We start from the raw sequence: 57671 nt of genomic DNA, 5'->3' as shown, positions 1-57671 counted from the left end.
GCCGTCGTGGGTTTGATAACCCGTGTAGGCTTGCGCACTGTTGATGCTTCCGCTTTTCATGTGAATGTTATTATACACTGGCAGGCTGTCATAAAAATCCTTGAACCAGGTCTCGCCTGCGGCAGATTGTAATATGCGCGACATGGTCAACGTAGTAACCCTATTACCCGGGGCAAGGCCGCTGCCATCAAACACGTTTAGGGTATGCTTATCTATCCCTGCTTTTTTGGCCCAGAAGTTTTGCAGCGCGGTTACTCCGTTATTCGTTGTAACTTGCATAGTGCTTGGCGACGGGATCACCGCCAGCAACAGTTGCTCGGCATATAAATTAATGCTGATGTGGTTTTGCCAATATAATATCTCGGTCAGTAAAGGCGAATTTATGGTAAGCAATTGTGCGGTTGATTGCGGGATTGGCTGGTTCTTGTTTTTTAACGTGGTTGCCGACTCCGGCGTGCTGCTCACCGTGATGCCTAAACGTTGCAAGGTATCTGTCAACCTATAGGCAATATCAAAGGCAGGATCGGGGATGGCGGCGTCTATCTTCTTTTTGGTTTGATCAACCGCATATGTACCCCGCAGGTACATAATATTACTGTTGATGGTGGGCAAATAAGGGTAAGCCTGGTCGCCGGTGTGGGCTTCGCCATTTACCAGTTCGCTTTTAAAGGCCAGGTAGGGCATCTCGGGAGATGTGCCTGTAACACCTATCGGCGTATTTGCCTCACCGGTGCGCAGCCTGATGCTGAACTGGTTTTCGTGCCAGCAAAGGGGGGTAGTACCCGCGCCGTAATAAGTACCCAGGTCCTGGTAGATCCATCCATCTGGAATGGATTGTGTACCGAAGAACGAATCGTCGCCTATTACACGGCCATTTATTTTTTTGATGCCCGCCTTGCGGATGGCTGCCACAAACTGGTTTCGTATGTAGGCCTCTTTGGTTGTTTCCCAGCGCCAGCTACCCAGGGTAGGGTCGCCATAACCGCGGATGATGACATCACCGTTAAGCGTACCATCGGCAGTAATCGTTCCGCGGTAGCTAAAGGCCGTTTTAAAGCGATAGTCCTTCCCCAATACATTCAGGGCGGTGATGCTGGTGATGGCCTTCATGGTCGATCCCGGCGCCAAGCCCATGTTTGGGTTGGCGGTAAAAACCTGCTCGCCTGTTTTGGCATCCAGCACCGTTAACGATACCGATGCATACCGGCATTGCGTATCCTGCTGCAGCCTGTTAAATGCTGTTTGAATTTGTTGCTGTAGGGTTTGCGCATGGGCAAAACCCGGTATCAATAATAAACTAACTAACCAAGCCCGTTTCATCCTCATGCTTAACATTCCGTTGCGATATATAATAAATTGGGATGCCTGTAAGCACGATGCCCAGGCCAATTAAACTATAATCACGTTTATAAATAAGTAATAGTATACAAAACGCCACGCCCATTAAAATATAAATGGCCGGCAATACCGGGTAGCCTATCGCTTTGTAAGGCCTGTCTGCATTGGGGCGTTGGGCCCTTAAAATAAAGATGCCCACAATGGTAAGCACGTAAAAAACAACCACCACAAAAGAGATCATATCCAGCAGATCGCCGTAGCGGCCGCTTAAACAAAGCAAACAAGCTACCAGTGCCTGGATCCATAACCCGAATTGAGGCACCCCAAATTTGTTGAGCGTACCCGTGCGTTTAAAAAACACACCGTCTTTAGCCATAGTATAATAAACCCTTGCACCCGAAAGGATCAAGCCATTGTTACAGCCAAAGGTAGAGATCATGATCATTACAGCGATGATGTAGGTGCCTATGTTGCCGAAGATTACATGCGATGCAGCCACCGCTACCCGGTCTTTCTCGGCGTTGGCAATATCGTTTAAAGAGAGTACACCAGTATACACCACATTGGCCAGTACATATATTATAGTTACGATGATCGTTCCAAGCATCATACTCAATGCTACATCCCGTTTAGGGTTCTTCATTTCGCCGGCTACAAAGGTTACGCTGTTCCAGGCATCACTGCTAAAAATAGAACCCACCATTGCCGCAGCTATGGCCCCTAAAGCCGTACCCATAGTTAAGGTGGTTATCGATCCATCTTTGTTTAGGTTATGCAGGTCCCAGGCGTTTGTCCAGTTGGCAGTCCAGATATCACCTTTAAAGGCTAAAAAGCCAAAGGCGATCAACCCGAAAAGGCTGATAAGCTTGGTTAGGGTAAAGGTGGTTTGGATCAGCTTACCCCCTTTAACCCCACGCGTGTTCACGAAGGTTAGGATGATGATCAATACGATCGATACCAACTGTGCCGCACTGATCTTTAAAAACCCCGAATGAATAAGAACATTATCCTCGCTAACCGCCGGGATGAGATACGCAGCAAATTTAGAGAAGGCCACGCCTACGGCGGCGATAGTACCGGTTTGGATCACGGCAAAAAAGCTCCATCCGTATAAAAAGGCCGTAAGCTTGTTGTAAGACTCTTTAAGGTAAACGTACTGGCCTCCTGCCTTGGGGAACATGGCACTCAACTCGCCATAACTTAATGCTGCTGTTAATGTCATTACCCCGGTTAAAACCCATACGGCAATGAGCCAGCCGGCCGACCCCACATAACGGATAATATCCGCACTCACTATAAAGATCCCCGAGCCTATCATGGAGCCTGCCACCAGCATGGTGCCATCAAGCAAGCTCAGTTCATGTTTCATTTTTGTTTGCTGCGTATCGTTTGCCATCGACTATTAATAGTTTAAGTCCTTAAACTTATCAAAAACTTTATAATTGACATGGTATTGTAAATAAATTAATTACTATTTTGCGGAAACCAATTATGAAGCGCGCCCTGTGCCGCTCAAAACCAACAAATTATAAACTAACTAATTACTATGGATCTTTTGAACAATTACCTGATTTACCTCATCCCGGTATTTGGTCTTGTGGGTATCCTTGTCATGGCTGTAAAGTCGGCATGGGTTACCAAACAACCAACCGGAGATGAATCTATGAACCAGCTTGCGGGCTACATTGCAGATGGGGCAATGGCCTTTTTACGCGCCGAGTGGAAAATTCTGAGCTACTTTGTAGTGGTTGCCGGCTTATTACTGGCTTATTCGGGCACAACGGTGGCTACCTCCAGCCCGGTTATTGCCATATCGTTTCTGATAGGGGCATTTTTATCGGCCTTTGCCGGTTATTTGGGTATGCGCATCGCCACAAAATCAAACGTACGTACCACGCAGGCTGCTAAAACCAGTCTGGCGCAGGCACTTAAAGTATCGTTCACGGGCGGTACCGTAATGGGTTTGGGTGTTGCGGGTTTAGCCATCATCGGTTTAGGCTCGTTATTCATCGTTTTTTATACCATGTATGTGAAAAATGTGGCGGGGGCTAATGTTAACGGCGAGGATATGGCCAAGGCACTTGATGTGCTGGCAGGTTTTTCATTGGGTGCCGAGTCGATCGCTTTGTTTGCACGTGTGGGTGGCGGTATTTATACCAAAGCTGCCGACGTAGGTGCAGATCTGGTAGGTAAGGTAGAGGCAGGCATCCCCGAGGATGACGTGCGCAACCCCGCAACTATTGCCGATAACGTAGGCGATAACGTGGGCGATGTAGCCGGTATGGGTGCCGATCTTTTCGGATCATACGTAGCTACTATGCTGGCCACGATGGTGTTGGGCCGCGAAATTGTATCACATGACAATTTTGGTGGCATAGCACCGGTTTTATTGCCCATGGTTATTGCAGGTTTGGGCCTGATCTTCTCGATAGTTGGCGCATCACTGGTGAAAATTAAAAACGAAACTGACAGCGTTCAAAATGCGCTGAATATAGGCAACTGGGCCTCGATTTTATTAACAGCAGTAGCTACTTATTTTTTAGTGCAGTGGATGCTGCCAAATGACAGTTTCCACATGGTACGTGATGAAGATGCCAACGGTGCTATAAAAGCTGGTTCATTAGTATTCACCAAAAACGGTGTATTCGGTTCTATCGTAGTAGGATTAGTTGTAGGTACGCTAATGTCTATCATCACCGAGTATTATACCGCTATGGGTAAACGCCCGGTAATGAGCATCATCAGGCAATCGGCAACAGGGCATGCTACCAATATAATCGGTGGTTTGGCAGTGGGTATGGAATCGACCGTGTTACCTATCCTGGTATTGGCCGCAGGGATCTATGGTTCTTACTTTTTTGCAGGCTTGTACGGTGTGGCCATTGCTGCCGCAGGTATGATGGCCACTACGGCTATGCAGTTAGCTATTGATGCCTTTGGCCCGATAGCCGATAATGCCGGTGGTATCGCCGAAATGAGCCGACTGCCCGAAGAGGTGCGTGGCCGTACAGATAATTTAGATGCCGTGGGTAATACTACCGCCGCAACCGGTAAGGGTTTTGCCATCGCGTCGGCAGCGTTAACCTCACTGGCCCTATTTGCCGCCTTTGTGGGTGTTGCGGGTATCGAGCATATCGATATTTACAAAGCCAATGTTTTGGCGGGGCTGTTTGTAGGCGGGATGATCCCGTTCATCTTCTCGGCATTATGTATTTCGGCAGTGGGCCGTGCTGCAATGGCGATGGTGGAGGAAGTGCGCCGCCAGTTCCGTGAGATTCCGGGTATCATGGAATACAAAGCCCGCCCCGAGTATGAAAAATGTGTAGAGATCTCGACAAAAGCATCTATCCGTGAAATGATCGCACCCGGACTGATCGCATTGTTAACGCCAATCATTATCGGTTTCGCCTTCGGCCCCGAAGTATTGGGTGGTTTGCTGGCCGGTGTTACCGTATCGGGTGTGCTGATGGGCATCTTCCAAAGTAATGCCGGTGGCGCATGGGACAACGCTAAAAAATCTTTCGAAAAAGGTGTCGAGATCAACGGCGAGATCTATTACAAAAAATCTGAACCACATAAGGCATCCGTAACAGGCGATACCGTGGGCGATCCGTTCAAGGATACCTCTGGCCCGTCGATGAATATTTTGATCAAACTGATGTCGATCGTTTCGTTGGTTATCGCCCCGCATTTGAATCACGCGGATAATTCCAGTAAATTTATCCAGAAACAGGAGAAGGTGCAATCGATGAATGTGCACAGTATCCAGGTAGAGAAGAAAGCATAGTCAAAAACTTCTATATTTAAAAGCCGCCCCAAAAGGGCGGCTTTTTCTCCATATCATGATGTCAATTTCCAGTCAAATATATTTTCTTAAAGCTAAAAAATATTATAGAATAGTGTTCGGGCTATTTGTATGGACAATTCTGTTCGCACAAATATTTAAAAGAGTTGATATAAATATAATAGTTCAATCAGTATTGATTGTGTTACCCGTTTTGGCTATTTATGTGTTAGTACCTACGGGGTTGATTAACCTAATAAAAAGCTATTCTAAAAAAGAGCCGTCAAATAAATATCGGGCTTTCTACTTAATCGGGTATATTGTATTTCTACTCATTATTCTGACATTGATTTTTTCAGTAATGTTGGACATTGATAAATTTATTAAATGATTAGAACGCGTACGATACAAGCTATTGTCTACACCCTCTGCTTGTATGATCTTTACCTCTACCTACCGGACCTGCTCGACCTGGTCGAAATTAACGTCGACCTGCCCACTTCAGATTATCTGCTCTACTTTGATGCCGCGATGCTGCTATTCGGAGGGGGCATAATCGGCACTGTGTTATTAAAAATTGGCAGTAAAAAATTGGGCTGGCTAATGATCGTGTTGAACGTTATCCTCACGCCCTTATTCATTTGGAAAGCGCTACCATAACCAAGCAAAAGATAAGAATTGGCAGCGATTTTTATGTAAACTCACTATTTTCATAAATATTTCATTGTCAATTATTTAAGTCGAATTCTAATGAAAATATGTAAACCTTTGTAAACCCAAATGATTAAATTGCTAATGACGTTTACGAATTGTAAATTTGTTAAACACTAATTCACCAAGATTATGCTTACACTGCATCCGCAATTTATTAAAGACGATGAGGGCAACAATTCATTAGTGGTTTTGCCTATTAGTGAGTTTGAATCCATAATGGAAGAGTTGGACGATCTGGAAGATGTGCGGCTTTATGATGAAGCTAAAAAAGAAGACGACGGCGAACGGATTTCCATGGAGGAATATTTGAATCTCAGGAAATCAAAGGATGCCTAAATATACTGCGATCTTGTCTAAAACTGCACGCAAGGAATTAGATAAACTTTCTGATCATATAGCGAATCCGATCATAGATGCCATTACTTATCTTGAAATTAACCCGAGGCCACTCGGGTATCGTAAACTCGTTGATCGCGAAGGTTACAGGATACGGGTAGGGAACTACAGAATCACATACGATATAATCGACGACCAACTGATCATCAACATTATTACTCTCGGCCACCGAAAATATATTTATAGATAAACTGGGCTTAAAATAAACTCGCCCCAATTACATTTTCAACAATTATAATTCTGTTTATTAACAACCTTAGTGTTGTTACATTCTGCGCTTTATCTTTTCAATAAATTTAAGTACGTTTGGCTACTTGATTTAACTATTACTGATCTTACTAAAAAACTAAAATGAAGTTATTTATCAAAAAACCGATAGCTCAACTGATGGCGGCATCGGCGGAGGGGGAGAAAACCTTAAAACGAACGTTAGGTGTCGGTTCGCTTATCGCGCTAGGTATCGGGGCTATTATTGGTGCAGGTATTTTTGTACGTACAGCTGCAGCAGCAGGCGAACATGCAGGCCCGGCCGTAACTATTTCCTTTTTGATCGCCGCAGCAGGTTGTGCGCTTGCAGGCTTATGCTATGCTGAATTTGCAAGTATGATCCCTATTGCGGGTTCGGCCTATACTTATTCTTATGCCACAATGGGCGAATTTATCGCCTGGATCATAGGTTGGGATTTGGTGTTGGAATATGCATTGGGTGCAGCAACTGTATCTATTGGCTGGTCGCAGTATTTTAATGAGTTTTTACATACTTTCTTTAACGTGCACGTGCCCTATATGTGGTCGCACTCGCCGTTAGAGATATCGAATACAGCAACAGGCATGTATGCTGCCGAGTTTGGCCAGCACGGGTTTGTTAACCTGCCGGCTATATTTATACTACTCATGCTGACACTATTACTGATCCGCGGTACTGCCGAGTCTGCAGTAGTTAACAATGTTATTGTGGTAATCAAAGTAGCTATCGTGTTGATGATTATTGGCTTTGGCTGGCACTTCATTAACCCGGCTTTACATACTCCTTACATGATCCCTGCCGATGCAGGTAAGATTAAAGTAAGTGCAGGTACGGTTGATTATGCCGACACCTTCAACCATGGTTGGCTGGGTGTATTGCGTGGGGCGAGTGTTGTATTCTTCGCCTTTATTGGTTTCGACGCGGTATCTACAGCAGCTCAGGAAGCTAAAAACCCGCAGAGGGATATGCCGAAAGGTATCCTGGTATCGTTGGTGATTTGTACGGCTCTATACATCCTGTTCTCTCACGTATTAACAGGTCTGGTTTCTTACAAAGAATTCTTGATCCAGGGTAAAGAAGCGTCTGTAAGTTACGCCATCAAAGCAGCAATGCCGGGTTACGGCTGGTTAGCTTCGTTTGTAACGGTGTCTATCTTAGCAGGTTTCTCGTCAGTTATCCTGGTGATGCTAATGGGCCAAACCCGTGTGTTCTATACCATGAGTACAGACGGTTTGATCCCTAAGATCTTTTCAAAATTACACCCCAAACACCGCACGCCATACAAGTCGCAATGGTTGTTCTTTGGATTCGTATCGATCTTTGCAGGTTTTATCCCAGATAAATATGTAGGCGATATGGTGAGTATAGGTACCCTGTTCGCATTCGTACTGGTATGTTTAGGGATCTTTATCCTTCGCCGTACAGATCCCGATTTGGTTCGTCCGTTTAAAACGCCTGTTTATATGATCGTTTGCCCTTTAGGCGCGGTGATATGCTTGTGTATGATAGCGAGTGAAGGCTGGGAAAACTGGGCAAGGCTGATCGGCTGGTTGCTGATCGGTTTCGTTATCTATTTCGGATACAGCATTAAACGCTCACACGTTAGGCATGGTAAGGTAGAAGGTGCTAACGACCCTACCAACCCAAAATATGTTGAATAATTAAAATATTGATCTTCATGAAAAAGGTTCTGTGCAAACAGAACCTTTTTTGTTTTCAACGCTTTTGTAAGCGATGAAGCTGAACAGAACGCTGCGGATACTGGTGTTTATATCCATTATCAACTCTATGGGGTTTGGTATAATCATCCCATTGCTATATTCGTACGGTAAAAAGTTTGGCGTAACCCAGCAAACTATCGGTTTGCTTACCGCAGCCTTTTCTGTTGCGCAGTTTTTTGCCACACCGGTTTTAGGTTCGCTTTCGGACAGGTTTGGCCGCAAGCCGATACTTGCTATTAGCTTGGTAGGCACTTGCATCTCTTTCGTGATGTTTGGCTTTGCCAACAGTATTATCCTATTATTTGCCGCCCGGATCTTAGATGGAATTACAGGAGGGAATATTTCGGTAGCGCAGGCTATGGTATCTGATATTTCATCACCCAAAGAGCGGGCAAAGAATTTTGGGATACTGGGTTCGGCCTTTGGATTTGGTTTTGTGATTGGCCCGGCTGTTGGCGGCTTACTGAGCCAACTGGGCGAAAAGGTTCCGTTCTTTTTCGCGGCGGGCATTGCGCTGGTTGGCGTTTTACTGACCACCTTTGTGTTAGAGGAGACCAATAAGCATAAAACCGACAAAGGAAACAATAAGGCACATAGCTTCAACTTTAAGTCTTTAATAAGTGTGTTGAAAAGGCCGGTAATTGGTACGGCAATTTTTGTGGGCTTTTTGCTTACCATGGCGCAATTTACCATGCTCATTGGCTTTCAAACCTTCAGCGTTGACACGTTAAAGCTAAGTACAACACAGATCGGTTTATTCTACGCCGGTTTTGGTATTACAGGCATCCTGATGCAGCTGGCTGTGCCTTTGATCAAAAAGGTTATCACCTCTCAGGCATTAATCTTATTGCTATCAACCTTATGCTGCCTGGGGATGATGATATTGGCGGGCTTTGCTACCGGGTTAGTGTTATTTGCCGTATCGATTGCCATTTACGGGTTGTTTAACGGGCTGCGTAACCCCATGCTTAACGCTATTATAGCCGATAAGAATGAAGATGCCGAAAGGGGCGAGGTAATGGGCATCAATCAGTCGTACGCCTCTATAGGGCAAACGCTTGGGCCTATAACGGCCGGGTTAATTACAGCAATATCTGTGCATAGCATATTCTTTTTATCGTCTTTCTATATTTTAATCGCATTTTTGTTTAGTATTCGGTTAAAATCACAAGAAAGTAAATCCTAAACCTATGCATCCACTCATTTTTAAAGAGGTATTATCCGTTACGATGATCCTTTTTGCCATTATCGATATCTTGGGGGCTATCCCTGTAATCATCCAATTACGCCAGCGCGCGGGGCATATTGAATCTGAAAAGGCAAGTATAGCTGTGTTGGTTTTGATGATCGGTTTCCTGTTTGCAGGCGATGAGTTGCTAGCAGTGATTGGTTTGGATATATCCTCTTTTGCGATAGCAGGTTCTATCGTGATCTTTATTATCGCGCTGGAAATGATACTGGGCGTAAACTTTTTTAAAGAGGAAATGCCCCAGGCGGTATCAATCGTGCCACTTGCCTTCCCGCTGATAGCCGGTGCCGGTACCATGACTACGCTGCTTTCGTTAAAATCGCAATACCAAACGCAAAACATCCTGGTGGGAATTATACTTAATACCTCTTTTGTGTATCTGGTGCTTAAAAATGTGCAGTGGCTGGAAAAACTGTTCGGCAAAACAGGACTGCACATCTTGCGTAAGGCGTTTGGGGTGATACTACTGGCTATCGCGATAAAATTATTCAGGAGTAACTCGGGGCTGTAATCCCTCCGGCTTTACCAACCTTGCCACAAACATGGTATCCGCTTTGCGCTCGTAACCTTTTAGTACCTGGTTTTCTTCCAGTTGCAAGCCGAGTTCTTTCACCATAAAATCTACTGCATCCTCATTTTCGGCTTTGAAGGCAGAGCAGGTAATATATATCAAAGCGGCACCCGGTTTAAGGTGTTTGGCTACATTGGGGATTATGGCTTGTTGCAGGCGTTTAAAAAAGTCGGTGCGGTGCTGGCCAAACTGACTGATCATCTCGGGCGTGCGGCCCCAGGTGCCAGAGCCGCTGCAAGGCGCATCCAGGATGATACCATCAAATTCATAATTATATAAAAGCTGCTCGTTGTTCTCGGTCAGGTCGAGCAATTTCTTTTGATATTTCATCAAGCCAGCCTGTTGAAAGCGCTCGTCGAGATTGGAGAGAATGGATTCGCGGATATCTGATACAACCAGTTTTATGTCCGGCTGTAAACTGTGTAACAATAACGATTTACCGCCCGATGCCGCGCAGGCATCCCACCAGCTGTCCCACTTGTTGGGTTTAAAAAATTGTGCAGTTTGCTGTGACGAATAATCCTGTACTTCAAACCAATGTTGTTTAGGGAAGATTGCATCTAACCTTGTGCCGTTAGGCATACAAAAACAACCGTTACCTTCGTCTTTAAAAGTTACGTCGCCCTTATTTAACTCTGCCTTCACCTGTGCCTCAAAGCCCTTATTTACGCGGATATAAAGATCGGGCTGGATAAAGAATGATTTCAGGAAAGCATCCCGGTCGATATCTTTTGATAGCTGTGCTACCCATGGAAAAACGTCGTCTAACTTAAAATCGTGGTGCGCTGTTTTAACCAGGTTGATCTTATCATCAATATTAAAGCCGACACAAGCCGCCCATTCCGGTTTAAAATGCTGTAAAAATGAATTGGTTTGCGTGTTGCACAAAAACTCCGCAACCATCAGGCGGTCTTCGGCAGGCAATTCGGGCAATGCTCTGCCCAAACGGAAATAATTATAAACTAACCGCCCTGCAACACGCCTATCGGTAGATCCCATTTGTTTGTTTTGCCTGTAAAAGCCGGGTAGAAACTTGCCTAAAGGGGTATCAGCCGGATATTCATCCAATATGCGCTGAAACGTTTTAAGCTGATTGATAGCCTTCATTCTATCTTTTTAAGATCAAAGTTTTCGTAACGTAAAATATCAACATGGGTGTTTATCCAACCCAGCCCCGGTTTCTTAATAAAATGGAAGCTGTTGTGGATGCCGTTGTAATCGTCTTGCTCAAATTTGATATTGCTGTTATCTTCCTGTGCCAGCAACGTGCCAAAGTACATGCCCTGGTCAAAGCCTTTAATAGCAAAATCGGTAGGCTCGGCATGATAGGCGTGCCGATAACTACGCAAAAATACATTGGTTTGGCCTGACTTGTAATTCACCTTATCTGCCGATGTGATGTAAGTGTGTAAACGCTGCAATTGCGCTGCTTTTAAGAAACTGAACTTCTCCCATGATGGGTGCCCCACAACAGTTACAGGGAACTTTTTAGACAGCGTATCTAACGAATGCAGGATAACTAACAAGAACGCCTGCTTGGTTGATGGTATCACGAATATATTTTGCTCGGTAGCGGAGAGCTGCGGTAGCAACGGGGTAAGGTTACCACGGGTGATAACGGTTGTGGTAACCGGGGTCTTCCGTTTGCTTAAACTATCTACAGTGCGCTTGAACGGCGAGGTGTATAATTTTTCGTCGCTGAAACCGGAGGCTAAGATGAATATTTTTTTAGGCTTTAACTTGCTCACCGTATAGGTTGCCGCTCCCTTTGCATGATACTCCAGCGGAGGGGTCATGGTAACCAGGTTTTGATTTTTGAAAGTTAAAGGTGAGGCTGGCGATAAGGGCGATATGATAGGCTTGCGTGCTGCTGTTAAAACGGAGGTAAAGGCCTTAACGTCATCCGGAAAGATGGGGCCAACAATGAGGTCGCCACTACGGATCTGCGGATTATAGGCCAGGCTGTGTACCTGCGCGGCATAATCTTTACTATCAAAGATCTGTAGTTTATAATTAGCACCGCTGCCCGTAAGCGAATCGAGTGCCAGCTTAAAGCCCTGGTAGTACTCTACCGACATGTTGGCTTTTTTAAGGTCGGCTGCCGAATACTTATGGCCGGCAGCCGACTTTGCCAGATCTAATGGCAGTATCAACGATATTACAGATGTTTTTGCCACAGATATAGCCGGTTTTGCTACGGGCTTATCTATTGGTTTTTCAGAAGTAATAGGTCGCTGTTCGGGCTTTGTTTTTACGGACGGTTGTGGTACCGGACGCAGTTTAGGCGAACAGGCACCGATGATTAGCGCTATAAAAACAAATAACCACTTATTCCCACTCAATAGTGGCCGGTGGTTTCGAACTGATATCATATACTACCCGGTTAATTCCTTTAACGTTATTGATGATCTCGTTTGATATTTTTGCCAGCAGATCATAAGGCAGGTGGCACCAATCTGCCGTCATCCCATCTAATGACTCTACTGCGCGCAAGCAAATAACGTTCTCGTAAGTACGCTCATCGCCCATTACACCTACCGATTGCACCGGTAAATAAATAGCGCCTGCCTGCCAAACTTTATCATAAACACCACCGCTGCGTAAATTGTTGATGTAAATCGCATCGGCCTGTTGTAATATATCAACTTTTTCCGGGGTTATCTCTCCTAAAATTCTAATCGCCAGTCCCGGGCCGGGGAAAGGGTGGCGGCCCAATATATTAGGGTCGATACCTAAGGCAGCACCAACACGGCGTACTTCGTCTTTAAACAGAGTGTTTAAGGGTTCTACTACCTTTAATTTCATAAAATCGGGCAAACCGCCAACGTTATGGTGCGATTTGATAGTAGCTGAAGGCCCCTTAACAGAAACCGACTCTATAACATCAGGATAGATGGTGCCCTGGCCCAACCAGCTAACGCCCTGTACCTCGTGCGCGGCGTCATCAAATACTTCTATAAATACTCGCCCTATGGCTTTACGCTTTTTCTCCGGATCGCTGATGCCTGCAAGTGCATCATAGAAACGTTGTTTAGCGTTGATGCCCTTTATATTGAGGCCCATATGCTTGTAAGAGTCTAAAACGGATTCATACTCGTCCTTACGCAACAAGCCATTATCAACAAATATACAGTGCAGGTTGGCACCGATAGCCTGGTGCAGCAATACCGCCGCAACAGATGAATCAACACCGCCCGATAAGCCTAACACTACTTTGTCATCGCCTAATTTTGCCTTCAATTCGGAAATGGTAGTTTCGATAAATGAGTCGGGTGTCCAATCCTGGCTGCAACCACAAATATCTACCAAAAAGTTTTGCAGCAACTGCTTGCCGTCTATACTGTGGGTAACCTCCGGGTGGAACTGGATGCCATAGGTTTGCGTACCGGTGATTTGGTAGGCAGCTACCTTTACGCTATCTGTACTGGCAATAACCTCAAAATCGTCGGCTATCCGGGCAATCGTATCCCCGTGCGACATCCACACTTGTGAACCCGCACGGACATCCTTAAACAAAGCATTATCTTTTTTAACAAAATCGAGGTTGGCCCGGCCGTATTCGCGGGTGCTCGAAGCTAAAACCTCTCCACCATGAAAATGAGCTACATATTGCGCACCATAGCAAACGCCCAAAATAGGCATGCTTTTGTGGTGTTTAATAAACTCAAAATGCGGAGCATCGGCCTGGCGAACAGAATAAGGACTACCCGAAAGGATGATACCTTTTACGCTTTTATCAACTTCAGGAACTTTGTTAAAAGGGTGGATCTCACAGTAAATATTGAGCTCCCTGACACGGCGCGCGATGAGTTGGGTAAACTGCGAGCCAAAGTCAAGAATGAGGATTTTTTCTTGCATGGGCAAAGATAGGTTTTGCAAAGGCAAAAGTCAAAAGTAAAAAAGCAAAAATTTTATTCATATTTTAGCTCAATATATGTATTAATGGCAGTGCATATGTATCTTACCTAATACAAGACTATGGCTCAAGGAAATGATATTAGATGGTTACAAAGATTTTCCAACTACAAAAAAGCTTTACGGCAACTTGAGAAATTTATCGATAAAGTGGATTTAAATGAGCTGGAAGAGCAGGGATTAATTAAAGCCTTTGAATATACTTATGAGTTAGGATGGACCACTTTAAAGGACTACCTGCAATTTCAAGGAATTACAAATATGGTGGGTTCGCGGGACGTTATCAGGGAAGCCTTTAAAGCCGAACTAATAACAAATGGCGATGTGTGGATGCAGATGCTGCAAAGCCGAAATTTAACTTCACATTCTTATAATGAAGATACCGCTGAGGAAATTGTTAATGCAATTACCGAAACCTATTTTAATGAATTTAAAGAATTAGAGGCCAAATTAGAAATAACAAGATCCGGCGAACAAGATAAGTTGTTTTAAAATGATGTATGGTTTATCCGAACAGGCAGTTATAAATATAATTGAAGTACTTAAGCAGTATCCCGCTGTTAAACAGACATACCTGTATGGTTCAAGAGCTAAAGGCAACTTTAAGCCATCATCAGACATAGATTTGGTTTTGAAAGGTGAACAGCTCGACTTGCGCCAATTAACCAATATCATGGCCAGTTTAGATGATTTATTGCTTCCAAATAAGTTTGATGTAGCTATTTATCATCAAATTAACAATGAAGAATTGTTAGATCACATTGATAGGGTAGGAATTACTATTTATAATTCCTGACGTCCCTAAAAACTCAACCCAATCCTTATTGCCGAATTTACCTTGCTGCTCATATTGTTATATGATGTGCCGTACATTACCCTTAAACCCGCGGTTTGTAAGCCGAAACCTAACTCTACATAGTTTTTAAAGGTGGGTGTGGTAAGGTAATTCACATTCACAATTTCCTGCAATTTCAGTTTGCGGATAATCGGGATCTTATTGGTAATAAAGCCCGAAAAATTATGCTCTAGGTGTGCCTCCAGATACTTGTCGCCGGTGCTAAACGTGTAATAATCTAACAGCAGGAATTTACTATTGCCGGGTTTGTAAAATAATGCTTCATTACCCGAGAAGTGCCTGAAATCGGTATAGTTAATGTTTTTTGCATTAAAGAATTTACCCGCTGCTGCATAGAATGATGTTTTACCATAAAACCCTAAAGGGATATCATCTTTAGCAATATCAACAGCAATCATATTATAGTCGGCATCAGATCCAAACACATTTTTGATGGCTTTGGTAAACGCGAACCCAATGGTGGGGTAGACCGATGGGAGATATCGTTTACCTGTTGGATAAGTTTCATATTTATTGCTAAAGTCATAAGTGGTGCGTACGCTTAACTTAAATGCCTGGTTTTGTGGGAACAACGGCACATCTGCTCCGGGAATAAAGGGATTATTAGACGTATACTGCCGGTTATCGGGATGAAAAAAACTAAAGTTTGAAGTGTTGGATAACCATTTCCTGTCGCTCCATTCGGCATAACCACTGGCCAGCCAGCCGCCGCTGATGCGGTTTGAGGCACTAAAATTCACATATTGCTTTTGATAAAGCTTTTCAAAATTCTGCCTGGCAAATAAGCTATGCACCGTATTGGTAAAATCTGTTATCGGTTGGCGGTTATTCATATCCAGCACGTTTGAGCCGCCCGATAAGTTTAATCGGAATTGCCCTGCCGGGAAACTCACCCCGCCATTTATATTCAATAAATGATTTGAAAAACCATAGCGTGCTTTGGCGTAAACAGACAAATATTTGTTGTTAGCACTATCTATCTGTTTGACATATGAAGCACCGTAATCCAGCGCGAACCCTTCTACCGTGTTAAACAGGATAGATGACAACAACGGGTCGAAATTATAATATTCTTTATCATACCGGTTACGGTGATGGTAGCCACCCAAAATAAATTTTCCTGCGCTAAACTTGTTGTTTACTTTGTCTAACGAGTCGAGGTAAGGTTTGGATTCTCGCTTGGCGGCGAGTATAGCCTTTTTCTGGTAATCGGTCTTTTCTTCTTCGGTAAGCGGTATGGGCCGCTCATTTTGCCAATAGATAGAGTCTTTTTTATTAATGCCTTTGGTAATACGCAATACTTCTGCAAATTGCTTTTTATCCAGCTTGGGGTCTATCTCGTAATCTTTATAAAGGGAGATAAAATACCCGCCGAACTTGAAGCCGAATAACCCGCCCGTAAACTCAAATTTAATGGAAGCCGGCATCCATACCTTAGCATTCACCGGAAAAAATTCCTGGTTCACCTTTAAAGTATCTACAAAGTTGATGTTATTCTTTTTGGTTAGGTAAAGGCTGAGGCTCTGCAGTCGCCAGCTATCCTCCAGCACATAGATATAGCCGCTAAAACAAGGGTCGTGTTCGCGGCGCGGGGTAACCAGTATCTTATTGATGGTTTCGCCATTCTCTATCGTGATGCCCATCCATTTGTATCGGTAGTAAAACAAGGCGTTATCGGATATAGGCGAAATTACGGGCCGCGGACTTAATCCTTCCCAGTCCTGAAAGTTCTCATAAAAATTCACCCGGAGGTCTGATGCGCGGTTAAAGGTAAAGGCATTGTTCCGGCCGGATGTTTTGGATGATATCACCTCTTCATGAACCGAATTAGGGCGCATAAAACTGTATTTGGATTGCGACTCCGACAGGTAAATTATACCCCTGCGGTTAGAATCCAACCCATTTTCGCGGGCAATTTTTTGAACATCTACCCCTAAAAATTTCTTTGGAGCAGCCAGTAGTTTTTGTAACCCCTTAATATAAACCTCGCATGTATAGGCATTTACCTCATTTAAATAGCCCTTACGTTTTTTTATTGCCTTGCGGATAATGGCGTAAGCAGGGTCTTCGGCACCTGCGCGGATGGCAACTTCTTTAAGCTCGTATAATTCTGCCTTTAGTGCTATATTGATGATTTGGCTGGTACGCAGATCTGCCTTACGGCTCTCGGCTTTGTAACCCACCGCTTTATATTGCACATCGTACTGGCCCGGCTTTAAATTCAGGCTGTATTCACCTTCGCTGTTGGCAGATGTGCCCTTAGTTGTGTTCCTTATATAAACTGTTGCAAAGGGTACGCCCTTACCTCCGTCGTCGGTTATTTTGCCGCTAATGGTAACATCCTGGGCAAATAATTGCGAACTGAACAGCAACAAGAAAAGTGCAAGTAAGGCTGGTTTCATTAAGGGTGTGTAAAGTTTGTACTAAGATGTAAGTTATTCGCTAAAGTTGTTAGAGCTGTTTTGTTAATTATTGTTAAACAAAAAAGGCATATTATTTAAAATATGCCTTTAATGTACGTTAAAATGCGGTTTATTTTAGGATAGCTTCGATCTTTTCCAATTCATCAGCAGTAAAGTCTACCTTATCTAATGCTTTTAATGAGTCGGCCAATTGCTCGGGTTTACTTGCGCCGATCAATACTGATGTTACCCGGTCATCTTTGAGCAACCAGGCCAGTGCCATTTGTGCCAGTGTCTGGCCGCGCTGCTCTGCAAGGGCGTTTAGCTTTTTGATCTTACCGACAACCTCATCATTCACCTGGCTTTCCTGTAAAAATCCGGTTGATTTGGCCGCCCTCGAGTCTTGCGGGATGCCGTGTAAGTACTTGTTAGTCAGTAAGCCCTGCGCCAAAGGCGAGAATGGGATACAGCCTACGCCGTCTTTTTCCAGTACGTCTAACAGCCCGTTTTCCGCATCGCGGACGAACATCGAGTACTTGGGCTGATGGATCAAACAAGGGGTGCCCAAGCGTTTTAAAATGGCTATCGCCGCATCTGCTTGTTCGGCGTTATAGTTAGAGATCCCGGCATATAAAGCTTTACCCTGGCGAACGATCAGATCAAGGGCCATCATGGTTTCTTCTAACGGGGTATCAGGATCCGGGCGGTGATGATAAAAGATATCTACATAGTCTAAACCCATCCGTTTCAGGCTTTGATCCAAACTGGAAACCAGATATTTCTTGGATCCCCATTCGCCATACGGGCCTTCCCACATATGGTAACCTGCTTTAGTAGAGATAATTAGCTCATCGCGATAGCATGCAAAATCTTCTTTCAGGATCTTGCCAAAATTGGTCTCTGCCGATCCCGGAGGAGGGCCGTAGTTGTTAGCCAAGTCAAAATGGGTTATGCCGCTATCAAATGCCAGGTGCAGGATCTTCCGGAAGTTTTCCATTACATCCACATGGCCGAAGTTATGCCACAGACCTAATGAAATAGCCGGTAGTTTGATGCCGCTTTTGCCGCAACGGCGGTACTGCATTTTATCGTATCGGGCGGCTGAGGGTTGGTATGTCATTGGTTTTTGTTTGCTAATGTAATGTTTAAATAGATAAAATAACGGGACAAATTACCTCTAAAAATCTCTAATTTCTACCAATTTTCTATGGATGTTTTTATGCTGTATTTAAAATTACAGCAATTTAAGCTGCATAAAATAGCGCATCTAAACCACTTCGGCCACTACGAAAGTACTGCCGCCAACAAACACCAGATCGGCATCACCCGCATTATGTTGAGCCGACTTTAACGCTTCCGGCACTGACGTGAAAGCATCGCCGCTAAGCCCTATTACTTCGGCTTTCTGTTTTAAAATTTCAGCATCCAGTCCCCTTGGGATATCCGGCTTGCAAAAGTAATAGGTTGCGTCCTTTGGCAGCATTATAAGCACTTTGCTGATGTCTTTATCATTCACCATGCCGATCACAAAGTGCAGATGCTGGTAAGGTGTGCCTGCAATAGTCGTAAGCACTTCGGTCATACCTTCCGGATTATGGCCGGTATCGCAAATGGTGAGCGGGTTTTGGCTTAATGTTTCCCAGCGTCCGTGCAGGCCGGTAAGCGTTTTTACCTGTTTCAGGGCTTCGGCTATATGCTGATCGGTTATGGTAAAACCTTGTTGGCGTAATTCGTCAACCGCGCAAAGAACGGTTTTTAAATTCTTGAGTTGGTAAGTCCCGGTAAGGTCGAGTTGTAAGTGGAGAGCGGAGAGCGGGGCGTTTAGACTTGTTATATCAACATCTAATAGATTCAACGCGCCATCCTTTGCCTTTTTACTTTTAACTATTAACTTATTCTCCGATGCAAAAGTAATCGAGTCACTTTCCTTCCGTGCTTTTTCTACAAACACATTGGCAACTTCTGGCTGATACTCGCCGATGATGACTGGTGTATGGGGTTTAATGATGCCCGCTTTTTCGCCTGCTATCAGTTGCAGGGTGTCGCCCAGCATGTTCATATGGTCCCAACCGATATTGGTGATGATGGAGAGCAACGGGTTAATGATATTGGTCGAATCTAACCGGCCACCCAAGCCAACTTCTACAATGGCAATATCCACCTGCTCATTGGCAAAAACATCAAAGGCTAAAGCTACGGTCATTTCAAAAAAGGAAGGCTCTATGCGCTCAAAGTCGGCTCGATGCGCCGCCACAAAATCGATCACTGCTTGTTCACTGATCATCTGCCCGTTCACGCGGATGCGCTCCCTAAAGTCTTTTAAGTGTGGCGAAGTATAAAGCCCCGTTTTATAACCCGCCACCTGTAATATTGCCGCCAGCATGTGGGAGGTTGAACCTTTACCGTTGGTGCCACCTACATGTACGCTTATAAATTTATGCTGCGGGTTATCCAGTAGTTCGCAAAGTGCCAGGGTATTGGTCAGGTCTTTTTTAAAGGCGGATGCACCAATTCGGGTAAAGAGCGGTAACTGGGTGTAGAGGTAGTCGATGGTTTGTTGATAGTCCATAGTCCATAGTCGATAGTCCATAGTCCATAGCTATGGTTTTAGAAGCAAATCTATTAATAAAATTATTTGCTACGGTCTATTGTCCATGAACTGTGGGCAGAATTAATTCACCTTAAACACAAACACTACCGTGCCTATCTGTGTCTCGGGCGCGCTGTCAAGGGAGTTGAGCTTGGCATTTTTTACGGCCTGTTCGCATTTATCCAGCAGGTCATCGTCAGTTATGGTGGTGCCGCGGGCGCCTGCGCGGGCGTAAACCACATTGCCATTTTTATCTACCCGGATATCAACCACTACCTTGCCCGTGTGCCTGCCATCGTCGCCTATAGCGGGTTTGCTGGTAAAGTTACGGGATGGCATCCCGGTTAAGTTACCACCGTTGCCGCTGCCTGTACCATTGTAGTTGTTAGTTAGCGTAGTGCCTGAGGTTTTGCCCTGGTTGCCGGGTGTGCTGCCTGTGCCATCACCCTCGCCGGTACCGGTGTTGGTTTTGCCTTTATACAAAGCATTTTGGTTAACGGTTGGTTTGGTAACTGCTTTAGTAGTGGGCTGTGTGGCCACAGTTGGGCTTGGCGTTTTTATGTTTGCTGCCACTTCAGGGGCATCCTCGGTAGTTTGTGTTACTACGTTTTTATCGCTGGCTTCGTTTTGTACCTTTTCTTCTGTTGGCGGGGCAGGGGTAACCTTATCTGGTTTGGTTTTGTTGGCATTCTCGGCAACCGATGGTTCTTCGGTGCTCATGTAGTCGCTGCCCATCCCTTCATCAACCGTACCATAGTTCACTAAAATACCACCTGTGCCATCTTCCTGTTTAACAGGCGACTGGAACACGATAAAATAACAAAGCGCCATCACCACCGCAAGTATCACAGTGGTCGCAGCAAACGCTTTCGGGTAGTTATTTTGTTCGGTGTAGTTCATGTTAGTTTTAAGGGGTGAGTAATGAGTGGTGAGTTACTTGTAACTTAATACTCATCACTTACAACTATCCTTTCGGTTCTGTTGCCAGTACCAGTTTAATATTCAGTTTTTGTGCCACATCCATTACCTGTACCACATCTTGTATGGCTACGGTTTTATCTACATACAAAACAATGGTCAGCTCTGTCGCCAGTTTTTTATAATTAGCCAGGGTAGGCTGCAGATCGGCTACGGCAATTTCTTTTTTGTCGACGTAGTATTTCAGCTCTTTGGTTACCGATACGGTAATTGTTTTCTTAGAAACCGACTGCCCGCTCGACGATTTAGGCAACACCAATTTGATTACATTGGGGTTGGTAACGGTAGATGCGATCAAAAAGAACAAGAGCAGGAAAAACATGATGTCGTTCATGGCCGAGGTATGTACCTCGGCAGAATGCCCGCGGTTTTTTTTCCTTAAATTCATTTGCTTGGCTCTTCTAACAGATCAATAAATTCAATGGCGTCAGTCTCCAGTTTCAGGATCACCTTATCAACCATCATATTTAAAATATGGTAGCAAACATAAGCGATGATACCTACAAACAAACCTGCTGCCGATGTTACCATCTTCACATATAAGCCACCCGATATAACGCCCATGCTGATGTTATCCGTTTTGGAGATATCATAAAAGATCTTGATAACACCTGCAATAGTACCCAGGAAACCAAACATAGGGGCAATACCGGCTACAATACCGATGATGCCGATGTTTTTTTCCAGTTTGGATACTTCCAGCTTACCTACGTTTTCGATAGCGCCCTCAATATCCTTAATTGGCCTGCCAATGCGCAATAAGCCTTTTTGTAACATGCGGCCCAGGGGCGAGTTGCTGCTGCGACATAAGGCCATCGCAGCCTCTAAATTGCCGGTTAAAATACTGCTGCGAACCTGGGTCATCAGGTGCGACTCATTTATCGATGCCTTGCGGATAGTGAAGAACCGTTCAAAGAAGATCACTAAACCTAACACGGCTAAAATACCGATAGGTACCATTACCCATCCACCTTTCAGCAGCAAATCGCCAAAGCGTAATTCCTCTGCCGGAATTTGTTTCAATTGCTGTGTGGCCTGCGTGGCTGTATCTATCAATTTTGCGGCGGTATCTGCAACCTGCAATAATAACATCATAATTTATCCTTGTTATAAGTAGTACTGTGTTTAAACTGAATTTTGCGTGATTTTATTATTTAACGTTGTAGGGCTGCACATACAGCTCGGCAGGTTTAACCTTACCGGTGGCTAATATTTTCTTTTCGGCAGCCTTGGCTTCGGCGCTGGTAGCAAACGTGCCGAGTGTAACCTTTACCCGTCTGCCTGGTACATTCTCTAAAACCTTTGCGTCAAACCCCATTTTAAGATACCGGCCAACCGCTATTTTGGCTTGCGCTGCCGTACCGAATGAGCCGCCCAGTATTTCAAACCGCTGGCCTTTTATAGTATCTGTAACGGCAGGCGGGGTTACGCCATATAATACTTTTTTTGGTTTGGCCGTATCGCGCTGTGCTACAAAGGTTTCCTTTTTATTAAACCTAACGATCTCAATGCTATCGTCACCCATGTCCCGTTTGGCACTGTCTTTTACTACTGCCAATTTTTTTGGCGCTGCAACCGAATCGTTTTTAGCTATGGGTTTCTTCTCTTCCAGGTTAAATATCGATTTATCGTATTTGGTGTACAGGAAGTAAAACATCCCGGTTAACAATACGGCCAGTATTACAAAGGTGATGAGCGTTTTGCGTTTACGTTTAGCGGTCAGTTCAACCAGGTAGGCCTCATACTCGCGGTCGGTTTCAAACTGTGGTACGTCAGCCTCGGGCGGGTTCATCTGTTGCGATGGTACTTCTATCGGCTCATCAACTTCTTCGTGCTGTAAATTTCCGGGCCGTGCGCCTAATTTATACATTATTAGCGCCGGGAAGCCAAAAAAATCGGCATCGGTATTTACCTCATTGTTTGAACGGAATACCAGTTTAAAATCCTGCGTAAAAAACCAGCCCAGGTTAGCTATAGCAGCCTCGCCGGTTGATGCCAGGTACCTTACGTTAGCTACATATTTTTCTGTAAAGTATTTGGATGATGCCAGCGAGATGTTTTTATTATCGGCGATGTACTGTGCCAGTGTATCATCGTCAATAAATTGCGGGTCGAATTGTACGCTGTAACCCGGCGGATAAAACCGGCCTTCGCCCTGGTTGTAATAGCCATTTACACGGGTATGCGCAAAATAACCCAATCCGGGTACCATCACATCGCCATGTTGCCCAAGCAGCTCGCTTATAAAATAGCCTACATCCATTCGCTAAAAGTACGGATAATTATAAAACATCAAAAAACCTAAAACGAATACCCCACACCGCCATAAATATTAAACCCATAATTTGGGTAATAAACCCAGGTTTGGCTGGTAGCGTTCAGGATATTATTGGCCTGAACAAAGATCGAAAACTTCTTATTCAGCTTATAGCTTACACCGCCGCTTAAATCTGTAAACGATGCTACAGGCACCGGCAACGCGCCAGCTGCATTGGTAATCGGCCTGTCCTGCGTGTTACCGCGGAACAGAAGCGAGCCGTTAACATCAACCTTATCATTAATATGGATAGTGGTACCTGCTGTTAGTAAAAACTTGGGCAGGTTCCAGGGCTGTGCTTCGCTGGCTAATTTGTAGTCTTTATATTCCACACGGCCAAATAGTTCAAAATCTTCGGTCGCCTTAAAGTTAAGCTCGCCGTTAATGCCACTGATCGTTGCTTTACCATTATCATAGATCACCGCAAACTTGTTAAAATCTGTAGCGAAGTTGTTGACGATAAGCGGCAGGTTTTTCACCTCGTTACGGTATACGGTAGCTTTAAAACCTAAACCAGGTGCTATAGTCCCCTTTAAGCCAACAGCAATATCCAACTGGTCGACAGAGTTTCTCAAATTGATATTTTGGCCCAAGAAGGGGTTAGTTTGTGAAAATTCCTGGATAGAAGCGCGGTTTACGTCACCCTTAACTTCGGCAAATAAGCGTACATATTTTGGCACAATCTGGTATTCTGCCTTAGCCGCCGGGAAAACAAAGAAACGATCGCTCATGCCAAACTCCTTTGCAATATTAATACCCGCGTCTATCTTGTAATCATCTCCCTGTAATTTGATGTAGGGGTTAGCCCGGAGTATGTTATTGGTGTTGCTATACAATACATCCTTTTGATTAGTTACATCTAAAGATCCGCTTAAACCCGCGTAAAATTGCCGTACGGTTTGGTTTAAAAACCCGCTGATCACGATGTTATTTTCTTTAGCGCTAAAGGCATTGCTAAAAATATAACCCTTTACTTTGGCGGCATAGGTAAAGGCGTTTTCTTCGTCCTTGTAGTTTTTGGCAATTTCTGCTTCGGCACCAATAGTGTTAAAGGTTTGTTTTGCAGGGTCAAAGGCTGTAGCGGGTGGGTTATCTTTATCGAATCCATAAAAATACGTGCCGCGGCGTTTATAATTGATGCTGCCACTAATGGTGTTTTCGTCGTTAATACTTTTACCAAACATGCCTACTTCCTGCCTGCTGTCATTCTGCTTGTTGAAGTCGCTGCCGCTTTGTGCAAAGTGTTTTGCGTAGCCGCCAACCTGCAATGCCTGGTCTTTACCGGTGCCAAAATAAGCCTCGCCATAGGTGGTTTTTAAACTACCTAAACCAACTTTTACGTAATTATTAAGCAGCGCCGAGTCTTGCTCGAGCGGCCTCTTCATCGCATCTAAGGGCTTAATGTTGTTATCCTGCTCCAGTTTTTTATCTAAGGGGGTATATAACAAAGGTGCTTTAAACGGGGTCTTATCTTCCAGGTCGGGATTGCGGCGAATCTTCACCGCTTCGGCCAGTACCGGTTTATAGGAAGTGGTTACTACTATCTCTTCAGACAAGCTGCTGGGTGCTTCGGGCGCGTTGTTGGTGCCACCTTTTTTGGTCGTATCTGCCGGGGCAGCCTTGGTAGCGGCGTCGCCTAAATTTTTAGCAGTTGTTTTTTGTACAGGCGTTGTTGCCTTAGCAACTTTTTTACCAGGGGCAGGCTTGGTTGTTTTTTTGGTAACAACGGATTTTTGTGCTGTTTTAGCTGCGGGCTTTTTAGCCGCCGGCTTTGTTTGTGCAATAGCAGGAACAAAGTAAACTACCATTAACAAGGTAAGCAGCGTGAAGGTGTATTTCTGATTCATTTGCTTGTCTTCTTTCTATTGTTCTTTGTTATCCTGTTGGGTTGCTTTAGTGTCCGGTTTGGTTTCCGGTGTTTTTGGCGACGATATGGTGTTTAGCTTCTGTTTGGCTGTTTCCAGTATCTCGTCATCGCCTTTGTAATTATCTGCTATACTTTGCAGTGTAGCCTTTGCCTGGAAATCGTCTTTTAGCGCCACGTAGTTATCGGCCAGTAAGATGTAGGTTTTGGCCACCCAATAATCATAATTGGGCAACTCCTTCACCAGATCGAAACAGGTTTTTTGCGAAGCTTTATATTTGCGGCGTAAAAATTCTACATAAGCTACATTGTATTTAGCCTCGGCAGCGATTACGGTTTTGGTGTTAGCAATGGTATAATCAAACTCATTTACCGCAGCGGTAGTGTCGCCCTTTAACAGGTAAGCTTTTCCTGCGTATAACCCCGTTTTGTACTTGTCTTCCTGTGCCGATTTTTCGTTTTCCCTAACCAGTTTCACATATTTAATCACATCATCGGGCTGGTTGATCATCGAGTAGCTGAGCAACAAATTATTGATGGCAAAGGTGTAATCGGCCTTGTACTCCGAGTTGGTTTCCAGCCTTTTCAAAAACACGATCGCATCGTTATATTTTTTCTGGCTAATATATAGTTTCGACATCGCTATCAACGATTTTTCGCTATAAGCGCTTGTCCAGTCGTTTAAAATCACATTATAATCAACCACGGCCTCGTCGTACTTGTTCAGGTTAACCAGGCTTTGTGCGCGGATAAACCTGGCCTGTTTTTCAAAGATCTGTTTACCCGGGAATTTATCGAAGTAGGCGTTTATGGCATTCACTGTTCCCTGCCAGTCGTTACGCAGGTAAAGGTTGTTTGCTGCCGCGAACATGATATTTTCCTGGTCGGCGGTTGAATAATTACCTATCGAAGTGGTGTTGGCGTAGTTGATGAACGTTTGTGCGTCGCCCTTATCGGTGTAGATCTTTTCGATCTGTTTTAAGGCTGTCTTCGCTTCATCGCTTGATGAGTAATCCTGCACCACGCGTTTAAAGGCCGCCACAGCTTCGTCGTCGTTGCCGCCTGCATTGTAGTCAATTAAACCGATAGTAGTTAATGCACGCGGGATATAGCTGCTGCGCGGATATTTTTCTATCATGGCCTGCAGCTCTGTTTTGGCGCGGGCACCGTCATTTTTCAGAAAGTAGGTATAAGCGATCTCGAAAGAGGCATCATCCGCGTAATCCGAATTAGGGAATTTAGCCAGTACATTGTTCAACGTACTGATCTTGGTGTCTAATGACCCCTGTAAGCCCTGGATAATACCACGCTGGAACAACGCATAATCTTGCCCCTGGCTTTGCTGCGCGATGATCCTGTCGTAATTTTCTAATGCCTTGCCATAGCTTTTCAGCACGAAGTAGCTATCGCCTAAGCGGCTTATCGCATCGTTCTCGGTGTTTTTATCCTTTGTGTTGCCATCTAAAAACTTCTCAAAGTATCGGGCTGCTGTTTTATATTCTTCGCCGCCAAATGCCGCGTAGGCTAAGGCATAGTTGGCGTAGTTGTAAACGTCGGTCTCTTTTGCCTCCGGCATTGCCAGGAATTCAGTAAAGGTATCTACAGATTCGCTGTACTTGCGTACTTCATACATCGACTCGGCCATCCAGTAATTGGTAAGCGCCTGGGTTTTGGTATCGACCGGATATTTCAATGAGCGTATGAAAATACCGATGGCATTCTCAAAGGCACGTTCGTTGTAAAATTGCAGCCCGCGGTAGTAGGTAACCTTTTGATAAGCCGCCTGCGCACTGGCCGATTTATTGGGGATGGGTTCCAATATCTCTACGGCTTCTTTGTAGTTGTGCGATGTAAGCAGTTCTTCACCCAGCAATGTTTTTACTTCATCTAAACGGCGCGAGCGGGGATAGTTTTTTAGATATAAGCGGGTAGCATCCAGGGCTTGTGTGTTAAAATCGAGCTCGTAAGATAATTTGGCATATTGGTACAAGCCATCTTCCTGCAATTGCTTGTCAAAATCCAGTCGTGAGGCTACAAGGAAGGCGTTACGCGCGCTTTGCTTGTTGTTCATTTTCAGGAAAACATCGCCCAGGGTATAGCTACCGCTTTGGCTGTAGTTATCGTTCTGGGCAACGAGTTTTTCCAATACCGAAGCCGCCTTGCCATAGTTGCCCACTTTATAGTAAGCATAGCCCATCTGGTAGCTATCCTGCGTGTTTTGGGTAGCGCCATGATCCTGCTCTTCAAAGCGGCTGTAATATTTTACTGCGTTGTCGAAATCGCTTTTTGCAAAATAAGATGCACCTATAATACGCAGCATCTCGGTTTCGTGCTCTTGTTTAGTGCTGTTGATAATTGGGATGGCGTAGCTGATCACATCATTATAGCGTTTATCTAAAAAGTAAACGGCGGTGATATAATACGGGTAGCTGTTTTCGTATTTCTTAGAATTTTTTAGCCGCTCAAAGTTTACCAACGCTAACTGATAGTCTTTATTCAGATACGAGATGTATGCAAAGTAATAAACGGCATCATCTGTAAACGGCGACTTTTTGTTTTTTACTTCGCTAAACAATAACTGAGCATTTTTATAGTCCTTAGTTATAAAATAGGCATAACCCTTGCGGAATTTGTATTCGGTGTTTTGTGAGCCACTCAAGTCCACGGCGTCAACCTTGTTAAACCAAACCAGGGCTTCTTCAAATTTGCCCTGTTTAAAGTATGATCTGCCTACCTGGAAGTAAGCCAGCTTGGTGAGCGGATTTTCGGGATGGGTTTTTATAAACCGTAAAAACATGCTCTCGGCATCGTCGTTACCCAGTTCTAATGCACAAAGGGCTTCGTAATATTGTGCGTTTTCTTTTAGCAGCGTTAACTCCGACTCGAATTTTGACTGTTGTGTGGTTTGCAACCTTGACGACTCTACCAGGCGGTATTGCTGAGCAGCCGCGGCAAACTTCCCTTTGTCAAGCAATTCGCCCGCGGTTTGATAGGTACGGTTGATATGGTAGGATGGGTTTTGCTGCGCAAGTGCCGGTAAAGCGAATAGCACAGGTGCAAAAATTGTTAGGTACTTCAATTTGATCATAGAGCGCGTACGGTTGATGTTGCTAAATTAGCTAAACGCAAAAATGCAATCCACAATAGTAATTAACAAATGTGGAGAACGCTTTTTTAACGGTTATTACAAACACGATGGTATATCTGTGGATAAATTAAGTTGAATCAATTCAATTCAACAGTCTCATTTTAGGAGGTTTTTATTTATTATGACACTGTAAATCAGGTTCATAAGTTAAAACATCGGAGCCCCTAACAAGATTATTTTTATTAATAAATCATATTGAATATAGTGAGTCGCACTATAATTGTTTGCTGATTGTCTGTTCAAGCGTTGTAACATTGGCCTTGAATAGCGGCTAACGCCCGATGATTTGGATGGAGTATTAAACGTATCTTATTTTGATGCGCTGCGGGAAACAGACGTATGCACAAGTTGTATGATGGCAAAACTGATCACGGTATTAACTACTATTAATAAAAGGCGTGGAATAATCAAATTGGTAAGGGATTACCAGAGGCGGGTATAGATTTAGCAGCTATTTAGGCTGCATCGGGCAGCTGGTTTTTAATCTTGCTTAGCAGGTTATTAATATCAAATGGCTTGGCAATAAAATCATTCGGTGCCCCCTCCTGATTAATGGTATTAGCAATATTGTGGCTTGCAGAAATCATAATGACAGGAATGTTATGTGTACTGTCCTGTTTTTTAACCGCTTTGCATAATTCGCGGCCATCAAGGTTACCCAGCATAATATCAAGTAATATCAAGTCCGGATGCTTTTCCAGAATTTTTTCCATTAAATTGTTGCCATCGGATAATGTAACTACCTCATAACCTGAATCTTCCAGTATGAATTGAAGTACTTCGAGTATGTCATTATCATCATCTACCGCTAATATCCGTCGCATTATTTTTTATTTTAATATAAATAGCATCATCTAATTTCTATACAGAAGCTTGTATTACTATACCATTATCAACGTTTGTCAATATCTGTACCAAATTTACACACTGCTGTTATTTAGATGGTTTAAATATTAAAACATCCTTATCGCAGTTATCGCAATGATATTTACGCAGCGGCATAAAGAAAAGAAACGTCTTTTGCGACCAGCTACGGTGAAGTTTACGGTTAAACAAGTTGCCGCAGTTTGGGCAATACATGGTCATGGGTTTGATTTTTCTTTCCAAAAGATGGGTTACGAGTTGGTTTAAAGGTCAATAATAACCATTTGAACCATCATATCTCCCCAAAACTTAGATACTCAAATAAATTTTGCTGTTTTAATTTAATATCGCAATAATGCCGAATTAACTATTATTTAACCCATACATATTGCCCGCGCTTGCATTTGTAGCATTTATACTTGCGGATTGGTAACCAAAAAAGGAAGTTTTTAACGAAAAAGCCGCGATGTACACGATCTTCTAACTCATTTTTGCATTTAGTGCAAGTGGCAATGAATGCCTGTGCGCTGTTTTTATTTAAATGGGGTAAGGTCATATGATACAAGTAAGGGCTATTGTATTGAGGATCAATTAATCTATAAAACAAATATATCATTTTAAACAAATGTCGTCAACGGTATTGTAATGATATTTTTACAAAAAAAGCGGATGAGAAAAAATCCCATCCGCTTTAAAATTTGTTTTGTATATCGTTAATATCCGAAGATCTGTTTCATATCAGGCTTTACCAATTCACCATATTTTTTCAGGTCGTCATCTGTAACGCGTTTATCAGATGCTACTACGCAATACGTAAAAGGCTTACCTTTTAATTCGGTACTGGCAAAAGCCTGTACATCGGCAAAACCCAATTTGCTAACCGCGCTAAAAGTGTTTTTACGTTCATCGTAATTTAACCCTTTCCGCTGGGCGGCCAGATAGGTAAACAGGATGCCATCCTGGGTGATGCGTTCGGTTTCTATCGATTTACGGATGTTATCTTTAGCGGCCAATACGCCCTTTTCAGACTCGGGCATGTTGTTTAACAGCTCATTCATCGCTTTAACGGCTTCGGGCATTTTATCGGCCTGGGTGCCTACGTACGCAACAAAAGTGTTATCGTCGTCCTTTTTCTGCGGTGCCACATAGAACGCGTAAGTTGAGTAGGCCAGTGCTTTAGATTCGCGTATGTTCTGGAACACTATCGAACTGATACCCGAGCCGAAGTAGTTGTTGTACAACTCGATAACAGGGGCTTTAGCCGGGCTGTACGCATCCTCATTACGGATCCACTGGATCTCGGCCTGTACCATATCGAAGTTGCCAAACAGCACCATGTTCTTATCCATTTTCTGGCGGGTAAAAACTTTCTTGTCAGGATAGGCAGCGAAGGTAGCGGGCGTTTTATGCAGGGTAGCTAAAGTAACACCGGTTTGTGCTGCGGTTTGCGGGCCGTAGTATAAAATAGTATGCTTGTAGTTAACCAGGTTGTGTAAAATAGCAACAAGGTCATCTGCTTTCAGGTTGTCTATTTCTTCGTCGGTTAAAACGTTGTTGAACGGGTTGTTTGCACCAAACTGTGCGTAGTTAACCAAGCCCTGCATAATAGCAGCCTTATTCAGTTTAAGGTTTTCTCTCGATCTTTTCAGGCGGGCCTTTAAGCCTTTTAATGCCTCGGCATCGGGCTTGCAATTAGCCAGCAGGTTTTCAAACAAGGTAACAGATGCACCAAAGTTTTCCTGCAAGCCGTTAATGCTCACGGTGGTGATTTCTGTACTGGCACTTACATTAAAGTTTGACGCGAGTTTGTAAAATGCTTTGCTGATTTCTTCAGAAGTCATTTTATCTGTCCCTAAAAATTGCAGGTACTGTGCGGCAACAGGCAATAGTTTATTGTTCCAGCTGCCCATATCGTAGCGGTAATAAAGGCGGAATATGCTGTTATCCTTATTTTGAACAGATAATACATCAACTTTACCTGCTGTAGCGCGCTGTATGTCTTTATTAAAATCTAGCCAAACCGGCTGGATAGCGTTTGAAGGCATTGCGTTGATGGCTTTTACGTAGGCCGATTGCTCGCCGGCGTTAACCTCGACAGGGGTTATGGTTGGTTTATCAACCTTTACAATGTTTTTGTCTGTACCTTGGTGTTTGTAAACGATGACAAAATTATTTTCCTTTAAATATTTGTTTGCAAAGGCTACTATCTGCGCCTTGGTCACTTTAGATAGCTCATTGATAGTGGCCACATCGGTTCTCCAGTCAACACCCGATGTAAAATCATCCATCAGGTTGCTGGCGCGCTGGTTGTAACTTTCGTCCTGCTCAATTTTGCTCTTTTTGTAGTTGTTAACGATCGATTGGATCAGGTCGTCAGAAAACTCGCCTTTGCGCAATTTCTCAATCTCGCCCAGCATCAATGCTTTTACATCATCTAGATTTTGGCCTTTAACAGGTGTGCCGCGTAGTAGTAATACGCTGTAATCTTTTAAGGTATAATTTGAAGCAAATGCGCTAAGCAGCTTTTGCTTCTTAGTAAGGTCCAGGTCAAAAAGGCCTGCTTTGCCATTGGTTAATAATGAACCCATCAGGCTCAGTAAACGCGCATCGCGCGTAGTCGCACCCGGGAAACGATAGGCAATAGTAAGGTTTTCGGGCGTAGGGCCGTAAACATCGCGCTGTATAGGGGCGGCAATAGGTACCTCGGGTGCAAAGGTGTACGCAGGTGTTGGCTTGGTTTGCATGTAACCAAAATTCTGGGCTACTTTTTTGATCATCACATCGGGGTTGAAATCGCCCGACAGGATCACGCCCATATTATTGGGCACGTAGTAAGAGTAGTAGTATTTGCGAATGGCCTTTAACGACGGATTTTTTAAATGCTCCACCGTACCGATGGTAGTTTGTTTACCATAATTATTGTTAGGGAACAATGCCTCGAACATCGCTTCCTGCACTTTATTAGGGTCGCTGTCCAGCCCGCGGTTCTTCTCTTCGTACACTGCTTCCAATTCTGTATGGAAGATGCGCAGGATAGGGTTGCGGAAACGCTCGGCCTGCATGGTCAGGAATTTATCTACAGACGATGCGGGGATATCTTCAGTATAAACAGTTTGCTCAAAAGAAGTAAAGGCATTGCTATTTTGACCGCCCATTGCAGCCATCATTTTATCATACTCATTAGCAATGGCAAATTTTGCAGCCTCGCCCGATGTTTTATCTATTTCCTTGTAGATCTCTTTACGTTTAGCCTCGTCTTTGGTAGAGTTATATTGCTCGTAAAGGTTATCTATTTTATCCAGTAAAGGTTTTTCTTTTGCCCAGTTCAGAGAGCCAAACTTGTCAGTACCCTTAAACATCATATGCTCCAGGTAATGGGCCAGGCCTGTGTGGTCTGCAGGGTCTGTCTTGCTGCCCGCCTTTACGGCTATATAAGCCTGGATGCGGGGCTGTTTATCCGTTGGGCTTAATATTACAGTGAGCCCGTTTTTTAAGGTATAAAAGCGGGAGTGGGTAGGGTCGCCGGTTACGTATTTGTAAGTGTAGCCGCCGCCGGTAGCTGTTTTCCAGGCATTGGTGGCTTGCGCCGACACTTGTGTGGCGTAACCACTTGCCAATAACAGCAGGAGTGATAGTTTAAGTTTCATATTATAGTTTATGGCTATAAATATATCACAAAAAGCAAACAGAATTAAGCGCAAAAGCAATAATTAACACATGGTGCAAAGGTGTTATCCATCGTTTAAAATATTGGGCTAAAGTCAACTACGATACAGAGGTTTCCATCATAAGGTCAATTTGCAGATCGGTGCGCTCACATCTGCACATTTACCACTATCTTTGCGCCACCAAATAATTATCTATGTTAAAAGGATTTTTTAATGTCCCCGAGCCTGTTAACGAGACCGTTTTAAACTACGGCCCGCGCAGTGTGGAGCGTGCAGCTTTAAAGGCCGCTTTGGCCGAAGGCCGCGCCAAACAAATTGATATACCGATGTATATTGGCAGTAAAGAGGTGCGTACAGGCACGCTTCGCGAGATCCGCCCGCCGCATGATCATCAGCATGTTTTAGCTACTTATCACTGGGGCGATAAAACCCATGTAACGGACGCTATCGACGCAGCCCTTGCCGCTAAAGCCGATTGGGAAAACCTGCCCTGGGAGCAACGTGCCGCAATATTCTTAAAAGCAGCCGAACTGATTGCCGGGCCTTACCGCGCCAAAATAAATGCCGCTACGATGCTGGGCCAGAGCAAAAATGCTTACCAGGCTGAAATTGATGCAGCCTGCGAGTTTATTGACTTTTTGCGCTTTAACGTGCAATATATGACAGAGATTTACCAGCAGCAGCCGCCTGTATCTGGTAAAGGCATCTGGAACCGGGTAGAACAACGCCCCTTAGAGGGTTTTGTCTTCGCGTTAACGCCTTTTAATTTTACCGCTATTGCCGGTAACCTGCCTGCAAGCGCCGCCATGATGGGTAACGTTGTGGTTTGGAAACCTGCCGATACACAGATCTATGCGGCTAACGTGATCATGCAGATCTTCAAAGAAGCCGGTGTGCCGGATGGCGTGATCAACCTGATCTATGCCGACGGGCCTGTAGTTGGCGATGTGGTATTTAACCATCCCGATTTTGCAGGCATTCACTTTACAGGATCTACCGGGGTGTTCCAAAATATTTGGGGTACTATTGCAGGTAATATCCATAAGTACAAAACCTACCCGCGTATTGTGGGCGAAACAGGCGGGAAAGACTTTGTGCTTGCCCACCCGAGCGCTAACCCGGATGTAGTAGCCGTTGCCCTTTTGCGCGGCGCATTTGAATACCAGGGGCAAAAATGTTCAGCGGCTTCACGTGCCTATATCCCGGCAAGCTTATGGCCTGCGGTTAAAGAGCATGTAACCCGCGAAATGGCCACCTTTAAAATGGGGCCTACCGAAGATTTTGAGAACTTTATTAACGCCGTTATCAGCGAGGTATCGTTTGATAAACTGGCGAAATATATTGATGAGGCTAACGCCGATGAAAGTGTTGAACTGATAGCGGGCGGTGGCCACGATAAAACTAAAGGCTGGTTTATAGAGCCAACCGTTTTAAAGGTAGAGGATCCTTACTATGTAACCATGTGTACAGAGTTGTTTGGACCGGTACTAACTGTTTATGTTTACGAGGATAAAGATTGGGACGAGATCCTGACAATTGTTGATAAAACATCTATCTACGCTTTAACGGGTGCCATTATTTCGCAAGACCGTTACGCCATTGCCGAGGCTACCTATCGCCTTCGTAATGCTGCGGGTAACTTTTATGTGAACGATAAGCCAACCGGTGCAGTTGTAGGGCAGCAACCATTTGGCGGCGCGCGCGGATCGGGTACTAATGACAAGGCCGGATCGATGATCAACCTGCTACGTTGGGTATCGCCCCGGACAATAAAGGAAACCTTTGATCCGCCTAAGGATTATCGTTATCCGTTTTTGACACCGGAGCACTAAATTATTTTTAATAAATCTATCCCAATAGCGGGGACTTTAAATAAAAAAACCTCCTTTATGCAAAGGAGGTTTTTTTATGGACGCTCTATCAGGGCTGTTAAAAAGAATTTCTATTTCCCTTCAAATCTGAATACCTCGTCCATTTCTTTGTTATTGCTGGCACTTACCTTCATATCTTTGATAATACCGGTAGATAAGCTGTACACCCAACCGTGTACATGCAATTCCTGGCCTGCCTGCCATGCGTTTTGTACAATAGTATTTTCGCACAAGTTGCTCACATTCTCTATTACATTCAACTCTACCAGGCGGTCTGCGCGTTCCTTCTCGTTTTCAATGGCATTCAGTTCATCTGCATGCCAGCGGTAAACATCTTTGATGTTTCTTAACCAGTTGTCAATTAAGCCGTATTGCTTGCTGGTCATGGCTGCTAAAACGCCACCACAACCGTAATGGCCGGTAACAATAACATGCTTAACCTTTAAAACATTTATGGCATAATCAAGTACACTCAGCATGCTCATATCGGTATGTATGACCATATTGGCAATGTTACGGTGTACAAATATTTCACCCGGGTTGGTTCGGGTTATCTGGTTGGCGGGTACACGGCTGTCTGAGCATCCTATCCATAAAATAGGCGGCTTTTGGCCGGCTGCCAGCGTTTTGAAATAATTAGGGTCAGCATCCAGCGTTTCCGCTACAAATTTTTTATTTCCTTCCAGCAAACCTTCATAAGTAATATTGCTGGTATCGTGTATCAATTCACTTTCTTTTGCGCTCATAGTTTTTAATTTTAATTAGTACTTTTTGATATGGTATTTTTTTTCGGATATATTAATTGAAATACGCGATGGTAAAACATAGGTAACAGATCATACAGCAAAATAGTAAGAAGTATAAACGGTACTACGTAAAACACCTTAAATTCATAAAGGTTAAAGAAGTAACCGCCCATTAACCCGCCAAAAATAAAAAATCCGAGGATAGTAAACCTTACAATTATCTTGTTTTTTACTTCCTGGCTATCTGCTGTTTTAGGGTGCATCCAATCGGCCAGTTCACTACCCAGGTCTGTAAACAAGCCTGTTAGGTGTGTTGATTTTACTAACCCGCCCGATACATTGGAGGCTACACTATTTTGTAAGCCCATTGCAAAAAGCAATGCGCCTATTACAATCTGCCGCTCTTGCTGTGTTTCGTGATAAAAGTTATTACCGTATATCGCTACGAATACAAGTACTATCATTTCTATAACAATGGGTATAGAATGCGCTTTGTAATTGCTGATATGGATAACAGATTTCATAATAAAATTAGATACGAACGCACCCAGCATGAACATGAACATCCATACACCAAAAATGATGATCGAATCATAATCGCGCTCCACTATATTTTTTGCAAAACTGGCCACGTGCCCTGTTACGTTAGATGTGAAAGCCAGGAAAGCCAATAAGCTGCACACATCAATTATACCTGCTACAAATGCTGTCGAGGAGGCCAGCATTAGGTTTTGTTTTAAAGTTCGTTTTTTACTTGTTTGTCTTAACATGAAATTTTTAAGTACCTGTATGTTTTACGTTTAACGTCAATTTTTAAAGCATGTTTCAGCTAAAATAGAAAAGACGTCCGTTTGCTTAATCTTGAGTATTTGATATGGCATATTCCCTTTTAAGGTTTGTAAACCAATTCTTTCATCGGCGGCACTTCGTACCGCTCTTTAATATTCTGCAGTTGTACAATAATGCCCTTTGTGTAAGCATTGTGCTTATAATTATTAATGATCTCTAACACGTCGGGGTCTATATAGCGGGAATTTGAACCATCTATGATCACATTGGTACCTTTAGGAAGGTTGGTTAAGGTAATTTGTATTGTTGCCTTATTTAAAAAGGAAACCTCCTCTGCAAGTTTGATCAGTATGGTATTCTTTTCGCCGTTTGGCCCTATTGTATAGAAGAATGGGTTGCGCAGGTTAGTGCGCAGTATGTAAAACACACCCACCATCATCCCAATACCTACGCCTATTAAAAGATCGGTAAATACTACGGCGATGATCGTGATGACAAAGGGGATAAACTGATCGAGCCCTTTATGCCACATGTGTTTAAATAACGACACCTTTGCCAATTTGTAACCCACTGTTAACAATATTGCCGCCAGGCAGGATAAGGGTATCATATTTAAAAACGACGGAATGGCCAGCAGGCATATCAGTAATAAAAATCCGTGGAAAATCGCGCTCATTTTGGTGCGCGCCCCGGAATTAACATTGGCTGATGACCGTACGATAACCGCCGTCATGGGTAAACCGCCCAGTAAACCGCTCACTAAATTGCCAGCCCCCTGAGCAACCAGTTCGCGGTTTGTAGGCGATATTCTTTTGATCGGGTCTATTTTATCTACAGCTTCAAGGCTTAATAAGGTTTCTAAACTGGCAACGACCGCTATGGTAAATGCCGTTATCCAAACTTGTTTATTGCCTATCGCATTAAAATTGGGGGATTTAAATAGCCCGAAAAACTCTGTTGTGCTATGCACTAATGGTATTTGTACAAATTGTTTATCTAAAAGAGCAAGGCCGGTATTTTTAAAGGCAAATGCTAAAGCAGTACCTATCAATACCACCATTAATGGCGCAGGTAAAGCAGCAACCTTTTTTATCCGCGGCCAGTATATCATCAGCGCAAGCGAGATCAAACTAATAATAACGGCGCCGTAATTAATTTTACGTAAGGCGCTGGATATACCCGAAAAGGTATTGTCTGCATTTGATTGTGCAAAGCCTTCATCACCTTCAAAATCTTTATCAAACCCAACCGCATGCGGGAATTGCTTCATGATCAAAATTATCCCGATAGCGGCAAGCATCCCTTCGATAACCGACGATGGGAAGTAGTTGGCAATAGTGCCCGCTTTAACCAGCCCCAATATCATTTGGAACACTCCTGCTAAAACAACTGCAAGCAAAAATACGTCGTACGATCCAAGCCCATTGATAGCATTTAAAACGATCACGGTAAGCCCTGCAGCAGGCCCTGCAACGCTTAATTGCGCACCGCTAAGCATACCTATAACTATACCGCCAATAATGCCCGAGAGAATCCCCGAAAACAAAGGCGCGCCAGATGCGAGGGCTATACCCAAACATAGCGGTAAAGCTACCAGGAATACAACCAGGCCTGCCGGCAGATCCTTTTTTAAATTTTTGGCAAGAAAGTATTTTTTCAGGTTAAGGTTATCCGAAGACAAGCCTCCTTGCTTAATTTGCATAATGCTGTGGTATAGAAAAAATGAAGTTTTAGATAAACAGGGGCATCAACATCTTCTCTTCAATATGGAGATGTAAACAGTAGCAGCTAATTCGAACTATACATTAAAAAACGTACGGACGGCTTTAGCCTGCCCGGATGTAAAACCAGGCGCGATAAAATTATGCGTTGGGAGGCGGGGTGGGTACTATCGGGTGATAGACCTGTGTGAAAAGCGAATTTTCTAAGTTGTGTAAAACGCTTTCTTCGGCAACGAATGAGGTATAGGCGATAAGGTGATTAATGTTCTCATCAAAAGATTTCTTTTCTTTAAATGAACCCTTATCCGGATCTTCCTTTTCGGTTTTTGATTCATGCTCTAATTGCATAATAACCGCTTTAACCGTTTTGTTATCGGTGCTTAAAAACATAGGCGCCATAGATATAACCATCTTAATAAGAAAGATGCTTATAAATAATACCGTCACAGAAATTTTGAAATTCCTTGTTTTCATGCATCGCAAATATAAAAATATTTGTTTGTGAAATGCAAGCGGAACATGCTTAAACGTAATCTTACATTTTAATTACTATTTTTAGCCCATTACCAATTGTAACCTCTTGTGAATAAAAAGTTAGAAAATCTTCAGCAAAAGCGCGATCAGGCATTGGCAGGTGGCGGCCAGGCACGGATAGAAAGTCAGCATAAAAAAGGAAAGCTTACAGCACGTGAGCGTTTGCATTTTTTGCTTGACGATGGTTCCTTTCAGGAAATTGGTATGCTGGTATCCCACCGCTCGACAGATTTTGGGATGGAAAAGGAAAAATATCCCGGCGACGGCGTAGTTACAGGCTATGGTAATGTGAATGGCCGGCTGGTTTACGTGTTCTCGCAGGATTTCACTGTTTTTGGCGGCTCGCTTTCAGAAACGCATGCCGAGAAAATCTGTAAAATAATGGATCTGGCCATGAAGAACGGCGCGCCGGTAGTTGGACTGAATGACTCGGGTGGTGCCCGCATCCAGGAGGGTGTGGTATCGTTAGGAGGCTATGCCGATATATTTTACCGCAATACCATGGCCAGCGGTGTAGTGCCTCAGCTATCGGCCATTATGGGCCCCTGCGCAGGCGGCGCGGTGTATTCGCCTGCGATTACCGATTTTATTTTAATGGTTGAGCATACCAGCTATATGTTTGTAACAGGCCCCAACGTGGTGAAGACGGTAACGCATGAGGTGGTCACATCTGAAGAATTAGGTGGTGCTAACACCCACGCTACCAAAAGCGGCGTAACCCATTTTGCCTGCGCTAATGAGATTTCGGCTATACAACATGTTAAAAAGCTATTGAGCTATATGCCGCAAAATTGTGAAGACCGCGCCCCTGCGCTGCCTTACGAGGTAAAGAACGAAGAACGCCCCGTACTAACGGATATTTTGCCCGAGAATGTTTCACAACCCTATGACATCCGCGAGGTAATTGAGCAAGTGATTGATGAAGGTTCGTTTTTAGAAGTACATAAAGATTTTGCAGAAAATATTGTAGTGGGCTTTGCCCGCCTGGCTGGCCGCAGCATTGGTATTGTGGCCAATCAGCCTGCGTTTTTAGCAGGGGTGCTGGATATCAACTCATCTACAAAAGCAGCCCGCTTCGTTCGTTTTTGCGATAGCTTTAACATTCCGTTGCTGGTATTTGAAGATGTGCCGGGCTTTTTACCGGGCACCGACCAGGAGTGGAACGCCATTATAACCAATGGTGCAAAGTTGCTATACGCTTTCTGCGAGGCTACCGTTCCGCGTATCACCGTGATTACCCGCAAAGCTTACGGTGGTGCTTATGATGTAATGAACTCTAAACACATTGGTGCGGATATGAATTACGCCTGGCCAAGTGCTGAAATTGCCGTTATGGGTGCCAAAGGTGCTGCCGAGATCATTTTTAAACGCGAGATTACAGCAGCCGAAGACCCGGAAGCCAAATGGCGCGAAAAGGAACAGCAATATGCCGAAATATTTGCCAACCCGTATCGCGCTGCCGAGCGTGGCTTTATCGATGAAGTAATCGCCCCGGCAGACACCCGCATCAAACTGATACATGCCTTTAAAATGCTGGAGAATAAAGTGGTGAATAATCCGAAGAAAAAGCACGGGAATATTCCGTTGTAAATAAATAAATCCAGTTCTCAGTCGAGCTGGGTCGGGCTAGCCGAGCGTTTAACCCCTCCACGCCACCCCACAACCTAACACACCCCTCCCCAAGGAGGGATTTAGAAATTGAGAGACACGAATCGACTTAATAAATGAGTTTACAGATCGAACAAATTCGCCCCGAACTTACCTGGCAACTACGCCGGGATATTTTATATCCTGAACAAACCAACCAGGAGATGGCAATGGACGAGGATAACCACGGCTACCACTTTGCGGCGTTTAAGGATAATTATATTGTGGCGGTCGTATCCGTGTTTCAAAATGGTACCGACTGGCAGTTTCGCAAGTTTGCCGTGAGCGACAAAGTGCAGGGCCAGGGCATCGGCAGGCAATTGTTGGATTATATTACCGGTTTTGTGGAACTGGAACAGGGTACGCATTTATGGTGTAATGCCAGGTTATCGGCAACCGGTTTCTATGCAAAATTTGGCTTTAAGGAGGCAGGCGAGATGTTCCGCAAGAATGGGGTGGACTACATTATCATGGAAAAGGATCTCCCTTCAAAATAAAAGATCAGTCCGCCTTGCGCCGACTGATCCTTCTAACTAACTTTTAACTTTAACTAACTGATCTTATTATTTTAAGACGCCGCAAAAGTGCGCTTTGCTTATTAAGCGTATATTAAGTAAACAATAATCTTAGCCTTGTAATTTATACTCCCGCAGGGTGTAATTCTTGCTGTTTCATATCGTGCGCTTTATTATATTTGCATTACGGCCTAAAGGCCTAATATGATAACAAATGGCTAAAAAGAAACCCGAAGCAGCACAAAAGCCTGCTATAGTGAACGAAACATCCCTCGCATTTTTCGAAAAATATATCAATAATCCGTCTCCTACCGGCTTTGAATGGAAAGGCCAGCAATTGTGGCTGGACTATTTAAAACCTTATATCGACGATTTTTATACAGATAATTACGGTACTGCGGTGGGTATTATTAACCCTACAGCCGAGTATAAGGTAGTGATCGAAGCCCATGCCGACGAGATTTCGTGGTTCGTAAACTACATTACCAACGATGGCTTGATCTACGTGATCCGCAATGGCGGGTCAGATCATCAGATAGCACCTTCTAAACGGGTAGACATCCATACCGATAACGGCATTGTAAAGGCAGTGTTCGGCTGGCCGGCTATCCACGCCCGCTTAGGCGGCGAAAAGGAAGAGGCCCCCACTTTGAAAAATATCTTTTTAGATTGCGGGTGCACCAGTAAAGAAGAGGTAGAGAAAATGGGCATCCATGTAGGTTGTGTGATCACTTATGAAGATGAGTTTATGGTGCTGAACAACCGCTATTATGTTGGCCGCGCCCTGGATAACCGCGCCGGTGGTTTTATGATTGCCGAGGTTGCCCGTTTATTAAAAGAGAACAACGTAAAATTGCCTTTCGGCTTATACATTGTAAATGCCGTGCAGGAAGAAATAGGTTTACGCGGTGCCGAGATGATCGCTCATCGTATAAAGCCAAACGTAGCCATCGTAACCGATGTTACGCATGATACGGGCACCCCGATGATCAATAAGATCACTCAGGGCGATCTGGCCTGTGGTAAGGGCCCTGTAATTTCATACGCCCCGGCGGTACAAAACAACCTGAACAAATTATTGATAGACGCTGCGAAAAAAGCGGGGATCCCGTTTCAGCGCCAGGCATCATCTCGTAGTACGGGTACAGATACCGATGCGTTTGCTTACTCTAACGACGGCGTACCATCAGCGTTGATCTCTTTACCATTACGTTATATGCACACCACGGTAGAGATGATTCATAAAGAGGATGTAGATAATGTTATCCGTCTGATATACGAATCTTTGTTGACCATCCAGAACGGTCAGGATTTTAGATACATTAAATAATATTAAAACTTTTAGGCATAATTTATATTTGTTTAAGATAACACACTAAGTAATACCCCATCTCACAAATGAAACCTACACTATTAATATTGGCCGCAGGTATGGCCAGCCGTTACGGAAGTATGAAACAGGTTGATGGCTTTGGCCCTAATGGCGAAACCATTATAGACTATTCTATATACGATGCTATAAAGGCCGGGTTTGGTAAAGTTAGCTTTATCATTCGCGAGGAATTTGCCGAAAACTTTAAGACCATATTTGAGCCCAAATTGAAAGGCCGCGTAGAAACTGATTATGTTTTCCAGAGCTTCGACCTGGAACCTTTCGGAATTACCGAAAGGGTAGAACGTGCTAAACCATGGGGTACTGCACATGCGGTTTTAGCGGCACGTAACCAGGTAAAAGAGCCTTTCTGCGTAATTAATGCTGATGATTTTTACGGTTACGACGCTTTCAAAAAAATGGCGGATTTTTTAACTACCGAAGTTGCCGACGATAAATATGCCATTATCGGTTACCAGATAGATAAAACCTTATCAGATTATGGTACCGTATCGCGCGGTGTTTGCGCGGTAAATGATAAAGGTAACATGACTGAGGTAAACGAGCGTACCGAGGTTTACTTTAAAGACGATGGCAGTGTGGTTTATAAAGATGCAACCGGTGAACATTCGTTACCTAATGATACCCGCGTATCTATGAATTTTTGGGGCTTTACACCTGCTGTATTTGATCAGAGCCTTGATCTGTTTAAAAAGTTTGTTGCTGCTAATAAAGAGAACCCAAAATCAGAATTCTTTATCCCTTTAGTAGCCGACGAGTTGATCAAAAGCGGTACGGCTTCATTCAAAGTTATCCCTACCGCGCAAAAATGGTTTGGTGTAACTTACAAGGAAGATAAGCCCATTGTGCAAAAATCAATATCAGAATTGGTGGAGAACGGTACATACCCAAACAACCTTTGGGAATAATACACGGTTCATTTTAATAAAATAAAGCTGCTATAAGCAGTTCCGGCCGGGAGAGTGATCTTCCGGCCTTTTTTTATATTTATGAAATAGTTGTTTCTACCCCTTCATAAATGGCGGCTAAACCCATTAGCAAAAGTGCTACTGCCGCAAGGCTAAACCAAAGATATTGTTTATTGCTTTTGGCCTCGTTGGTAGCTTGTTTCAGGATATATAAAAACGCACCGGCGCCACTCACAATAAGCAACAAGCCGATTAAAATGTCAGCAATTTCATTAACTCTCAAGTCTAAATTTGTTGGGGGCGACTAATAAATTTCAGACGTTAGCCAACTTACGTAACGTTCAATAGTAATAGATGGCTTAGAAAGTCTAAAATCACTCCCTCAGGTTGTCTTAATACTTGTAGTTGTGAATTAGCTGTTTACAGCAAATTATGGATGGCTGGCCATACTAACTCTGCTACAATTTTATACCCTGCCGCAGATGGGTGCACCATGTCGCGAAGGTTTAAGTGTTTTAGCCCGGCAACGCCCTTTAATAAAAACGGCACAAATGCCATTTGATTTGTTTGAGCCAGTTGGCGATATATCGCGCCAACTTCTACAGCAAGGTTACCACCCAAAAATATGGGGATCTCCATACCTAAAAGTACCAGTTTTGCATGTGGATTTTTCGTTTTTACCTGGTTGATAATGGCCTGCAAATTTTGCTGAATGATGGCTAGCTTAACGCCACGACGGATATCATTAATGCCCAGCTCCAATACAAAAATATCAACCGGTTTACGTAACCAATAGGTTAATCTCGAAAGACCTCCCGAGGTTGTATCCCCGCTTAAGCCTGCGTTTGTAACATGGTATTGCAGGTTTTGGGCCTTGAGCTTTTCACTTATCAACGCGGGGAATGATTCTGTTGCGGTATTGGCCAGCCCATAACCAGCCGTTAAACTATCGCCAAAAAATAAAATGTGTTGCATGGGTGGTTAACTATGCGCCGGTTTAATGTTTTGGATGTCTTTTAAATTTAAAATTCATCTGCCGCCCACATCCCTGGGTTTTCGCGGTAATGGGTAATGTGCTCGATGATCTCCTCCACCTCTCCGGATGTCAGGTCGTCATACCCGTCGGCAGTGTAGCTAAATAGTTTACCGGGTTCTTCAAAAGTAATATAACCGAGGTAATTTGGATCGAGCTTTTTTTCCAGTAAAAGCTCGCTCTCCTGGCGTTGCAGCGTGTGGGCATCGTCAAAATTGCTATCGGCGTAAATGTTATAGGTGTAAGTTAATACCGGGTGACCATCTACCTGCCCTTGTGTATTAGGGATAACTTTCACGGCTCTTTCGTTGCCAACGGTAAAGTGTATCGGTGTCATGTACTTGAAATTTATTTAAAGGAGACATTCAGCAGATAAAAAAGTTTCACGGGATAACTGTAAATTCAGTGCATGATAATGCAGATGCTAAAACTAACTGAAAAAGTATTTTCCGTATCGAACCCCATGATAAAAGAGTACGCCTTGTTGTAGCCGATGGGCAAATGGAGTTAGCCTGTCGTAAAGAGTACGTTTCTGTACTGAGGACTTTAATTTCGTCATCCAAAATACAATTGTTTAAGGGTAGTCTGCAACTGCAAAAGCAAGACGACAGAATAGCCGTTTTATTTAAAGGACAAGTGGTTGGTGAGGTGGAGATTAATGCTTTTAAAAATGCGTTGACCGGAGTATAGTAGCGACTAAACCACCCTTTTGCGATACCTGCTAAAATCAATTTTAGTTAAATATACGCCGCCTAATATGATAAACAGGCAGCCTATTTGTGCCGCAGTTATGGTTTCGCCGTAGTACCAACCCCAGGCAAATGCTACAAACGGGATGCCGTAGCTGGCGGTTGAGGTAAACAGCACACTTGTGCGTTGCACCAGCGCATAGAATAAAACCCAGGCTAATGCCGTACCCAATATGCCCAACGTGCAAACCGCCAGGCAAGCTTTAATGTACTGCGGCTGTGCTAATGGTAAGTTGAAAAAGCCGCTGTGCCATAAAATTACCAACGATGGCAAAGTAACAGCTATTAAAGAGAAAGCGGTGATTACCAGCGGGCTTACGCCATTTAAATGCCGCCTTACAACAACGATATTAATGCCGTAAAAAATAGTGGCCATTATAACCAGCCCGCCATAACTAATTTGCCCTGCACCTGAGTGTTGTTTGACCAGGTAAAGCAACACAATGCCTCCAAACCCGATGATGATACCTGCAATTTGCCCAAGCGGGATCTTATGACCAAAGAACAAAAATCCGAATATAATAGCAAAGATGGGGGTGAGGGAGTTTAGCGTACCGGCCAGGGCGCTATCTATTTTAGTTTCGGCAATGCAAAATAAAAATGCAGGCAGGAAACTGCCAAATATGCCCGAAAATATCATCCATCCAGAAAGCTTAAAAGGGATCTTGCTGCGGTTACTGATGAGTACGGGGAAAAGCACTATCCCGGCGGTAATGATGCGTATAGCAGCCACCTGGTAGGCGCTGAGCAAAGGCTTGTGTGCCGTATCATACAGGCCCAGTTTCATTAAAATAAATGAACTACCCCATATTAAACAGATGGAGATAAACATGATCCAGTTAATAAAGGCGGGAGGCAGTACTGAGGGGCTACCGGTTTGCTGCATGGTTGCAAGGTAGCTATTATAAACAAAAAGCCGCCCGAAAAATCGGGCGGCTTTTAAATATTTGACTATGCCGGTTTAGAATGCGTAACGCAAACCAAACTGCATTTGCCAGCGCGAAGCGAACAGATCAACAGAATATGGTACACCCGGATCAGCAAAGGTGTATTTAGGATATGTTGTTGATACTGCGCCAAAGGCAGGTGTCGTTTTTGGTGTTAAACCAACGCTTGATGTTGAGTTGAAAGTGTTAGCCGAGAAGTAGTATTGGCCCCATTTTTTGTTCAGCAGGTTGGTTAAGTTAATGATGTCGTAAGTGAAGGTAATTACTTGTTTACGTTTACCGTTACCAAACTTAAAGTCTTGCGAGAAACGGAAATCAAGGTTATTGTTCCATGGCGTGTAAGCCGCGTTACGCTCGGTAAACTGGCCGCGGCGTGTTTTCAGGTACTTGTTTCCATCAATGTATGAATCGAACGCTGCTGCCTGTTGTGCTGCCGTAGCACCGCCAACTACATCGCTGAAAAAGTTAACAGTTTCGCCTGTTTTAGGGATGTAGGCTAAACTAACTTGCTGGCCTGTACCATCTATAGCACTTGGTAAGAAACCGTAGGTGAACGGGTTACCTGTTTGCGCGCTCAGGAAGAAGGTAAAGTTAGCCGTGTAGTTTTTCTCTTTATCCCAGTTAACCATGTAATTGATGTTTGATACGATGCGGCTGCGGATATCAAAGTTTGAGTTAGCTAAACCCGGGTTATTCGGGTTAAGCGCCTGGTTAAGCTGCCAGTTACTTTCCATTGAGTTACGTATACCATTGGTAACATCTTTTGAGTGGCCGTAGGTATAGGCTACCGAAGCATTCAATCCAAAAGGGAAGTTTTTAGCAACCTGTGCGGTTAAGCTGTAACGGTAACCCTGGCTGGTGTTTGATAACAAGTAGGCGTTGGTATATGATGAGTTAACCGCCTGGTTAACAAATATAGGCTGCTGTTGCTGCGTATCGTAAGGGTAGTAGGTAACCTGGTCTTTAGTATTTACCTGCTGGAATTTCAGGTCATGAATTACCTTGGTGTAAATACCTTCTAAAGTGAATTTCCAACGGTTAGCGGTGGTTAAATCATAAGCCAGGTTTGAACGCCATACTTGCGGCATTTTAAAATTATTGTCAATTAAATCTACCTGGGTTGGGCCCGCAGCAGATGTATTAACCGCTGGTACTTGTTGTTGTACATAACCTAAACCACCATTGGCAGGGGCCTGTATAGGGTTAGTGCCCGGTGTGATAGGAGACGTCGCATTTGGCCTTTTATCGTAAGCACCATAAGTGTTACCATTGTTATAAAATGCATAACCAAACCATGCAAAAGGAACACGGCCCGTAAAGAAGCCGCTACCGCCACGTAATACCGAACTCTGATCGCCCAGCACGTCCCAATTAAATGATACACGCGGGTTAACTTCAATATTACCTAAGTAATTCTGAGCAATTGTGCGTGGCTTGGTATAAGTAAATGTATTGCCGTAAAAGGCATCGGCAGGGGCATTACTTGTTTTTGCACTCAGCTGTTGTTTGTTAGGTACATCAGCGTAGTCAAAACGGATACCAGCGGTTAATTTAAAGTTGTCGGTCAGCTGGATCTCGTCCTGGCCGTAAAGGCTTAAAAGGTTAACATTAAATCGGGCAGATGGGTTGGCAATTATATAATCGCGGGTGTTGTTTGTGTAGTTGTAGTTGGCACGGGTACGTGACGGGCTGTTAGCTAAAAAGTTAGCAACACTGCTATAAGCTATACGGCCGTTCCAGGCATTTACAAAGTTATAAGTGATATCATAAAACTCGTTGTGCGTACCGAAAGTGAAGGTATGCTTGCCTTTAGTTAAAGTTAAGTTGTCGGTAAACTCGATAGTTTTTTGGCGCATATCAAATATAGATGCCTCTCTGTCGGTACCTAAAAATATAGTGGTACCCGGTGTGCGGCCTGTGATCTCTATCTGTGGAAGAGCAGGGTTTGATGTAGGGTCGCGGTAATCATGTACGTTAGAATAACCAATTACCAAACTGTTGTTAACGTTATTGCTAAACCTGCTTTTTAATTCGGCTACGGTTGAACTTGAATTATTGTGCGATGTGTAATCGATGCTGCCAAAACGGAAGTTTTGCTGATCGCGCTCCAGGTTGGTAGCGGTAGACGTGATGGTGTTATTACGAATGGTCAACTGGTTTTTGTCATTGATATTCCAGTCCAAACGGTTAAAGAACTTGTTCGAGTTTGAGAAGATGGAGGTGTTGTCATAAGTACCGGCATCAAAACCATAGCTGGCCATTTTATTTTTAATGTCCATGGCATCCTGCAGGGTTAATACCTTTGCAGAACCTGCACTACCTGCTGCCGCAATAACCGGATCCTGCCTGCGGGCAATCTCTTCATTAGTAAAGAAGAACAATTTATTTTTGATCAATGGGAAACCTACGCGGATACCGGTTTGGTAATCATGAAAGGTTGACGGAAGTTTTGAACCGTCACCGCCAGATTGTGCCTGTGCATTGTTTGGGCCTACCAAAAACGCACCGCGGCCAAAGCCGTAAATAGAACCGGTTACATCATTAGTACCGCTGCGGGTAACTGCGTTGATACTACCGCCTAATACGTTACCTATTTTGATATCGTAAGGGGCAACTAATACTTGTATATCCTGTATGGCATCAAGTGATACCGGGCTGGTACGTGTACTGCTTCCTACCTGTCCCGAAGCATTGTTTTGACCACCTAATGATGGACTGAAGCCGATAGCATCATTATTGATGGCACCATCAAGCGTTACGTTGTTATAACGGTAGTTAGTACCCTGGAAAGAGTTGTTATTACTTTGCGGTGTTGCGCGGGTCAGATCCTGCAAACTACGGTTAATAGAAGGCATATTGCGGATCTGGCTTTGGCTGATGCGGGTACTTGCCCCGGTTTTGGTAGCACCGCCTACGGCTGTAACCCTTACCTCTTTAAGGGCGGTTGTAGCATCGGCTAAAACAAAATTAAAGGTAGCGCTGCCCAATTGGAGGGTTATATCGCTGCGTTCATCCTTGTTGTAACCAATAAAAGTAGCTGTTAAGGTGTAAGGGCCGCCCGGGTTAACGTTAGGGATGGTGTAGCGCCCATCAGCATTGGTTTGTGATCCGTAGCGGGTACCAGTACTGGTATTGACTACCGATACGGTTACGCCAGGCATAGTAATGCCTTTCTGGTCGGTGACCTTACCGCTTACTACAGCGGTGGTGATTTGGGCGTTTGCAGTTACTGCAAACAGCAATGTAATAATGATAAAGTAAAGCTTCTTCATATGGGGTTATTAAAACTCCACAAAGGTTCGCGTATAATGTTAAGATTATGTTAACAGTGAATTATGATTTGATAAACTGTGTAATACTTAATGTTAACTTAATGTTGACAATACGTGCAGATTAAGAGGCGTATGCCAGTTCCAGATCATCAATTTTAATGTAAAGTGCCTGCGATAAAAGTACCAATTTGGCTGCGTCAAGCTGTTTTTTACCATTTTCGATGCGGCTTAGTAATGCGCGGTCTATAGCCAGTTTTGAAGCAAGTGCCTCTTGCGACAGGTTAAGTTCCATTCTATGCTGCTTGATGAATGCACCAAAGTTTTTAGCCGCGGGGATTTCGCTTGCGGCAGTAAGTAAACCAGAGTTGTTCGCGGCAGCCGAATTATCAAAAAACATGCTAAAGTTGGCCGACATTTGGTCGAACATTTTTTGGTCGATGTAATAGGTAGCCTGTGCTTGTACCGTTTTTACTTTTACTATACCTAATGATCGTAACTCAAGCAAGTGTTTGTTAATAGTAGTGGCATTAAAGGTATTATTATAAAATGCCTGTTTGGTTAATGCATTACCGTTCTCGGCAATCATTCTTAAAATAAAGACACGGATAGGTAAAGCAATTGCCCGCGCAAACTGTGCTATTTGCGTATCTATTTCGCTGATATTAACATGAAAAAAACTCATAGGTAGGATAGTAGATGTACTTGTAATTAAAAACGGCTGCCCCAACACAATGAGGCAGCCGCTTTTGTATAGATTTTTATATGCAATACTATTTTACAGCACCCGGGGTGGTGTAAGGTAAGTTTTGCGGATCGTAACTTGCCCAGCCCGAAGTCCAGTCGGTAGTACCGAAAGCACCACGGTAAGCAACTTTATCAAAGTAAGCGTCAGTAACTTTAGCGTTGGTAAATACCGCACCGGTTAAAGCAACTGAAGAAGCTACCTGAGTAAAGTTAGGAATACCAGATCTAAGAACTCCGCTTGTTGTTCCTGCAAGGTCAGCAGAAAATTTATAAGGATCTGTATAGATACCACCGGCAAATACATCCGGTAAGAAAGTATTACTTGCTGTTATTAAAGCGGTAATTGTAGCTAAAGTAGTAGCGTTTGAAGCCTTGATCTGGTTGCTTTTGCTATTGCTTGCTGCAATGATGTTGTTAGTAAAAACAGATGAGCCAGAAGTTAAGTTAGTTGACGAATTAACTGTGCTACCTGCAGGCAAAGCATCGTCATAAAATACACCTTCAGTATAACCTGCAATTACTGAGTTAAGAATGCTAATAGATGAATTACGACGGATTTGCGCACCATGCTGGAAGTTAGCATTGATAGAAGGGCCGCCAGTAAGAAATTCGCGTGGGCCTAAGATGGTCATGTTAGAAAAAACAGCACTTGTAACAGGCGTAGCGTTTGTACCAGTAGCGTTGTTATCAGACTCGAAACCGTTTGACCCTGATACGTCGGCAGTAGCAGCTAAACGCTGAGCCAAACCAAACTGAATTTTACCAGAGAAACCGTTATCAGTATCAAAATCATCATCCCAGGTATCGATAGCTAATAAATGCTTGCAGTTAACAGAACCACCAAACCATTCAAAAGCATCATCGCCAGAGCGGTAAACTTCTACATAATCAATAGTAGTACCAGAACCAACGCTGCCAAAAGTTAAACCGTTGATCTCGTTATCAGGGCTTAATGCGATACCTGCATACTCGATACGTACATATTTCAATGTACCTGAGTTATCGGTTGCATTGCTACCACCGTGTTTACCTTTATCTGTAGCATCAGAGATACCTTCGATAGCAATAGCAGATCCAGCATTGTTAGGAGCAGAACCTAAAAGGATAACGCCACCCCAATCGCCTTGTGCACGAGCACCAACACTTTGGCTTGATGTAAATACGATAGGTTTATCTACAGTACCTGTAGCATCGATTTTTGAACCACGTGTAACGATCAAAGCACCTTTAGTTGCTTTATCGCCTTTAATGATAGTACCTGGCTGGATGGTTAATGTTGCATTACCTGTTACGAATATATTACCTTTTAAAAGGTATATTTTGTCGGCTGTCCAGGTAGTGTTTGTAGTAACATCGGCAGCTACGCTAACCGTAGTTTCGGTAGTAACGGGTGGCTGGGTCGTAGTCGGGTCAACCGTGTTTTTTGAGCAGCTGGTAGCTAAAAAGCTTAGGCCAATTGCAGCGACGAAGAGAATTTTTTTCATTTTAAATAGTGTTGATTGATTTTGCTTGTTTATTGTTTGGTTTTTTATTAAAGAGTATAGGTAAATGATAAGGTGTAGGTAGAGCCTTGTTTGAAACTGCTTTGCGTGTAATCGCCGCCGTCATATTTTTTGTTATTGTTCTGGTCGTAGTAGAAGGTAATACGCTGGTTTAAGATATCACCGGCGTTAAACTTCAGCTCGCCCTTGCTTTTAAATACTTTAACACCCAACTGGGCATCTATCACACTGCGTGGTACTTCATATACGTTGGCATATTGGCCGCCCGCTGCAATGCTTAACCTTTGGCCGACGCGGTTAAACAAGGCGTTGAATGTGAGGTTGTTTTTAAAGAAGTTGTGTTGTAAACCCGCATTGATTACGTATGGTGCCTGACCAATAAGCGGGCGATCGGCAAATTGCAAATTCAAGCCCGAGTTTGTAGGGTTGCGCGCTACTGATTTGGCAATAGCAATGTTTGCATAAGCGGTAGTGTTCTTTAAAAAGTCGGTAGGCCTTATAAAATCAAGTGATTTGCGCACTTCCAATTCGGCACCATAAACATTGGCTTTGTCGCTGTTAAAATAGCGTATCGTACGCGTTGAAGTAGCATCATCATTAAATGCTTCGATGGCGTTGGTGAATTTTTTATAGAAACCCGATACCGAAAAGATCTGGCCGGCAGATGGGAACAGCTCGAAACGTACATCGAAATTATCAATGTTAGTCCGTTTTAAATTTGGCGTACCTTGTTGAAAAGCCAGCAATTCATAATCATAATAAGATGATGTTGCCAATTCTCTGAACTCGGGCCTGGCCAGTGTGCGGGAGTACGATCCACGCAGGTTGATCTTATCTGTAAGGCTGTAAGTCAGGTTTGCCGATGGCAATACGTCTGTATAATTCTGATGTACTTTATCGCTTGCGTTTGTGAAAACTAACGGCGTTACGTTAACATTGAATTGCTCTACGCGGGCACCCCACACCAAACGTAATTTTTCGGTAAGCTTGTTATCCAACATTAAGTAACCAGAGTTGGTAAGTGAGTTGGCGGTGTATGAATCTGAAGGGATATTGCTGATCTCGGCAAGGTTATAAACCCCGGCGTCTATCAGGTCCCTTGAAAATAGGGTATTAAGCGGGCGCCTTGAAATGGTGTTAACCTGATCCGGATCGTTCAAGATCTTTTGGCTAAACAAGGGGCCAATAAAGCGTACGTCATAATTTCTGTCACGGTACAAACTTAAAAGGCCGGCCTTTAAGGTTGATTGGGTAAACAGTTTAACAGGGGTGCTATAGTTTACACCGCCCGAGTAAGAGTTTTCATTCAGCTTACCAAATAAAGTGGAGTTCTCTTTGGTAAGGGATGAGAGCACTGCCTGGTATGGGTTGGTTGTACCGGATGCGCGGGTGTAAAGTGCCTTGCGCTGATCTGGCTGATCATTCAATACATTGCCATAACTCAATAACCAGTTAATTTTAGCGCCTTTTTCGCCCAGGGGATGGTTACCTTCCAGGCTCGATTTTAATAGGGCTTTTTGCTGCAGGTCAAACGCATAATAATTTACGTCGAACCCGGAGTTGTTATGCCCTGTACGGCCAAGATATTGATCGTCAAAAATCCTGTTGTAAACATTCTTGAAAGTGATTTTATTTTTACCGAAAGTGTAACCCAGGTTTAATAAAGCACCTACGTTAGTACTAAATTTGTAGGCATCATCATTATAATCGTAACCATAAAAATCACGTTTAATATCACTGTAGATGCTTTGCTGGTTGCGATAAGTAAGCGCCAGGATAGCACCGAAACGGTTCCCTGTTTTTTCGCTTTCGCTAACTTTTCCTATTGATAACTGGTAGTTTTGAGTTGGCAGGGCTGTGTTTACATACCTGTTCCAGTCATTTGGCAATGAGCGCAGCAAGCTTAGGTTCTGCTGTTCGCTAAGTCCATTAGCCACCTGGGTTGACGATGCAAACCCATTTGCCAGTTGGCGTTTGCCGTTATCAAAACCCAGATAATCGGTAGCGTTACGCGGTCCGCTTATAAAGTCCTTACCGGTAGAGGCTGTATTGTATCCGCCGCTTAAACCAAAAGAAACAAAGTTCTGATCGGGAAGGTCTTTCGTAGCAATCTGGATCAAACCACCCGCAAAATCGCCGGGCTGGTCTGGTGACGCAGTTTTGGTAATAGTTAAATTTTCTACCAGGTTTGATGGTACAATATCAAATGAAAAGGCCTTGCGGTTATTTTCGGTACTTGGTAGCGAAGCTCCGTCAAGCATGGCACTGTTATAACGGTCACTTAACCCGCGAATCACCACAAATTTGTTGTCCTGTATGGTAGCACCGCTCACACGCTTTAAAACATCGGCAGTGTTTCTGTCAGGCGAACGTTTGATTACCTCAGAAGAAATACCGTCAGATATCGACGCGCTGTTTTTTTGAACCGCGTATAATGATGCCACGGATGCCTGCCTGTAGGTTGACCGTACAACAACTTCTTTTAAAGCGTTGGTAGTTGCTGCAGCCATAGATAGATCAAGATTGGTTACATCGCCGGCTTTTACAATAACATCAGATACCAATTTAGCCTGGTAGCCGATGTAGCGCACTTCGATAGTGTATTTGCCGGGAGCAATGCCGCCCAAAAGGTATTTACCTTCAACATCTGTAGCTACGCCTTTGGTAGTGCCCTGGATGCTAACCGTTGCGCCAATTAAAGTTTCGCTGGTTTTTGAGTCTATAACTTTACCACCAATTTTGCCGTTGGTTTGTGCAAAAACGGTTAAGTTTAACATCCCGAAAAGGATAGTTAAGAATACGGATAGTGTGTATTTGTTCGGCATAATTATTTTGATGCAAAAATATTTCAAGTGTGTTTGGCAAACGATTATTTGCAGTTATCAAAACATTATATATTTCTGGTAAATGTGTTACCAATGGTTCAATATCATAACCAAATTCGCCGTTCTTTTAGCGCGTTTAGCTTAGGCCGACAGGTTTTGGCGCAAAACTTCATGGGTTTCAATGTTAACAACAGCTGCATCTGTAATGCTTACATTGTTAAGCATGGTGCTTATTTTATTCAACACGCGCAGGCAGCTATACATTTCCTGCCAGGTAACTTCATCTGCTAAATGTTCTTCAAAGGAGTTGAATAATTTATTCAATAAAATAATAAGGTCGCGAGCCTTGTCGGTGAGCGAAATTAGTTTACCGCGCCTATCTTTAAAGTTTACATCTTTAGTTACGTAGCCCTTTTTTTGTAGTACAGCAATTACGGCAACCATGTTTGATTTTTCTATTTGCAGAGTTTCGCAAATATTTTTTTGCTCGATGCGGCCGCCCGCCTTGTTTATCACAAGTAACACCTGGTAATGATGATATACTTCTATATCCTTTAAAGCCCTGAACAAGTACTGATGGTATGATTTATTGGTCAGCATTATTTGCAGGGCCAGATCTTCTCCAAAATTCATAAGATACAATTGGATGCCATACAGGGTAGGGCATCGTGAATAATTGTGTTAATTATGGATTGGTTGGCTAAAGCGCCAACGCAGAGAAGATCATATAAGGAGCGACCGGTAGGAGAGGTATATTGGCTGTACCGCGATGGTACTTGTGCTGATATAAAATTTTAATGACGACTTTTTTGAGCTTAGCAATAACAAGTTTACCGCCAAAAAGGCTATTAGCAAATATATTAACGATGCCGATTTTAACTTAATAATTAAAGGGAGAGCAGATAAAGATCTTTTTTTGATCAGGTCCCAGCTTGCATCGTGTATGCAGTGGTCCAGGTTGGCCTGCTCAAAAATAACATGCCTTTTAATTACCTTTATGTGATGTGAAGAGCGATGTACTGCCGGGCCATAAAATGCCCTGAAAGTGGGCAACGCAACAATCACTGAAACGGCTAAAAAGAACAGGAAATTCATTAAAGCTTTGCGCATACAGTGTGTTAAATTCAAACTTGCAAAGCACAAAGTTATTTAAGTAATAGCCTGCAGCCAATGTAAATAAATTTAGTAATAGAATGTTAACATTAAGTTTACACACTAAGCATAACACTGTGTAAATGGAATTGATTTTTTCAGCAGGCTACCCTACATTTTGGTGTTCGATGCTGTTGTGCTGTATTTCTTGCAGTTGCAGTTCGTAAGCGCGCATCCGGGCATGCAGAATATCAACCTCGGTACGTAGCATTTGGATCTCGGTAATGAGTTTGGCTGATTCGGGTTTATGGATCTGTTTTTCGCCGGTGCCTAATATCAGCCACTCGGGCGAGTACTTTAACTGGAAACAAAGTTTGCGGATAAGGTAGTAGCTGATATCCTGCTTTTTGTTGATCACCTTGCTGATAAAACCCTGGTCGACCCCGATAGCATTGGCTAAGGCTAGCTGGCCGCCATGCTCCTTAACAATTACCTTTATCCGTTTTACAACTGCGTCGTCAGAATTATTCACGTGGCAATTATAGTAAATAGTTAATGGATCATAGTTTATAGTGCATAGTTATTTTAAAAAAATAAAATGGACAGTGATCTATCAATCAATAACTGCCTAAAACTCCTTAACAGCTTCGCTCAGATCGTATATCGGCACGTTTTGTATATTTGCTGCTATTATGCCTGCTGCTGCGGCAGAACGGTAGCCTGCAGCGCAGTGCACTACAATAGGTTTATCAGTAGGGATCTCGCTGATCCGCTCGCGCAATTCAGGTAGGGGAACAGTCAAAGCCCTGGCAAATATTTTACCGCTTTTTATCTCGGCCCAATTTCTTGCATCGATAATGGTGTAGGCTGCCGGGTTAGCTTTAAAATGTACCAGATCAATAACTGCCGATTTTTCGTTAGCATCATCGGGTACAAGTAAAGCTGCCCTGATGTTGCCTTCGTAACCAATTTTAGCTGTTTTTTTAATCACTATATCTAATGCTTCATCTGTTGCTGCAAGTAAATAAAACGACTCGTAAGGTGCCACAACAGAACCCAACCATGTTTCAAACTTCTCGGCATCCTGCAAATTAATGCTTCCCTTTACATGGCCGTTGCTGTATGCTGCTGATGGGCGGGTATCTATTACTAATAAATCCTTATCCAATGCTATGTTGGCATCTGCCTTCACCACTGCATTTACACTTACAGCAAAGTTTGGCGCGCCTATTTTATTCAGCTCCACATCGTAGCCAAAATATTTGGGCATAAAGGGCTGGTCGGCAGTGAGTGTTTTTACGAAAGATAACTCATCCATTAATTGCAAAGCATAATTCTCGCGCAGTTCCTTGCCTATGGTAGTTTGCAAATCGGGGTTCATGCTTTTACCGCATAATGAACCTGGGCCGTGGGCCGGGTAAACCGTAACGTCTTTTGGTAAAACCATCAGCTTGGTACGGGTGCTGTGGTACATATCGCGCGCCAGTTCTTCTTTTTTAGCTGTAATGTTACCGGCACTCTCGCGCAGATCGGGGCGGCCTACATCGCCTGCAAAAAGGGTGTCGCCCGTAAAGATGGCGCAGTCCTTGCCTTTCTCGTCCTCTAATAAGATACAAATAGAATCGGGCGAGTGGCCCGGCGTGTTGATCGCCTTTAACTTGATATCATTGATGGCAATTACATCGCCATCATCAAATGTTTCGTGCGGGTATGCCGCGCCTGCCAGTTTGCTCACATAAATAACGGCCCCTGTAGTTTGGTAGATCTCCAGGTGCGAGCTAATGAAATCGGCATGGGGGTGTGTTTCTATCACGCCGGTAATATCGGCGCCATGCAAGTCTGAAAAGGCATAGTAAGGCTGCGGGTCGCGGGAAGGATCGATAACGATCATCCTGCCGGTACGTATCACCGCGTAAGATGCATGCGCCAATCCCTTATCGTAAAATTGATGAACTATCATAACTGTATTGGGCGGCAAAGATAATGTTTAGGTTGGAAAGGGAATGTTGGAGGAGGGTAAAGATTAGTAGGGAATTACTGAAATGATATTTATGAAAATAATATTATCTTTAGCTTTACCAACGCTTAAGAAACATATGATCACAAGATTCCTATTTTTTTTTTTATTGATACCCTCAATAGTTTTTGGTCAAGATGAAAAAAAAATAATAAAAAAACTTGGTTCAAACCCGATTCAAATAATGGATTCGGCAAGGATCACAAGAGAAGACATCAGTCATCTCGACCCAAAAACAATAGCTTCTATAAAGGTTTTGTATGATAATGAAGCTATAAAGGCTTATGGAAATGACGCTGCCGACGGAGTTATAATATTTACTTCCAAAAACTTTGCAAGAGAACGCTACACTAAATTTTTTCGAACTGCATCGGTTCAATATGATAGCCTATACAATTTGACTAAAAGCGACAGTACATTCTTATATATCATTAATGATAAAATAAAAACTGAAAATTGGGAAGGCGACCTTTTATTAATAAGCAACGATTTGTTTATTTCAATGCAAATATTAACAGATGAAGAATTAAAAAATCGTTATAATATTACTGACAAACAATATGGCATATATATCAAGTCTAAACGTCCCGAAGATCTTAGTAAATCGAGTAAAAAGCGATTTTAGTATGAGTAGTCCTGAAATAGGTTGACTATTTTTGATTGCACAAACATTGATAAAAAAGCTCAAACATCCACCAAAGATGTTTGAGCTTTTTTGTTGTAGGACTTTAGTTTAATTTCTTT

At 43.6% G+C, this 57671-nt stretch carries 49 protein-coding genes (1 of these 49 running past the window's edge); 16 read left to right on the top strand and 33 right to left on the bottom strand.

Annotated elements, in window-relative coordinates; translation table 11 throughout:
- Both dacB and IDJ76_RS04825 read right to left on the bottom strand, forming a co-directional pair.
- A protein-coding gene (gene dacB, locus IDJ76_RS04830) for a D-alanyl-D-alanine carboxypeptidase/D-alanyl-D-alanine endopeptidase (RefSeq protein WP_224746203.1) crosses the window boundary here: on the bottom strand, positions 1-1326 show its 5' portion. Its footprint begins 96 nt before the window's first position; the window shows 1326 of its 1422 coding nt (coding positions 1-1326); it begins with the start codon at positions 1324-1326; its stop codon lies beyond the left edge, outside the window.
- Entirely contained in the window at positions 1298-2734 is a 1437-nt protein-coding gene (locus IDJ76_RS04825) for an APC family permease (RefSeq protein ID WP_191161330.1), read from the bottom strand. The genes dacB and IDJ76_RS04825 overlap by 29 nt, the downstream gene beginning before the upstream one ends.
- Before the next feature lie 150 nt (positions 2735-2884).
- Between IDJ76_RS04825 and IDJ76_RS04820 the strand changes: the two genes are divergently transcribed.
- The 7 genes from IDJ76_RS04820 to IDJ76_RS04790 all read left to right on the top strand — a co-directional run bounded on the left by IDJ76_RS04820 (position 2885) and on the right by IDJ76_RS04790 (position 9960).
- Positions 2885-5125, top strand: coding sequence for a sodium-translocating pyrophosphatase (locus IDJ76_RS04820; RefSeq protein ID WP_191161328.1), 2241 nt, complete (start codon positions 2885-2887; stop codon positions 5123-5125).
- A gap of 384 nt (positions 5126-5509) precedes the next feature.
- Entirely contained in the window at positions 5510-5782 is a 273-nt protein-coding gene (locus tag IDJ76_RS04815) for a hypothetical protein (RefSeq protein WP_191161326.1), read from the top strand.
- Positions 5783-5965: 183 nt separating this feature from the next.
- Positions 5966-6172, top strand: coding sequence for a hypothetical protein (locus IDJ76_RS04810; RefSeq protein ID WP_191161324.1), 207 nt, complete (start codon positions 5966-5968; stop codon positions 6170-6172).
- Entirely contained in the window at positions 6165-6422 is a 258-nt protein-coding gene (locus tag IDJ76_RS21200; protein WP_191161322.1) for a type II toxin-antitoxin system RelE family toxin, read from the top strand. Before IDJ76_RS04810 ends, IDJ76_RS21200 begins: the two co-directional genes overlap by 8 nt.
- A 161-nt stretch (positions 6423-6583) precedes the next feature.
- On the top strand, positions 6584-8140 hold the full coding sequence (locus IDJ76_RS04800; protein WP_191161321.1) for an amino acid permease: 1557 nt from the start codon (positions 6584-6586) through the stop codon (positions 8138-8140).
- A 73-nt stretch (positions 8141-8213) separates the two neighbouring features.
- The gene (locus tag IDJ76_RS04795; protein WP_191161319.1) at positions 8214-9386 is read left to right on the top strand and encodes an MFS transporter; all 1173 of its coding nucleotides are present in this window, start codon (positions 8214-8216) and stop codon (positions 9384-9386) included.
- A 4-nt stretch (positions 9387-9390) separates the two neighbouring features.
- Positions 9391-9960 (top strand): MarC family protein, encoded by a 570-nt coding sequence (locus IDJ76_RS04790; RefSeq protein ID WP_191161317.1) that lies wholly within the window; start codon positions 9391-9393, stop codon positions 9958-9960.
- Here IDJ76_RS04790 and IDJ76_RS04785 read toward each other — a convergent pair.
- Genes IDJ76_RS04785 through guaA form a run of 3 tightly spaced genes read right to left on the bottom strand, consistent with a single transcriptional unit; the run spans position 9934 to position 13878 of the window.
- The gene (locus IDJ76_RS04785) at positions 9934-11127 is read right to left on the bottom strand and encodes an RsmB/NOP family class I SAM-dependent RNA methyltransferase (protein WP_191161315.1); all 1194 of its coding nucleotides are present in this window, start codon (positions 11125-11127) and stop codon (positions 9934-9936) included. The two genes, IDJ76_RS04790 and IDJ76_RS04785, sit on opposite strands and share 27 nt — an antisense overlap.
- Positions 11124-12362: an ABC transporter substrate-binding protein gene (locus IDJ76_RS04780; protein ID WP_191161314.1), complete on the bottom strand. Its 1239-nt coding sequence runs from the start codon at positions 12360-12362 to the stop codon at positions 11124-11126. Before IDJ76_RS04780 ends, IDJ76_RS04785 begins: the two co-directional genes overlap by 4 nt.
- The gene (guaA, locus tag IDJ76_RS04775; protein WP_191161312.1) at positions 12349-13878 is read right to left on the bottom strand and encodes a glutamine-hydrolyzing GMP synthase; all 1530 of its coding nucleotides are present in this window, start codon (positions 13876-13878) and stop codon (positions 12349-12351) included. The genes IDJ76_RS04780 and guaA overlap by 14 nt, the downstream gene beginning before the upstream one ends.
- A 120-nt stretch (positions 13879-13998) precedes the next feature.
- Here guaA and IDJ76_RS04770 point away from each other — a divergent pair, with 120 nt between their 5' ends.
- Both IDJ76_RS04770 and IDJ76_RS04765 read left to right on the top strand, forming a co-directional pair.
- The gene (locus tag IDJ76_RS04770) at positions 13999-14427 is read left to right on the top strand and encodes a nucleotidyltransferase substrate binding protein (RefSeq protein WP_191161310.1); all 429 of its coding nucleotides are present in this window, start codon (positions 13999-14001) and stop codon (positions 14425-14427) included.
- 1 nt (position 14428) lies between these two features.
- Positions 14429-14731, top strand: a complete 303-nt coding sequence (locus IDJ76_RS04765; protein ID WP_224746202.1) for a nucleotidyltransferase domain-containing protein — start codon at positions 14429-14431, stop codon at positions 14729-14731.
- Between the two features lie 5 nt (positions 14732-14736).
- Here IDJ76_RS04765 and IDJ76_RS04760 read toward each other — a convergent pair whose 3' ends face one another.
- The 12 genes from IDJ76_RS04760 to IDJ76_RS04705 all read right to left on the bottom strand — a co-directional run bounded on the left by IDJ76_RS04760 (position 14737) and on the right by IDJ76_RS04705 (position 32601).
- Positions 14737-17193, bottom strand: a complete 2457-nt coding sequence (locus IDJ76_RS04760; protein WP_191161308.1) for a DUF5686 and carboxypeptidase regulatory-like domain-containing protein — start codon at positions 17191-17193, stop codon at positions 14737-14739.
- A gap of 130 nt (positions 17194-17323) precedes the next feature.
- On the bottom strand, positions 17324-18313 hold the full coding sequence (gene mgrA, locus IDJ76_RS04755) for an L-glyceraldehyde 3-phosphate reductase (RefSeq protein WP_191161306.1): 990 nt from the start codon (positions 18311-18313) through the stop codon (positions 17324-17326).
- A 147-nt stretch (positions 18314-18460) separates the two neighbouring features.
- Positions 18461-19783: a bifunctional folylpolyglutamate synthase/dihydrofolate synthase gene (locus IDJ76_RS04750; RefSeq protein ID WP_224746201.1), complete on the bottom strand. Its 1323-nt coding sequence runs from the start codon at positions 19781-19783 to the stop codon at positions 18461-18463.
- 81 nt (positions 19784-19864) lie between these two features.
- On the bottom strand, positions 19865-20683 hold the full coding sequence (locus tag IDJ76_RS04745) for an energy transducer TonB (RefSeq protein WP_191161304.1): 819 nt from the start codon (positions 20681-20683) through the stop codon (positions 19865-19867).
- 64 nt (positions 20684-20747) lie between these two features.
- Positions 20748-21149: an ExbD/TolR family protein gene (locus IDJ76_RS04740; RefSeq protein ID WP_191161302.1), complete on the bottom strand. Its 402-nt coding sequence runs from the start codon at positions 21147-21149 to the stop codon at positions 20748-20750.
- On the bottom strand, positions 21146-21856 hold the full coding sequence (locus IDJ76_RS04735) for a MotA/TolQ/ExbB proton channel family protein (protein WP_191161300.1): 711 nt from the start codon (positions 21854-21856) through the stop codon (positions 21146-21148). The genes IDJ76_RS04740 and IDJ76_RS04735 overlap by 4 nt, the downstream gene beginning before the upstream one ends.
- Before the next feature lie 55 nt (positions 21857-21911).
- The gene (locus IDJ76_RS04730) at positions 21912-23024 is read right to left on the bottom strand and encodes an HU domain-containing protein (RefSeq protein ID WP_191161297.1); all 1113 of its coding nucleotides are present in this window, start codon (positions 23022-23024) and stop codon (positions 21912-21914) included.
- 38 nt (positions 23025-23062) lie between these two features.
- Positions 23063-24925, bottom strand: coding sequence for a TonB-dependent receptor domain-containing protein (locus IDJ76_RS04725; RefSeq protein ID WP_191161295.1), 1863 nt, complete (start codon positions 24923-24925; stop codon positions 23063-23065).
- 15 nt (positions 24926-24940) lie between these two features.
- Positions 24941-28030, bottom strand: a complete 3090-nt coding sequence (locus IDJ76_RS04720) for a tetratricopeptide repeat protein (protein WP_191161293.1) — start codon at positions 28028-28030, stop codon at positions 24941-24943.
- Positions 28031-28545: 515 nt separating this feature from the next.
- Positions 28546-28914: a response regulator gene (locus tag IDJ76_RS04715; protein ID WP_224746200.1), complete on the bottom strand. Its 369-nt coding sequence runs from the start codon at positions 28912-28914 to the stop codon at positions 28546-28548.
- A gap of 109 nt (positions 28915-29023) precedes the next feature.
- On the bottom strand, positions 29024-29197 hold the full coding sequence (locus IDJ76_RS04710; protein WP_191161291.1) for a hypothetical protein: 174 nt from the start codon (positions 29195-29197) through the stop codon (positions 29024-29026).
- A gap of 470 nt (positions 29198-29667) precedes the next feature.
- The gene (locus tag IDJ76_RS04705) at positions 29668-32601 is read right to left on the bottom strand and encodes a M16 family metallopeptidase (RefSeq protein ID WP_191161289.1); all 2934 of its coding nucleotides are present in this window, start codon (positions 32599-32601) and stop codon (positions 29668-29670) included.
- A 215-nt stretch (positions 32602-32816) separates the two neighbouring features.
- Between IDJ76_RS04705 and pruA the strand changes: the two genes are divergently transcribed.
- A complete protein-coding gene (pruA, locus tag IDJ76_RS04700; protein ID WP_191161287.1) occupies positions 32817-34454 on the top strand; it encodes an L-glutamate gamma-semialdehyde dehydrogenase in 1638 nt (545 codons plus the stop codon).
- Between the two features lie 110 nt (positions 34455-34564).
- Here pruA and IDJ76_RS04695 read toward each other — a convergent pair whose 3' ends face one another.
- The 4 genes from IDJ76_RS04695 to IDJ76_RS04680 all read right to left on the bottom strand — a co-directional run bounded on the left by IDJ76_RS04695 (position 34565) and on the right by IDJ76_RS04680 (position 38139).
- Complete coding sequence (locus IDJ76_RS04695) at positions 34565-35239, bottom strand: carbonic anhydrase (protein ID WP_191161285.1); 675 nt, start codon at positions 35237-35239, stop codon at positions 34565-34567.
- Between the two features lie 11 nt (positions 35240-35250).
- Positions 35251-36009, bottom strand: coding sequence for a YoaK family protein (locus IDJ76_RS04690; protein ID WP_191161283.1), 759 nt, complete (start codon positions 36007-36009; stop codon positions 35251-35253).
- A gap of 119 nt (positions 36010-36128) precedes the next feature.
- The gene (locus IDJ76_RS04685) at positions 36129-37730 is read right to left on the bottom strand and encodes a SulP family inorganic anion transporter (RefSeq protein ID WP_191161281.1); all 1602 of its coding nucleotides are present in this window, start codon (positions 37728-37730) and stop codon (positions 36129-36131) included.
- Between the two features lie 160 nt (positions 37731-37890).
- A complete protein-coding gene (locus IDJ76_RS04680; protein WP_224746199.1) occupies positions 37891-38139 on the bottom strand; it encodes a hypothetical protein in 249 nt (82 codons plus the stop codon).
- Between the two features lie 192 nt (positions 38140-38331).
- On the opposite strand from IDJ76_RS04680, the gene IDJ76_RS04675 reads away from it, so the two are divergent.
- The 4 genes from IDJ76_RS04675 to IDJ76_RS04660 all read left to right on the top strand — a co-directional run bounded on the left by IDJ76_RS04675 (position 38332) and on the right by IDJ76_RS04660 (position 42746).
- Positions 38332-39873, top strand: coding sequence for an acyl-CoA carboxylase subunit beta (locus IDJ76_RS04675; RefSeq protein ID WP_191161277.1), 1542 nt, complete (start codon positions 38332-38334; stop codon positions 39871-39873).
- 134 nt (positions 39874-40007) lie between these two features.
- Positions 40008-40427 (top strand): GNAT family N-acetyltransferase, encoded by a 420-nt coding sequence (locus IDJ76_RS04670; protein ID WP_191161275.1) that lies wholly within the window; start codon positions 40008-40010, stop codon positions 40425-40427.
- Positions 40428-40659: 232 nt separating this feature from the next.
- Positions 40660-41775 carry a M42 family metallopeptidase gene (locus IDJ76_RS04665; RefSeq protein WP_191161273.1) on the top strand — a complete coding sequence of 372 codons (1116 nt, stop codon included), beginning with the start codon at positions 40660-40662 and terminating at the stop codon, positions 41773-41775.
- A 68-nt stretch (positions 41776-41843) separates the two neighbouring features.
- Positions 41844-42746 (top strand): nucleotidyltransferase family protein, encoded by a 903-nt coding sequence (locus IDJ76_RS04660; RefSeq protein ID WP_191161271.1) that lies wholly within the window; start codon positions 41844-41846, stop codon positions 42744-42746.
- 79 nt (positions 42747-42825) lie between these two features.
- Here IDJ76_RS04660 and IDJ76_RS04655 read toward each other — a convergent pair whose 3' ends face one another.
- From IDJ76_RS04655 to IDJ76_RS04645, 3 genes are all read right to left on the bottom strand, one after another.
- Positions 42826-43029 (bottom strand): hypothetical protein, encoded by a 204-nt coding sequence (locus IDJ76_RS04655; RefSeq protein WP_191161269.1) that lies wholly within the window; start codon positions 43027-43029, stop codon positions 42826-42828.
- 137 nt (positions 43030-43166) lie between these two features.
- Positions 43167-43721: an arylesterase gene (locus IDJ76_RS04650; protein ID WP_191161267.1), complete on the bottom strand. Its 555-nt coding sequence runs from the start codon at positions 43719-43721 to the stop codon at positions 43167-43169.
- Between the two features lie 47 nt (positions 43722-43768).
- Positions 43769-44116, bottom strand: a complete 348-nt coding sequence (locus IDJ76_RS04645; protein WP_191161265.1) for a hypothetical protein — start codon at positions 44114-44116, stop codon at positions 43769-43771.
- Positions 44117-44280: 164 nt separating this feature from the next.
- Here IDJ76_RS04645 and IDJ76_RS04640 point away from each other — a divergent pair, with 164 nt between their 5' ends.
- Positions 44281-44469 (top strand): hypothetical protein, encoded by a 189-nt coding sequence (locus IDJ76_RS04640; RefSeq protein ID WP_191161263.1) that lies wholly within the window; start codon positions 44281-44283, stop codon positions 44467-44469.
- Between the two features lie 6 nt (positions 44470-44475).
- Here IDJ76_RS04640 and IDJ76_RS04635 read toward each other — a convergent pair whose 3' ends face one another.
- From IDJ76_RS04635 to IDJ76_RS04595, 9 genes are all read right to left on the bottom strand, one after another.
- On the bottom strand, positions 44476-45414 hold the full coding sequence (locus IDJ76_RS04635; RefSeq protein WP_191161261.1) for a DMT family transporter: 939 nt from the start codon (positions 45412-45414) through the stop codon (positions 44476-44478).
- Positions 45415-45489: 75 nt separating this feature from the next.
- Positions 45490-48747: a TonB-dependent receptor gene (locus IDJ76_RS04630; protein ID WP_191161259.1), complete on the bottom strand. Its 3258-nt coding sequence runs from the start codon at positions 48745-48747 to the stop codon at positions 45490-45492.
- Between the two features lie 121 nt (positions 48748-48868).
- Positions 48869-49429 (bottom strand): helix-turn-helix domain-containing protein, encoded by a 561-nt coding sequence (locus IDJ76_RS04625; protein ID WP_191161257.1) that lies wholly within the window; start codon positions 49427-49429, stop codon positions 48869-48871.
- Positions 49430-49517: 88 nt separating this feature from the next.
- Entirely contained in the window at positions 49518-50975 is a 1458-nt protein-coding gene (locus IDJ76_RS04620; protein ID WP_191161255.1) for a hypothetical protein, read from the bottom strand.
- 47 nt (positions 50976-51022) lie between these two features.
- Complete coding sequence (locus IDJ76_RS04615; protein WP_191161253.1) at positions 51023-53818, bottom strand: TonB-dependent receptor; 2796 nt, start codon at positions 53816-53818, stop codon at positions 51023-51025.
- Between the two features lie 141 nt (positions 53819-53959).
- On the bottom strand, positions 53960-54451 hold the full coding sequence (locus IDJ76_RS04610; RefSeq protein ID WP_191161251.1) for a MarR family winged helix-turn-helix transcriptional regulator: 492 nt from the start codon (positions 54449-54451) through the stop codon (positions 53960-53962).
- A 90-nt stretch (positions 54452-54541) separates the two neighbouring features.
- Entirely contained in the window at positions 54542-54928 is a 387-nt protein-coding gene (locus IDJ76_RS04605; RefSeq protein ID WP_191161249.1) for a hypothetical protein, read from the bottom strand.
- Positions 54929-55076: 148 nt separating this feature from the next.
- Positions 55077-55442: a helix-turn-helix domain-containing protein gene (locus IDJ76_RS04600; protein WP_191161247.1), complete on the bottom strand. Its 366-nt coding sequence runs from the start codon at positions 55440-55442 to the stop codon at positions 55077-55079.
- A gap of 96 nt (positions 55443-55538) precedes the next feature.
- Positions 55539-56870 carry an MBL fold metallo-hydrolase gene (locus IDJ76_RS04595; RefSeq protein ID WP_191161245.1) on the bottom strand — a complete coding sequence of 444 codons (1332 nt, stop codon included), beginning with the start codon at positions 56868-56870 and terminating at the stop codon, positions 55539-55541.
- A 91-nt stretch (positions 56871-56961) separates the two neighbouring features.
- On the opposite strand from IDJ76_RS04595, the gene IDJ76_RS04590 reads away from it, so the two are divergent.
- Positions 56962-57552, top strand: coding sequence for a hypothetical protein (locus IDJ76_RS04590; protein ID WP_191161243.1), 591 nt, complete (start codon positions 56962-56964; stop codon positions 57550-57552).
- Positions 57553-57671: the final 119 nt, after the last annotated feature.

It is taken from the genome of Mucilaginibacter glaciei (genome assembly GCF_014773245.1).
GTDB classification, from domain to species: domain Bacteria; phylum Bacteroidota; class Bacteroidia; order Sphingobacteriales; family Sphingobacteriaceae; genus Mucilaginibacter; species Mucilaginibacter glaciei.
Note: the sequence above shows the minus strand (reverse complement) of the source record. Positions and strands in the feature narration are given on the sequence as shown.

Excerpts from the sequence above, each read along its gene's own strand:
- IDJ76_RS04825 (WP_191161330.1), bottom strand. The coding sequence starts at position 2,734 with ATGGCAAACGATACGCAGCAAACAAAAATGAAACATGAACTGAGCTTG.
- IDJ76_RS04820 (WP_191161328.1), top strand. The coding sequence starts at position 2,885 with ATGGATCTTTTGAACAATTACCTGATTTACCTCATCCCGGTATTTGGT.
- IDJ76_RS04815 (WP_191161326.1), top strand. The coding sequence starts at position 5,510 with ATGATTAGAACGCGTACGATACAAGCTATTGTCTACACCCTCTGCTTG.
- IDJ76_RS04810 (WP_191161324.1), top strand. The coding sequence starts at position 5,966 with ATGCTTACACTGCATCCGCAATTTATTAAAGACGATGAGGGCAACAAT.
- IDJ76_RS21200 (WP_191161322.1), top strand. The coding sequence starts at position 6,165 with ATGCCTAAATATACTGCGATCTTGTCTAAAACTGCACGCAAGGAATTA.
- IDJ76_RS04800 (WP_191161321.1), top strand. The coding sequence starts at position 6,584 with ATGAAGTTATTTATCAAAAAACCGATAGCTCAACTGATGGCGGCATCG.
- IDJ76_RS04795 (WP_191161319.1), top strand. The coding sequence starts at position 8,214 with ATGAAGCTGAACAGAACGCTGCGGATACTGGTGTTTATATCCATTATC.
- IDJ76_RS04790 (WP_191161317.1), top strand. The coding sequence starts at position 9,391 with ATGCATCCACTCATTTTTAAAGAGGTATTATCCGTTACGATGATCCTT.
- IDJ76_RS04785 (WP_191161315.1), bottom strand. The coding sequence starts at position 11,127 with ATGAAGGCTATCAATCAGCTTAAAACGTTTCAGCGCATATTGGATGAA.
- guaA (WP_191161312.1), bottom strand. The coding sequence starts at position 13,878 with ATGCAAGAAAAAATCCTCATTCTTGACTTTGGCTCGCAGTTTACCCAA.
- IDJ76_RS04770 (WP_191161310.1), top strand. The coding sequence starts at position 13,999 with ATGGCTCAAGGAAATGATATTAGATGGTTACAAAGATTTTCCAACTAC.
- IDJ76_RS04765 (WP_224746202.1), top strand. The coding sequence starts at position 14,429 with ATGATGTATGGTTTATCCGAACAGGCAGTTATAAATATAATTGAAGTA.
- IDJ76_RS04760 (WP_191161308.1), bottom strand. The coding sequence starts at position 17,193 with ATGAAACCAGCCTTACTTGCACTTTTCTTGTTGCTGTTCAGTTCGCAA.
- mgrA (WP_191161306.1), bottom strand. The coding sequence starts at position 18,313 with ATGACATACCAACCCTCAGCCGCCCGATACGATAAAATGCAGTACCGC.
- IDJ76_RS04750 (WP_224746201.1), bottom strand. The coding sequence starts at position 19,783 with ATGGACTATCGACTATGGACTATGGACTATCAACAAACCATCGACTAC.
- IDJ76_RS04745 (WP_191161304.1), bottom strand. The coding sequence starts at position 20,683 with ATGAACTACACCGAACAAAATAACTACCCGAAAGCGTTTGCTGCGACC.
- IDJ76_RS04740 (WP_191161302.1), bottom strand. The coding sequence starts at position 21,149 with ATGAATTTAAGGAAAAAAAACCGCGGGCATTCTGCCGAGGTACATACC.
- IDJ76_RS04735 (WP_191161300.1), bottom strand. The coding sequence starts at position 21,856 with ATGATGTTATTATTGCAGGTTGCAGATACCGCCGCAAAATTGATAGAT.
- IDJ76_RS04730 (WP_191161297.1), bottom strand. The coding sequence starts at position 23,024 with ATGGATGTAGGCTATTTTATAAGCGAGCTGCTTGGGCAACATGGCGAT.
- IDJ76_RS04725 (WP_191161295.1), bottom strand. The coding sequence starts at position 24,925 with ATGAATCAGAAATACACCTTCACGCTGCTTACCTTGTTAATGGTAGTT.
- IDJ76_RS04720 (WP_191161293.1), bottom strand. The coding sequence starts at position 28,030 with ATGATCAAATTGAAGTACCTAACAATTTTTGCACCTGTGCTATTCGCT.
- IDJ76_RS04715 (WP_224746200.1), bottom strand. The coding sequence starts at position 28,914 with ATGCGACGGATATTAGCGGTAGATGATGATAATGACATACTCGAAGTA.
- IDJ76_RS04705 (WP_191161289.1), bottom strand. The coding sequence starts at position 32,601 with ATGAAACTTAAACTATCACTCCTGCTGTTATTGGCAAGTGGTTACGCC.
- pruA (WP_191161287.1), top strand. The coding sequence starts at position 32,817 with ATGTTAAAAGGATTTTTTAATGTCCCCGAGCCTGTTAACGAGACCGTT.
- IDJ76_RS04695 (WP_191161285.1), bottom strand. The coding sequence starts at position 35,239 with ATGAGCGCAAAAGAAAGTGAATTGATACACGATACCAGCAATATTACT.
- IDJ76_RS04690 (WP_191161283.1), bottom strand. The coding sequence starts at position 36,009 with ATGTTAAGACAAACAAGTAAAAAACGAACTTTAAAACAAAACCTAATG.
- IDJ76_RS04685 (WP_191161281.1), bottom strand. The coding sequence starts at position 37,730 with ATGCAAATTAAGCAAGGAGGCTTGTCTTCGGATAACCTTAACCTGAAA.
- IDJ76_RS04680 (WP_224746199.1), bottom strand. The coding sequence starts at position 38,139 with ATGTTTTTAAGCACCGATAACAAAACGGTTAAAGCGGTTATTATGCAA.
- IDJ76_RS04670 (WP_191161275.1), top strand. The coding sequence starts at position 40,008 with ATGAGTTTACAGATCGAACAAATTCGCCCCGAACTTACCTGGCAACTA.
- IDJ76_RS04665 (WP_191161273.1), top strand. The coding sequence starts at position 40,660 with ATGGCTAAAAAGAAACCCGAAGCAGCACAAAAGCCTGCTATAGTGAAC.
- IDJ76_RS04660 (WP_191161271.1), top strand. The coding sequence starts at position 41,844 with ATGAAACCTACACTATTAATATTGGCCGCAGGTATGGCCAGCCGTTAC.
- IDJ76_RS04650 (WP_191161267.1), bottom strand. The coding sequence starts at position 43,721 with ATGCAACACATTTTATTTTTTGGCGATAGTTTAACGGCTGGTTATGGG.
- IDJ76_RS04645 (WP_191161265.1), bottom strand. The coding sequence starts at position 44,116 with ATGACACCGATACACTTTACCGTTGGCAACGAAAGAGCCGTGAAAGTT.
- IDJ76_RS04640 (WP_191161263.1), top strand. The coding sequence starts at position 44,281 with ATGGAGTTAGCCTGTCGTAAAGAGTACGTTTCTGTACTGAGGACTTTA.
- IDJ76_RS04635 (WP_191161261.1), bottom strand. The coding sequence starts at position 45,414 with ATGCAGCAAACCGGTAGCCCCTCAGTACTGCCTCCCGCCTTTATTAAC.
- IDJ76_RS04630 (WP_191161259.1), bottom strand. The coding sequence starts at position 48,747 with ATGAAGAAGCTTTACTTTATCATTATTACATTGCTGTTTGCAGTAACT.
- IDJ76_RS04625 (WP_191161257.1), bottom strand. The coding sequence starts at position 49,429 with ATGAGTTTTTTTCATGTTAATATCAGCGAAATAGATACGCAAATAGCA.
- IDJ76_RS04620 (WP_191161255.1), bottom strand. The coding sequence starts at position 50,975 with ATGAAAAAAATTCTCTTCGTCGCTGCAATTGGCCTAAGCTTTTTAGCT.
- IDJ76_RS04615 (WP_191161253.1), bottom strand. The coding sequence starts at position 53,818 with ATGCCGAACAAATACACACTATCCGTATTCTTAACTATCCTTTTCGGG.
- IDJ76_RS04610 (WP_191161251.1), bottom strand. The coding sequence starts at position 54,451 with ATGAATTTTGGAGAAGATCTGGCCCTGCAAATAATGCTGACCAATAAA.
- IDJ76_RS04605 (WP_191161249.1), bottom strand. The coding sequence starts at position 54,928 with ATGCGCAAAGCTTTAATGAATTTCCTGTTCTTTTTAGCCGTTTCAGTG.
- IDJ76_RS04595 (WP_191161245.1), bottom strand. The coding sequence starts at position 56,870 with ATGATAGTTCATCAATTTTACGATAAGGGATTGGCGCATGCATCTTAC.
- IDJ76_RS04590 (WP_191161243.1), top strand. The coding sequence starts at position 56,962 with ATGAAAATAATATTATCTTTAGCTTTACCAACGCTTAAGAAACATATG.